Annotated in this window: 62 protein-coding genes and 2 riboswitches (2 of these 64 running past the window's edge); of the genes, 24 read left to right on the forward strand and 38 right to left on the reverse strand. The window is 44.6% G+C overall.

Annotation, left to right across the window (positions count from 1 at the left end; all coding sequences use genetic code 11):
* A protein-coding gene (locus MKY10_RS17640) for a 3-hydroxyacyl-CoA dehydrogenase/enoyl-CoA hydratase family protein (protein WP_044052668.1) crosses the window boundary here: on the reverse strand, nucleotides 1–558 show its beginning. It extends 1,812 nt beyond the left edge of the window; 558 of the gene's 2,370 nt are visible here — the first part of the coding sequence; its start codon is at nucleotides 556–558; its stop codon lies off the left edge, out of view.
* A gap of 174 nt (nucleotides 559–732) precedes the next feature.
* Here MKY10_RS17640 and MKY10_RS17645 point away from each other — a divergent pair, with 174 nt between their 5' ends.
* A complete protein-coding gene (locus MKY10_RS17645; RefSeq protein ID WP_003240817.1) occupies nucleotides 733–879 on the forward strand; it encodes a YuzL family protein in 147 nt (48 codons plus the stop codon).
* Nucleotides 880–903: 24 nt separating this feature from the next.
* Here the strand turns inward: MKY10_RS17645 and MKY10_RS17650 are convergent, their stop codons facing one another.
* Nucleotides 904–1,812, reverse strand: a complete 909-nt coding sequence (locus tag MKY10_RS17650; RefSeq protein WP_015251264.1) for a proline dehydrogenase — start codon at nucleotides 1,810–1,812, stop codon at nucleotides 904–906.
* A gap of 94 nt (nucleotides 1,813–1,906) precedes the next feature.
* Here MKY10_RS17650 and MKY10_RS17655 point away from each other — a divergent pair, with 94 nt between their 5' ends.
* From MKY10_RS17655 to mdtP, 4 genes are all read left to right on the forward strand, one after another.
* Nucleotides 1,907–2,152 carry a hypothetical protein gene (locus MKY10_RS17655; RefSeq protein WP_003228567.1) on the forward strand — a complete coding sequence of 82 codons (246 nt, stop codon included), beginning with the start codon at nucleotides 1,907–1,909 and terminating at the stop codon, nucleotides 2,150–2,152.
* Nucleotides 2,153–2,164: 12 nt separating this feature from the next.
* Nucleotides 2,165–2,497 carry a spore coat protein gene (locus tag MKY10_RS17660; protein ID WP_003222766.1) on the forward strand — a complete coding sequence of 111 codons (333 nt, stop codon included), beginning with the start codon at nucleotides 2,165–2,167 and terminating at the stop codon, nucleotides 2,495–2,497.
* Nucleotides 2,498–2,655: 158 nt separating this feature from the next.
* Nucleotides 2,656–3,123, forward strand: coding sequence for a MarR family transcriptional regulator MdtR (mdtR, locus tag MKY10_RS17665; protein ID WP_015251263.1), 468 nt, complete (start codon nucleotides 2,656–2,658; stop codon nucleotides 3,121–3,123).
* Entirely contained in the window at nucleotides 3,120–4,745 is a 1,626-nt protein-coding gene (mdtP, locus tag MKY10_RS17670; RefSeq protein ID WP_015251262.1) for a multidrug efflux MFS transporter MdtP, read from the forward strand. The genes mdtR and mdtP overlap by 4 nt, the downstream gene beginning before the upstream one ends.
* A 35-nt stretch (nucleotides 4,746–4,780) precedes the next feature.
* Here the strand turns inward: mdtP and MKY10_RS17675 are convergent, their stop codons facing one another.
* The gene (locus MKY10_RS17675; protein WP_015251261.1) at nucleotides 4,781–5,164 is read right to left on the reverse strand and encodes a tautomerase family protein; all 384 of its coding nucleotides are present in this window, start codon (nucleotides 5,162–5,164) and stop codon (nucleotides 4,781–4,783) included.
* 18 nt (nucleotides 5,165–5,182) lie between these two features.
* A complete protein-coding gene (locus tag MKY10_RS17680) occupies nucleotides 5,183–5,923 on the reverse strand; it encodes an SDR family NAD(P)-dependent oxidoreductase (RefSeq protein WP_015251260.1) in 741 nt (246 codons plus the stop codon).
* A 133-nt stretch (nucleotides 5,924–6,056) separates the two neighbouring features.
* Here MKY10_RS17680 and MKY10_RS17685 point away from each other — a divergent pair, with 133 nt between their 5' ends.
* Nucleotides 6,057–6,944 (forward strand): LysR family transcriptional regulator, encoded by an 888-nt coding sequence (locus MKY10_RS17685; RefSeq protein ID WP_015251259.1) that lies wholly within the window; start codon nucleotides 6,057–6,059, stop codon nucleotides 6,942–6,944.
* A 19-nt stretch (nucleotides 6,945–6,963) separates the two neighbouring features.
* On the opposite strand, the gene MKY10_RS17690 is transcribed toward MKY10_RS17685, so the two are convergent.
* The 4 genes from MKY10_RS17690 to MKY10_RS17705 form a co-directional block, all read right to left on the reverse strand.
* Nucleotides 6,964–7,251 carry a YusU family protein gene (locus tag MKY10_RS17690; RefSeq protein WP_003228549.1) on the reverse strand — a complete coding sequence of 96 codons (288 nt, stop codon included), beginning with the start codon at nucleotides 7,249–7,251 and terminating at the stop codon, nucleotides 6,964–6,966.
* A 24-nt stretch (nucleotides 7,252–7,275) separates the two neighbouring features.
* A complete protein-coding gene (locus tag MKY10_RS17695) occupies nucleotides 7,276–8,103 on the reverse strand; it encodes an ABC transporter ATP-binding protein (protein ID WP_010886609.1) in 828 nt (275 codons plus the stop codon).
* A 217-nt stretch (nucleotides 8,104–8,320) separates the two neighbouring features.
* The gene (locus tag MKY10_RS17700; protein WP_014477935.1) at nucleotides 8,321–8,758 is read right to left on the reverse strand and encodes a YusW family protein; all 438 of its coding nucleotides are present in this window, start codon (nucleotides 8,756–8,758) and stop codon (nucleotides 8,321–8,323) included.
* Nucleotides 8,759–8,867: 109 nt separating this feature from the next.
* Nucleotides 8,868–10,664, reverse strand: a complete 1,797-nt coding sequence (locus MKY10_RS17705) for a M3 family oligoendopeptidase (protein WP_048655212.1) — start codon at nucleotides 10,662–10,664, stop codon at nucleotides 8,868–8,870.
* Between the two features lie 133 nt (nucleotides 10,665–10,797).
* On the opposite strand from MKY10_RS17705, the gene MKY10_RS17710 reads away from it, so the two are divergent.
* Both MKY10_RS17710 and mrgA read left to right on the forward strand, forming a co-directional pair.
* Nucleotides 10,798–11,640, forward strand: a complete 843-nt coding sequence (locus MKY10_RS17710) for an oxidoreductase (RefSeq protein ID WP_003228540.1) — start codon at nucleotides 10,798–10,800, stop codon at nucleotides 11,638–11,640.
* A gap of 89 nt (nucleotides 11,641–11,729) precedes the next feature.
* Nucleotides 11,730–12,191 (forward strand): metalloregulation DNA-binding stress protein MgrA, encoded by a 462-nt coding sequence (gene mrgA / locus MKY10_RS17715; protein WP_003228537.1) that lies wholly within the window; start codon nucleotides 11,730–11,732, stop codon nucleotides 12,189–12,191.
* Nucleotides 12,192–12,234: 43 nt separating this feature from the next.
* Here mrgA and htrB read toward each other — a convergent pair whose 3' ends face one another.
* Nucleotides 12,235–13,611, reverse strand: coding sequence for a serine protease Do-like protein HtrB (htrB, locus tag MKY10_RS17720; RefSeq protein ID WP_003228534.1), 1,377 nt, complete (start codon nucleotides 13,609–13,611; stop codon nucleotides 12,235–12,237).
* A 277-nt stretch (nucleotides 13,612–13,888) separates the two neighbouring features.
* On the opposite strand from htrB, the gene cssR reads away from it, so the two are divergent.
* Both cssR and cssS read left to right on the forward strand, forming a co-directional pair.
* On the forward strand, nucleotides 13,889–14,566 hold the full coding sequence (gene cssR / locus MKY10_RS17725) for a secretion stress-responsive two-component system response regulator CssR (protein WP_003228529.1): 678 nt from the start codon (nucleotides 13,889–13,891) through the stop codon (nucleotides 14,564–14,566).
* Nucleotides 14,563–15,918, forward strand: coding sequence for a secretion stress-responsive two-component system sensor histidine kinase CssS (gene cssS / locus MKY10_RS17730; protein WP_003228527.1), 1,356 nt, complete (start codon nucleotides 14,563–14,565; stop codon nucleotides 15,916–15,918). Before cssR ends, cssS begins: the two co-directional genes overlap by 4 nt.
* A 27-nt stretch (nucleotides 15,919–15,945) precedes the next feature.
* On the opposite strand, the gene spxO is transcribed toward cssS, so the two are convergent.
* A complete protein-coding gene (spxO, locus tag MKY10_RS17735) occupies nucleotides 15,946–16,110 on the reverse strand; it encodes an anti-adapter protein SpxO (RefSeq protein WP_003221681.1) in 165 nt (54 codons plus the stop codon).
* Between the two features lie 167 nt (nucleotides 16,111–16,277).
* Between spxO and MKY10_RS17740 the strand changes: the two genes are divergently transcribed.
* Nucleotides 16,278–17,153: a TetR/AcrR family transcriptional regulator gene (locus tag MKY10_RS17740; RefSeq protein WP_003243192.1), complete on the forward strand. Its 876-nt coding sequence runs from the start codon at nucleotides 16,278–16,280 to the stop codon at nucleotides 17,151–17,153.
* Between the two features lie 39 nt (nucleotides 17,154–17,192).
* On the opposite strand, the gene fumC is transcribed toward MKY10_RS17740, so the two are convergent.
* Nucleotides 17,193–18,581, reverse strand: a complete 1,389-nt coding sequence (gene fumC, locus MKY10_RS17745; RefSeq protein ID WP_003228523.1) for a class II fumarate hydratase — start codon at nucleotides 18,579–18,581, stop codon at nucleotides 17,193–17,195.
* A 66-nt stretch (nucleotides 18,582–18,647) separates the two neighbouring features.
* On the reverse strand, nucleotides 18,648–18,833 hold the full coding sequence (locus tag MKY10_RS17750) for a YvzF family protein (protein ID WP_003244599.1): 186 nt from the start codon (nucleotides 18,831–18,833) through the stop codon (nucleotides 18,648–18,650).
* Between the two features lie 117 nt (nucleotides 18,834–18,950).
* Between MKY10_RS17750 and gerAA the strand changes: the two genes are divergently transcribed.
* From gerAA to gerAC, 3 genes are read left to right on the forward strand one after another with little or no spacing between them, the layout of a single operon-like run.
* The gene (gene gerAA, locus MKY10_RS17755; protein ID WP_003243555.1) at nucleotides 18,951–20,399 is read left to right on the forward strand and encodes a spore germination receptor protein GerAA; all 1,449 of its coding nucleotides are present in this window, start codon (nucleotides 18,951–18,953) and stop codon (nucleotides 20,397–20,399) included.
* Nucleotides 20,368–21,465: a spore germination receptor protein GerAB gene (gene gerAB / locus MKY10_RS17760; protein WP_009968145.1), complete on the forward strand. Its 1,098-nt coding sequence runs from the start codon at nucleotides 20,368–20,370 to the stop codon at nucleotides 21,463–21,465. The genes gerAA and gerAB overlap by 32 nt, the downstream gene beginning before the upstream one ends.
* Complete coding sequence (gene gerAC, locus MKY10_RS17765; RefSeq protein ID WP_003243203.1) at nucleotides 21,462–22,583, forward strand: spore germination receptor protein GerAC; 1,122 nt, start codon at nucleotides 21,462–21,464, stop codon at nucleotides 22,581–22,583. The genes gerAB and gerAC overlap by 4 nt, the downstream gene beginning before the upstream one ends.
* Before the next feature lie 7 nt (nucleotides 22,584–22,590).
* Here gerAC and liaR read toward each other — a convergent pair whose 3' ends face one another.
* The 11 genes from liaR to MKY10_RS17820 form a co-directional block, all read right to left on the reverse strand.
* Nucleotides 22,591–23,226, reverse strand: coding sequence for a two-component system response regulator LiaR (liaR, locus tag MKY10_RS17770; RefSeq protein WP_003243201.1), 636 nt, complete (start codon nucleotides 23,224–23,226; stop codon nucleotides 22,591–22,593).
* Nucleotides 23,204–24,286 (reverse strand): two-component system sensor histidine kinase LiaS, encoded by a 1,083-nt coding sequence (gene liaS, locus MKY10_RS17775; RefSeq protein ID WP_003244464.1) that lies wholly within the window; start codon nucleotides 24,284–24,286, stop codon nucleotides 23,204–23,206. Before liaS ends, liaR begins: the two co-directional genes overlap by 23 nt.
* Nucleotides 24,283–25,008, reverse strand: coding sequence for a LiaRS two-component regulatory system accessory protein LiaF (gene liaF / locus MKY10_RS17780; RefSeq protein ID WP_003242605.1), 726 nt, complete (start codon nucleotides 25,006–25,008; stop codon nucleotides 24,283–24,285). Before liaF ends, liaS begins: the two co-directional genes overlap by 4 nt.
* A 33-nt stretch (nucleotides 25,009–25,041) precedes the next feature.
* A complete protein-coding gene (locus tag MKY10_RS17785) occupies nucleotides 25,042–25,914 on the reverse strand; it encodes a DUF4097 domain-containing protein (RefSeq protein ID WP_003244420.1) in 873 nt (290 codons plus the stop codon).
* A 100-nt stretch (nucleotides 25,915–26,014) separates the two neighbouring features.
* Nucleotides 26,015–26,692: a PspA/IM30 family protein gene (locus tag MKY10_RS17790; RefSeq protein WP_003243047.1), complete on the reverse strand. Its 678-nt coding sequence runs from the start codon at nucleotides 26,690–26,692 to the stop codon at nucleotides 26,015–26,017.
* Nucleotides 26,693–26,718: 26 nt separating this feature from the next.
* On the reverse strand, nucleotides 26,719–27,099 hold the full coding sequence (gene liaI / locus MKY10_RS17795; protein ID WP_003243447.1) for a cell envelope stress-induced membrane anchor protein LiaI: 381 nt from the start codon (nucleotides 27,097–27,099) through the stop codon (nucleotides 26,719–26,721).
* A gap of 161 nt (nucleotides 27,100–27,260) precedes the next feature.
* On the reverse strand, nucleotides 27,261–28,529 hold the full coding sequence (locus MKY10_RS17800) for an MFS transporter (protein ID WP_003244338.1): 1,269 nt from the start codon (nucleotides 28,527–28,529) through the stop codon (nucleotides 27,261–27,263).
* 176 nt (nucleotides 28,530–28,705) lie between these two features.
* On the reverse strand, nucleotides 28,706–29,287 hold the full coding sequence (locus MKY10_RS17805) for a cob(I)yrinic acid a,c-diamide adenosyltransferase (protein WP_003228501.1): 582 nt from the start codon (nucleotides 29,285–29,287) through the stop codon (nucleotides 28,706–28,708).
* Between the two features lie 22 nt (nucleotides 29,288–29,309).
* Nucleotides 29,310–30,638: an ATP-binding cassette domain-containing protein gene (locus tag MKY10_RS17810; protein ID WP_010886611.1), complete on the reverse strand. Its 1,329-nt coding sequence runs from the start codon at nucleotides 30,636–30,638 to the stop codon at nucleotides 29,310–29,312.
* Complete coding sequence (locus tag MKY10_RS17815; RefSeq protein WP_009968147.1) at nucleotides 30,638–31,699, reverse strand: iron ABC transporter permease; 1,062 nt, start codon at nucleotides 31,697–31,699, stop codon at nucleotides 30,638–30,640. Before MKY10_RS17815 ends, MKY10_RS17810 begins: the two co-directional genes overlap by 1 nt.
* Complete coding sequence (locus MKY10_RS17820; protein WP_003243040.1) at nucleotides 31,662–32,606, reverse strand: ABC transporter substrate-binding protein; 945 nt, start codon at nucleotides 32,604–32,606, stop codon at nucleotides 31,662–31,664. Before MKY10_RS17820 ends, MKY10_RS17815 begins: the two co-directional genes overlap by 38 nt.
* Before the next feature lie 104 nt (nucleotides 32,607–32,710).
* Nucleotides 32,711–32,850: riboswitch (cobalamin riboswitch) on the reverse strand.
* A 153-nt stretch (nucleotides 32,851–33,003) separates the two neighbouring features.
* On the opposite strand from MKY10_RS17820, the gene MKY10_RS17825 reads away from it, so the two are divergent.
* Complete coding sequence (locus MKY10_RS17825; RefSeq protein ID WP_003242985.1) at nucleotides 33,004–33,795, forward strand: SDR family oxidoreductase; 792 nt, start codon at nucleotides 33,004–33,006, stop codon at nucleotides 33,793–33,795.
* 37 nt (nucleotides 33,796–33,832) lie between these two features.
* On the opposite strand, the gene MKY10_RS17830 is transcribed toward MKY10_RS17825, so the two are convergent.
* From MKY10_RS17830 to sigO, 5 genes are all read right to left on the reverse strand, one after another.
* On the reverse strand, nucleotides 33,833–34,711 hold the full coding sequence (locus tag MKY10_RS17830; RefSeq protein WP_003228493.1) for an SMP-30/gluconolactonase/LRE family protein: 879 nt from the start codon (nucleotides 34,709–34,711) through the stop codon (nucleotides 33,833–33,835).
* Nucleotides 34,712–34,782: 71 nt separating this feature from the next.
* Nucleotides 34,783–36,525: a two-component system sensor histidine kinase YvrG gene (gene yvrG, locus MKY10_RS17835; RefSeq protein WP_061891016.1), complete on the reverse strand. Its 1,743-nt coding sequence runs from the start codon at nucleotides 36,523–36,525 to the stop codon at nucleotides 34,783–34,785.
* Nucleotides 36,522–37,235, reverse strand: coding sequence for a two-component system response regulator YvrH (yvrH, locus tag MKY10_RS17840; RefSeq protein WP_003243545.1), 714 nt, complete (start codon nucleotides 37,233–37,235; stop codon nucleotides 36,522–36,524). Before yvrH ends, yvrG begins: the two co-directional genes overlap by 4 nt.
* Before the next feature lie 151 nt (nucleotides 37,236–37,386).
* Nucleotides 37,387–37,626: a sigma-O factor regulator RsoA gene (gene rsoA / locus MKY10_RS17845; protein WP_003228484.1), complete on the reverse strand. Its 240-nt coding sequence runs from the start codon at nucleotides 37,624–37,626 to the stop codon at nucleotides 37,387–37,389.
* A gap of 3 nt (nucleotides 37,627–37,629) precedes the next feature.
* Nucleotides 37,630–38,160, reverse strand: a complete 531-nt coding sequence (sigO, locus tag MKY10_RS17850) for an RNA polymerase sigma factor SigO (protein WP_014477957.1) — start codon at nucleotides 38,158–38,160, stop codon at nucleotides 37,630–37,632.
* 201 nt (nucleotides 38,161–38,361) lie between these two features.
* Here sigO and MKY10_RS17855 point away from each other — a divergent pair, with 201 nt between their 5' ends.
* The 3 genes from MKY10_RS17855 (at nucleotide 38,362) to rsiO (ending at nucleotide 40,264) form a co-directional block, all read left to right on the forward strand.
* Complete coding sequence (locus MKY10_RS17855; protein WP_003244090.1) at nucleotides 38,362–38,514, forward strand: YvrJ family protein; 153 nt, start codon at nucleotides 38,362–38,364, stop codon at nucleotides 38,512–38,514.
* A gap of 120 nt (nucleotides 38,515–38,634) precedes the next feature.
* The gene (gene oxdC / locus MKY10_RS17860; protein WP_048655211.1) at nucleotides 38,635–39,789 is read left to right on the forward strand and encodes an oxalate decarboxylase; all 1,155 of its coding nucleotides are present in this window, start codon (nucleotides 38,635–38,637) and stop codon (nucleotides 39,787–39,789) included.
* A gap of 64 nt (nucleotides 39,790–39,853) precedes the next feature.
* A complete protein-coding gene (gene rsiO, locus MKY10_RS17865; protein WP_046381322.1) occupies nucleotides 39,854–40,264 on the forward strand; it encodes an acid stress-sensitive anti sigma factor RsiO in 411 nt (136 codons plus the stop codon).
* A gap of 34 nt (nucleotides 40,265–40,298) precedes the next feature.
* On the opposite strand, the gene MKY10_RS17870 is transcribed toward rsiO, so the two are convergent.
* From MKY10_RS17870 to MKY10_RS17895, 6 genes are all read right to left on the reverse strand, one after another.
* Nucleotides 40,299–41,528 (reverse strand): ABC transporter permease, encoded by a 1,230-nt coding sequence (locus MKY10_RS17870; RefSeq protein WP_339225977.1) that lies wholly within the window; start codon nucleotides 41,526–41,528, stop codon nucleotides 40,299–40,301.
* Entirely contained in the window at nucleotides 41,521–42,210 is a 690-nt protein-coding gene (locus tag MKY10_RS17875; protein WP_033884882.1) for an ABC transporter ATP-binding protein, read from the reverse strand. Before MKY10_RS17875 ends, MKY10_RS17870 begins: the two co-directional genes overlap by 8 nt.
* A complete protein-coding gene (locus MKY10_RS17880; protein ID WP_048655210.1) occupies nucleotides 42,194–43,387 on the reverse strand; it encodes an efflux RND transporter periplasmic adaptor subunit in 1,194 nt (397 codons plus the stop codon). The genes MKY10_RS17875 and MKY10_RS17880 overlap by 17 nt, the downstream gene beginning before the upstream one ends.
* A gap of 170 nt (nucleotides 43,388–43,557) precedes the next feature.
* On the reverse strand, nucleotides 43,558–44,367 hold the full coding sequence (locus MKY10_RS17885; protein WP_003243882.1) for an ABC transporter ATP-binding protein: 810 nt from the start codon (nucleotides 44,365–44,367) through the stop codon (nucleotides 43,558–43,560).
* A gap of 15 nt (nucleotides 44,368–44,382) precedes the next feature.
* Entirely contained in the window at nucleotides 44,383–45,393 is a 1,011-nt protein-coding gene (locus tag MKY10_RS17890; protein ID WP_048655209.1) for an iron ABC transporter permease, read from the reverse strand.
* Nucleotides 45,393–46,439 (reverse strand): iron ABC transporter permease, encoded by a 1,047-nt coding sequence (locus MKY10_RS17895; protein WP_048655208.1) that lies wholly within the window; start codon nucleotides 46,437–46,439, stop codon nucleotides 45,393–45,395. Before MKY10_RS17895 ends, MKY10_RS17890 begins: the two co-directional genes overlap by 1 nt.
* A 205-nt stretch (nucleotides 46,440–46,644) precedes the next feature.
* Here MKY10_RS17895 and MKY10_RS17900 point away from each other — a divergent pair, with 205 nt between their 5' ends.
* Nucleotides 46,645–47,592, forward strand: a complete 948-nt coding sequence (locus MKY10_RS17900; protein WP_048655207.1) for an iron-hydroxamate ABC transporter substrate-binding protein — start codon at nucleotides 46,645–46,647, stop codon at nucleotides 47,590–47,592.
* 234 nt (nucleotides 47,593–47,826) lie between these two features.
* Here MKY10_RS17900 and MKY10_RS17905 read toward each other — a convergent pair whose 3' ends face one another.
* Together MKY10_RS17905 and sspJ are read right to left on the reverse strand one after the other, a co-directional pair.
* Nucleotides 47,827–49,236, reverse strand: a complete 1,410-nt coding sequence (locus MKY10_RS17905; RefSeq protein WP_003228445.1) for an amino acid permease — start codon at nucleotides 49,234–49,236, stop codon at nucleotides 47,827–47,829.
* 103 nt (nucleotides 49,237–49,339) lie between these two features.
* A riboswitch (Lysine riboswitch) is annotated at nucleotides 49,340–49,519 on the reverse strand.
* 116 nt (nucleotides 49,520–49,635) lie between these two features.
* Nucleotides 49,636–49,776: a small acid-soluble spore protein SspJ gene (sspJ, locus tag MKY10_RS17910; protein ID WP_003221612.1), complete on the reverse strand. Its 141-nt coding sequence runs from the start codon at nucleotides 49,774–49,776 to the stop codon at nucleotides 49,636–49,638.
* A 166-nt stretch (nucleotides 49,777–49,942) separates the two neighbouring features.
* Between sspJ and MKY10_RS17915 the strand changes: the two genes are divergently transcribed.
* Nucleotides 49,943–50,425, forward strand: a complete 483-nt coding sequence (locus MKY10_RS17915) for a metal-dependent hydrolase (protein WP_003228444.1) — start codon at nucleotides 49,943–49,945, stop codon at nucleotides 50,423–50,425.
* Between the two features lie 99 nt (nucleotides 50,426–50,524).
* Nucleotides 50,525–52,378 (forward strand): LTA synthase family protein, encoded by a 1,854-nt coding sequence (locus MKY10_RS17920; protein WP_015251239.1) that lies wholly within the window; start codon nucleotides 50,525–50,527, stop codon nucleotides 52,376–52,378.
* A 28-nt stretch (nucleotides 52,379–52,406) separates the two neighbouring features.
* Here MKY10_RS17920 and MKY10_RS17925 read toward each other — a convergent pair whose 3' ends face one another.
* The gene (locus MKY10_RS17925; RefSeq protein ID WP_015251238.1) at nucleotides 52,407–53,333 is read right to left on the reverse strand and encodes a substrate-binding domain-containing protein; all 927 of its coding nucleotides are present in this window, start codon (nucleotides 53,331–53,333) and stop codon (nucleotides 52,407–52,409) included.
* Nucleotides 53,334–53,443: 110 nt separating this feature from the next.
* Between MKY10_RS17925 and modA the strand changes: the two genes are divergently transcribed.
* Complete coding sequence (gene modA / locus MKY10_RS17930; RefSeq protein ID WP_015251237.1) at nucleotides 53,444–54,226, forward strand: molybdate ABC transporter substrate-binding protein; 783 nt, start codon at nucleotides 53,444–53,446, stop codon at nucleotides 54,224–54,226.
* Nucleotides 54,198–54,890 (forward strand): molybdate ABC transporter permease subunit, encoded by a 693-nt coding sequence (gene modB / locus MKY10_RS17935; RefSeq protein ID WP_121509434.1) that lies wholly within the window; start codon nucleotides 54,198–54,200, stop codon nucleotides 54,888–54,890. The genes modA and modB overlap by 29 nt, the downstream gene beginning before the upstream one ends.
* 29 nt (nucleotides 54,891–54,919) lie before the next feature.
* On the opposite strand, the gene pgoN is transcribed toward modB, so the two are convergent.
* Entirely contained in the window at nucleotides 54,920–55,750 is an 831-nt protein-coding gene (gene pgoN / locus MKY10_RS17940) for a glyoxal/methylglyoxal reductase (protein ID WP_048655206.1), read from the reverse strand.
* Nucleotides 55,751–55,972: 222 nt separating this feature from the next.
* Here pgoN and yvgO point away from each other — a divergent pair, with 222 nt between their 5' ends.
* A protein-coding gene (yvgO, locus tag MKY10_RS17945; protein ID WP_014480858.1) for a stress response protein YvgO crosses the window boundary here: on the forward strand, nucleotides 55,973–56,339 show its 5' portion. Its footprint extends 119 nt past the window's final position; 367 of the gene's 486 nt are visible here — the first part of the coding sequence; the start codon lies at nucleotides 55,973–55,975; the stop codon falls past the right edge of the window.

Consider the following 56,339-nt stretch of genomic DNA (forward strand, 5'->3'; position numbering starts at 1 on the left):
AAACTTTAAAATATCAGGATCCGTTTCCTTAATCGGAATGATCTCCAGCAGCTTTAAATAGCGTGCGGGATTAAAAAAATGCGTTCCGAGAAAATGGGCTTTAAAATCATCCGACCGGCCTTCAGCCATTTCCTGCACTGATATGCCGGATGTGTTGCTTGAGACGATGCTTCCAGTCTTTCGATGTTCATCCACAAGAGCGAAAATTTTCTTTTTGACTTCAAGGTTTTCGACAACGACCTCAATAATCCAATCTGCTTCTTTCAGTTTTTCTGCATCATCCTCCAGATTGCCCGGTGTAATATAGGAGGTATTTTTCGCTGATGTGAGGGGAGCGGGCTTTTGTTTCAGCAGTTTTTTCACCGCCTGCCGGCTCAGCCTGCTGCGCACCTCCGGACTGTCCTTCGTCAGCCCCCTTTTTTCCTCTTCCTTTGTCAAATCGTTCGGCACAATATCTAGCAGCAGGACAGGTATTCCGATGTTAGCCAAATGCGCCGCAATCCCGGAGCCCATTACCCCCGATCCTAAAACGGCTGCCTTCCGAATGTGTTTGTGCATGAGATATCCCCCTTGAACATTGAATGAATAGTCATTCATTTTTTGACCAAAAAAAATGAAACCCGTTTCTTCTTTCATCTTAAAAGATTTCCGGTTCGACTTCAATAGCTAATTTGTTATTTTTTTGTATGAAGCCTATAAAAGTCGGGCAACTTAAGCCCGGAGGTGAAGGGAATGGTACGAGAGAAAAAAAATCCGTCTTCAGCGGCAGTCAGCGCGGCGAGCGTAAAGGGAGATGCCGGTCCGACTCAGCATTACGGCGGCGGAAAACGGACAAGTCAAAATCAGCAGTATAAAAAACATAACATGGAACAATCATAATGCAGCTGCTTCCCGCGGCTGCTTTCACTTTTTCAAAATTCCTTTTAACACAAACGCTGCATTGGCAGGCCGTTCGGCAATTCTTCTCATAAAGTAGCTGAACCAGTCCGTTCCATATGGGACATACACACGCATTCTGTAGCCTTCCTTGGCGAGTTCCTTCTGACGCTCCGGCCTGATGCCGTATAGCATTTGAAACTCAAATTGCGACGCAGGGATTCGATGTTCGGCGACGAGCTGTTTCGTAAATGCAATGATGTCATCGTCATGTGTGGCGACAGCCGTGTAGTTCCCGCTTAACAACTGCAGCTTTATTAAGCTCTGAAAATGAAGGTCCGTTCCTCTTTTGTCGGGAAACGCTACGGCCGCAGATTCTTTATAAGCGCCTTTTACAAGTCTGAGATTCGGCTTTAAGTCCCGCATCTTTCTGATATCTTCTGCCGCCCGGTACAGATACGCCTGAATGACCGTGCCGAGCTTCTCAAATTCCTGTTTGCATTGCCTGTAAATAGAAAGTGTCTGTTCATAATGGGAATAGTCTTCCATATCAATGGTCACAGCAACATCATATTGCTTCGCAACGGAAAGAATGGCGCGCAAATGAGTAAGAGCAAGTTCTTCTGAAAGATCGAGCCCGATTGAGGTCAGCTTAAGTGAAAGCTCTGAGTCCAATTGATGTTCGGCAATGGCTTGAATGGCTTTCTTGCATTCCTCTGCGACTTGGTTTGCTTCTTTTTCCGAAGCTGCATACTCGCCTAAATAATCAATTGTTGCACACAAACCGGATCTGTTTAGCCTTTTGACGGTCTTAACCGCCGATTCAATCGTATCCCCTGCGACAAACCTTCGTGCTCCAAGCCGCGTTCCGTATGCTTTTGCGAACTTGGTAAGTGTTTTATTTTGAGATAAGAATAAAAACACATGTCTCAACATCCGACTCCCTCCCGCCGTCATCTTCAAAACACCTGTATATAACTCCCAGTCTGAAGGAAACTATAAAATGAACAGAAACCAAAGGAGGATCACAATGGATAATCAGCAGCAATCTCAAATGCCGCCTTCCGTTATTTCGACAAAGGATCATTTGTATCTCAATGACATGCTGAACTGGAATTTGCTCGCGATGAAGAAAGCGCATTTCATGGCGCAGCAGTGCCAGGATCAAACGTTAAAGCAAGAACTCGACCGCGTCGGACACATGCATCATGATCACTATCAAAGAATATTAAAGCACCTGCAGCCAGGCCAGCAGCAGTCCGGCTACATCCAATAAGGAGGCGCCAGAATGAATCAGCAAAATCAAAAAATCAGCAACCCGCAGACACCTGTACCGACAACATCGGAAATGAATGACAGAGATTTCGTCAACGAATTGCTGACAACCGAAAAATACATGACAACAGCTTATTGCACTGCCTTGCACGAATTCAGCCACGAGTCTCTTTATCAGGATATTCAATCCATTTTTGATGAGTCACAAAAAGCGCAAAGAAAACTATATGATCTCATGTTCCAATATGGATGGTATTCTGTTGAAGCGGAGGATGCACAAAAGCTGCAGCAGTCCTATCAAAAATTCCAGCAGACCATTCAGCAGCAGTCTCCTTATCAGCAATAACAACATTAGTAAAAAGGATACGATGTTCTTTCGGGCATCTATCCTTTTTTTGTGTAAAATCAGTTGACTTTTCATTTACGCTTATTTATATTTAATAAGCATTAACTATTTTGTCATTAAAATATATATACAGTGTATGTAACAGAGGGGAAATGAATATGAAGAGTGCGGATCAGTTAATGTCCGATATTCAATTATCGCTTCAGGCGCTCTTTCAAAAGATACAGCCTGAAATGCTGGAAAGCATGGAGAAACAAGGTGTCACCCCAGCGCAGCTGTTTGTGCTGGCCAGCCTAAAGAAACACGGCAGCCTCAAAGTTTCTGAAATTGCCGAGCGTATGGAGGTGAAGCCAAGCGCGGTGACGCTGATGGCAGATCGCCTTGAACAAAAAAATCTTATCGCCAGAACACACAACACAAAAGACAGGCGAGTGATTGATCTCAGTCTTACTGACGAAGGAGACAGAAAGTTCGAGGAGGTTTTGGCAGGCAGAAAGGCCATTATGGCGCGCTATCTTTCCTTTTTGACGGAGGAGGAGATGCTGCAGGCGGCGCATATTACAGCAAAGCTCGCACAAGCAGCAGAAACGGATGAAAAGCAAAACATGAAAAGAGGAAACGGATGAAAATGAGTAAAGAAGGCAAACAATCAAAACGAACGTTATTAATAACAGGCTTAATTATTGCCATGTTTTTTTCAGCCCTTGACGGTACCATTGTCGGAACGGCCATGCCGAAAATTGTCGGTGATCTGGGCGGTTTGAGCATGATGACCTGGCTGACAACTGCATATTTGTTAACATCAACAACCATTGTTCCAATTGCCGGTAAACTGGCTGATTTATTGGGACGCCGCATTGTCTATGTATCAGGTTTGATTATTTTTATGGCCGCTTCTGCTTTGTGCGGAATGGCCAACAACATGACGGAATTGATTATCTTCCGTGGACTGCAGGGCATCGGCGGAGGCATCATGATGCCGATGGCGATGATTGTCATCGGTGACTTGTTCACAGGAAAACAGCGTGCTAAATTCCAAGGTGTCTTTGGCGCAATTTACGGGCTGGCTTCAGTGATTGGGCCGCAAATCGGCGGCTGGATTGTAGACTCGTTAAACTGGAAATGGGTTTTCTATATTAACCTGCCAGTCGGAATTATTGCGGTTATTTTTATTGCCAGAGGATTACAGGGACGCCAGCAGACTGGTCCGATCAACTTCGATATCGCTGGTATTTTCACAATGATTGTCGGTGTGGTCAGCCTCCTGCTCGCCTTAAGCTTTGGCGGAAAAGATTATGCATGGGATTCATGGCAGATTCTTGGGTTGTTCGCTCTCGCACTGATCGGCATTGTCAGCTTTATCATCGTAGAATCAAAAGCAAAAGAGCCAATCCTGCCAATGTATTTATTTAAAAACAGAACATTTACATTTCTAAACTTGATCGGCTTCTTTATGAGTATCGGTATGTTTGGCGCCATTACGTTTGTTCCTTTCTTTATGCAGGGAATTGTCGGTGTAAGTGCGTCTGAATCGGGTACAATTATGACACCGATGATGATTTCTATGATTATTACAAGTATCATCGGCGGACAGCTTGTTTATAAAATCGGGATTAAACCGCAAATCATTGCAGGCATGCTGGTTATGGCCAGCGGATTCCTGCTGTTAACGACCTTGGATCTCGACACGAGTAAGCTTGTCGCTACATCTTTTATGGCGATTATTGGTCTGGGAATGGGTCTTGTTATGCCGATTCTGACATTGGCTTTACAGGAAAGCTTTTCGAAGGAGGAGCTGGGAGTTGTCACTTCATCCAGCCAATTCTTCCGTTCTATCGGCGGAACATTCGGCATTACCATGCTGGGAGCCGTAATGAATGCGAGATCAGGAAATCTATTAACAGATAAATTGGTTCCATATTTAGACTCTCTTCCGGCACAGGCAAGCTCGTTTGCCGCCCAGCTAAAGGGTATGATTGATACAAATCCGCAAGGGCTGCTGCAATCACTGTTCAGTCCGGACGCGGTCAAACAAATCCCTGCGGCTTTCTCATCCCATATTGTGCCGATTTTAAAAACATCGTTGATGGATTCGCTCCACAGCGTGTTTTATACGGGCCTGATCTTTATCGCAGTCGGAGCCGTATTCACCTTGTTCTTAAAACCTATCAAGCTATCAAATAAGAAAGCGGAAGACCAACAAGAAAAAGAGAAGGCGGCAAAAGCCGTTGAATCACCTTCCCATTAATAGAGCACCCCGCGGGTATCAATCCGCGGGGTTTTTTATTCAATCATCTGGGCTCTTCCATTTCCGAAAGACCAATCCTCAGCCTGATTTCCGGCCAGCATGATAAACACATCTTCTTTTCTGACACCAAGCTCGGAATGAATCCGGCTCGCGATTGAGCGGTAAAGTGCTTTTTTCTGTTCAGTTGTTCTTGACTGTTTCAGTGTAAAATGAATGTATATCAGTTCATCAGTACGCTCGACTTGGAGATAAAATGGATCATAAAAAAATTCGCTTTTTTCATATTGTCTGATGACTTGAAAATAGTCATCTTCCGGCACATTGATTTCTTCAATCATCGATTGGTGGACAGTCCTGCTCAGTTTTTGAAGCCACGCTTCGCTTCTTCCCGACCGTAAATGAATCTGTACAAATGGCATCTCCCTGCATCCCTTTCTTTACAGCGTCTGTCCGCTGTCAATTGTGATAATTTGGCCTGTGAGTGATTCCTGTTCAATTAGTGAACAAATCAATTTGGCAACATCATCTGGTTCAGCAATACACTGCAGCGGCAAAGAGCCAATCATGCTTTTCATTTTTTCTTCCCGTCCGGCCCACCATCTCGTTGCCACAGCTCCTGGTGCTACACCGCTCACTCTGATTTCAGGCGCTAAGGCGTGGGCCAATGATTTCGTTAAACCGTGCACCGCTGATTTTGATACTGCGTAAGGCATAGATGAGCCGGCACCAGTTACCCCTGCGATGCTGCCGACGTTTACGATCGCCCCGGCCTTGCTTTTCTTCATGAACGGAACCACTGCCCGCGCGCAGAAAAACATCCCTTTCACATTGACGGCATACAGCTCATCCCATATGTCTTCTGTCGCAGCCTCAAGATCATCCATTGGAATATGCCGTGTAATGCTGGCATTGTTGACTAAAATATCAACCGTGCCGTGTGTGTTCACGATTGCTTGAATCATATCCTGCACGTCGCTGTTTTTGGATACATCTGCTTGGATGGCGAAGGCTTGCCCGCCAGCTTTTTGGATCATTTCCACTGTTTCCTCCGCTTCTGATTGCGAGCGTGAATAATTTACCGCCACAATCGCCCCGCGCTTTGCCAATTCCATACTGGCTGCTTTTCCGATTCCTGTGCCGCCCCCGGTTACGAGAGCTATTTTGTTCAAGACATTCATTGCCGCCACTCCTTGCTGTTGACTAAAGTATATTTCTGATTCCATTGTAATCCAGCTTTGATGTTGCGTATAATGATTGTTAAAGATACTAGATATCACTCATATTGATAGCAAACGAACGGAGGAGTTCAAAATGGAAAGCGGAGATTTACGTGTGTTTCAAATGGTAGCCCGTGAAGGGACCATTACGAAAGCAGCCTTGCAGCTTGGCTATGTACAATCGAATGTCACGGCCAGAATTCAGCAATTGGAAGCTGATCTGGGTACCACACTGTTTTTGCGCCATAATCGGGGCATGACACTTTCTGCAAGCGGAAAATTGCTGCTGGATTACGCAAATAAAATTATAGGCCTGCTTGATGAAGCGTCTAAAGCGCTCTCATCCTCCGCAGAACCAAGCGGGCCGCTTATGATCGGCTCCACTCAGACAACCGCCGCGGTAAGGCTTCCAAAGCTCCTGGCATCTTATTATGAAGAACATCCAAACGTCCAGCTGTCTTTAACAACAGGACATACGCAATTTCTCCTTGATAAAGTTCTTCGTTATGAATTGGATGGCGCGTTTATCGGATGCGAATGCCATCATCCTGAGCTCGAATCCTATCCTGCGTTTGAAGAAGAACCAGTAGTTGTTTCGGCTGCCTCCGTGCCCGATGTTGAGGAAGCCATCACAAAGCCGATTCTCGTTTACAGCACAGGCTGTTCGTATCGAGAAACACTTGAAAAATGGCTGCGTTCCGTCGGTGTCACACAGCCAGTCATTATGGAATTTGGGACGCTTGAAGCAATTATCGGCGGGGTTACAGCAGGTCTTGGCATCTCGCTGCTGCCAAGAACGGTTGTGCAGAAACATGAAGCAGAAGGATCAATTCGATTGTACCCGCTGCCTGAAGCTCTCAGCCAGATGAAAACAGAATTTATTGTTCGAAAAGATTCGTTTATCAGCAGCGCGCTGAGAACCTTTATGGAATCCTTTACGCCAGATAAAACGGCTGAATCACAAAAAAGCAGTCTGCTATAATGAACAGACTGCTTTTTGGCTATTGTTTGTTTCGATGCGCTTCATTTAATTCCTTAATATGCTGAATGATCTCTTTAATGCCCTGCTTTGCATCAGGGTATGTCGCATTCCAATGCTTAGCGAGCGGAGGCATGCTTTTGGCTATATGGGTGTACAAAATCCATTGCTTCACTTCTTCTTTTAGCTCATCGTTTGTTTCACCAAGCAGAAGCTCAGTATACTTCTCCAGCAATCCATCCAGCTGCTCCTGAAGTTTTTGTTCCATTTTCCATCTTCCTTTCGAAAAAACAGCAAGGAGCTTTCTCAATTGAAAGCTCCTTCGCTGCGTTATTTATCCATGTGATGTGAAAGCCGCTTCCTGGACAATGCATCTGCCCCTGCCATGAGGAATGCAAAGAGGCGTTCCGAAGAGCGGATCCTGTGTAACCTGACAGTTCATAGAAAACACATTTTGCACAAGATCACAAGTGATGACCTCTTCCGGACGGCCTTCTGCATAAATCCGTTTATCTTTTATGGCCACAAGATGATGCGCATAGCGGCACGCCAAGTTTAAGTCATGGAGAACCATAACAATCGTCCGGTCTTCCTTTTCATTCAGCTCAAACAGCAAATCAAGAATTTCAATTTGATGCGTCATGTCTAAATACGTCGTCGGCTCGTCAAGAAGGATGATATCCGTTTCCTGGGCAAGCGTCATCGCGATCCAAGCCCGCTGGCGCTGTCCGCCTGACAAAGAATCAACGGCACGGTCAGCCATGTCCTCAAGCTTTGTTGCTTTAAGCGCTCTTTCAACTGCTTCCTCATCCTCTTTTGACCACTGCTTCAGCCAGTTTTGGTAAGGATATCTTCCTTGCTTCACCAGCTGATGCACCGTCAGCCCCTCAGGAGCCGAAGGACCTTGAGGCAGGATTGCGAGCTCTTTTGCGACTTCCTTCGTCGGAAGCTTGGCAATCGCTCTTCCTTCCAGCAGCACTGAACCGCCTCTTGGCTTCATCAGGCGCGCTAATGAACGTAAAAGTGTCGATTTTCCGCAGCCATTGCTGCCAATAAATACGGTAATTTCACCTTTGGGAATTGTTAAATTCAACTCATCAATAATAACGGCATCCCCGTATCCTAAGCTCAGCGTTTCTGTAGAAATTGCACTCATACCCATAACCGCTCCTTTTTGCTGGCTTTTTAGCAGCACTATGTATTGCACGTTTTCTATATACATGCTTTTAAGTCAATTATCATCAATGCAAGTGATTCCGATATTCAGCCATTTGATATGGTCATATATCCCTCATTGTAGCAGAAAACACTGACTTTGAAAATCATTTTCAATTAGTTTTATGGACATAATTGACGTTTATGGGTTTTTTATCACAAGATTACTTCTTGATTTCTCTGATGGAGCCGTCCTTCAGCTTCAATTTTAAATCGATATGATCATAATGACTGTCCAGATTAAATGCTGCCAGCACACTGTGTATCACTTCTGTTTCAGCCATTTGGTCTGTTACGGAAAGCTCGCTCAAAATCATTTTCATCTCATCCAATGCTTCTTCTCCCTCCTGATTGACACCGGAGAGCTTATCCTGTATTTCCGCTTTTTCCTGAGTTCCGTTCTTTGTATAGATTCCTTCATAACGATTATGCTCACCATCCCCGTAGCTCACACGAAGCGAAAAATTACTGTAGGGAACGGACTTCAGCTGGGTGACGGCTGTATTTTCTCCTTCTGCCTGCTGCTGGTCTTCATTGAAACGGCAGCCCGCAATCAGAACCACTGCGAGACATACAGCCCCGGCTGCTCTGATCAAATGCATATGTTTCCCCCCTGTAGGATTCCATTTATTTTAGGTATATCCAGAGAATGAAATCCTCATTCAGAGAAGAATTGAAAAAGCCGGGGCATTTAACGCCACGGCTTTTTCTTTAAGATTCGGTCATTTGTAAAAAGGTTTCGGCGTCACGCACAGCCAGCTTGATGGCATTCTCCCAGAAATCGCGCTTTGTGATGTCAGCGCCCAAATGCTTCATCGCCAAATCCTCCACTGTCATAGAAGCCGTATCGCGCAATAGCGCCATATACTTCTCTTCGAATGTGTCTTTTTCTTCAAGCGCCAACGCGTAAATACCAAGAGAAAACAGGTAGCCGAATGTATAAGGGAAATTGTAAAACGGCACCCTCGTGATGTGAAAATGAAGCTTTGATGCCCAAAAAAGCGGATGATATTCTTCTAACGCATTGCAGTATGCCTCTCTTTGCGCCTCTTCCATCAGCTCATTCAAGCGGCTGGCCGGTACCACTCCCCGCTTTCGTTCCTCGTAGAATCTCGTTTCAAATAGAAATCTTGCGTGAATGTTCATGAAGAACGCAACGCTTCTTTGCACTTTATCCTCCAGAAGAACAAGCTTTTCTTCCCTCGTCTCGGCCTGCTGGACAGTCGCGTCCGCCACTATCATCTCTGCAAACGTTGAAGCTGTTTCTGCAACGTTCATGGCGTAGGAACGGTTTAACGGCCTGACGTTGAGCATTGCTTCCTGATGGAACGCGTGCCCGAGTTCATGCGCAAGGGTAGAGACATTTGAGGCGCTTCCCGAAAATGTCATGAAAATCCGGGATTCCCCGCTGTCCGGAAAACTGGTGCAAAAGCCGCCGACTCTTTTTCCGCTCCTGTCTTCCGCCTCAATCCAGCCGTCCCGAAACGCTTTTTCAGTGAATGAGGACAGCTTTTTGCCAAACGTTGAAAACTGGCTGGTAATGATATTTGCGGCTTCATCATACGAATAGACCTTTCCGTCAGAACCGATCGGTGCCTCGACATCGTACCAGCTGAGTTTTTCAAGGCCGAGCATGGATGCTTTCCGGTTCAAAAACTGAACGAACGGCTTCTTGTTTTCAGTGATGACCTGCCACATCGTATCAAGTGTTTCTTTTTTCATCCTGTTAATTTGCAGCGGTTCCTTCAGGACATTCTCCCAGCCGCGCGCTTTATAGGTTTCAAGCCGGAATCCCGCCAAATGATTCAGCGTGCTGCTGAAAATATCTTGCTTGCTCTCCCAAGCTTGGCGGAAACGTTCATATACTGTTTTTCTGACAGTACGGTCTTGATGATCCATCATATTCTCCGCCTGACCGACAGACAATTGCTTGTTTTCACCGTTTTCCTCATACGGGATCGTCATTTTCCCGACAACCATATTGTATAAGTCACTCCAAGCGTGATATCCGTCCACCGCAAGGTTTCCGATCAGTTTTTCCTTACCGGGGCTAAGCTTTTCGGCAACCCTCTGTCTTCTTTCATTTAATATGTAAGAAACATCGCGCAATCCCGGTTTTGTTAACAATTCATTCCACACGTCTTGATCAATGTCCACAAGTTTATGATCTAATGTAACGAGCGACGATTGAAAATCTGCGGAAAGCCGGTTCATGAGTGCCTGATGCTCTATAGCCTTTTGATCATTGATATTCTGGGCCTGGAGGCAAGCAACAAAAGCGCCGGCCTGCTGAAGCTTGACGGATGTCTGTTCGAATAAATCAAGCAACGCGGTCAGCCCTTCAGCCTCTTCAGGCGATTCAGGCACCTGAAACGCATCAGTCCTGTCTTGAAATGCACGCAGACTTTGTGACAGCTTCTCAATATAACCTTTGAATTCTTCTGATTGGCTCCCGCCCTTAAAAAATGAATCAAGATCCCATCTTTGGCCTACCCCTTGCAGCGCCATATCACAAAACCCCTTTCCTTCTTTCGTTCTATTATAGAACAATTCTGAATTATTGTATAAAAATTTCTATTACAGGCGTCATTTCGTGTTCAGGATAGTACAATAGCTGTAGCAGTTTAATAGGAGGGTTAGGATGAATAAAAAAATAGCCATCGTGACAGGAGCGTCCAGCGGCTTCGGTCTGCTGGCAGCTGTAAAGCTTGCCCGATCATTTTTCGTGATAGCCACATCAAGACAGCCTGAAAAAGCGGAACAGCTTCGAGAATTGGCTGCAGCACACAATGTGTCTGATTCTATTCACATTACAGCTCTCGATGTCACCGATGAACAATCTATAGTCTCATTCGGAAAAGCTGTTAGTGCTTACGCCCCGATCGATTTACTCGTTAACAACGCCGGAACGGCTTATGGAGGATTTATCGAGGATGTGCCGATGGAACATTTCAGACAACAATTTGAAACGAATGTCTTCGGTGTGATCCATGTGACAAAAACCGTGCTGCCTTACATAAGAAAGCATGGCGGCGCAAAGATTATAAACGTGAGCAGCATCAGCGGACTGACAGGATTCCCAGCGCTGTCGCCATATGTTTCTTCCAAGCATGCATTGGAAGGTTTTTCTGAAAGCCTGCGTATCGAGCTGCTTCCGTTCGGTATCGAAACCGCTTTGATCGAGCCGGGCTCATACAAGACATCGATCTGGTCAACGTCATTATCAAATTTTATGTCGGTGCCTGCTGACGATTCAGCCTATCATCAATACTATAAAAAGATCCTTTCCTATGTTCAAAAAAACGGAGAAGAAAGCGGAGATCCCCAAGAGGTTGCCGACCTCATTTATCAATTGGCAACAAAACAGCACATAAAGAATTTGCGATACCCGATCGGAAAGGGCATCAAGCTCACCCTGCTGTTCCGATCGCTTTTTCCTTGGTCTGCGTGGGAGTCTATCCTGAAGAAAAAGCTATTCAGCTGATCTAAATTATAATTATTATAATTTAGTATTGATTTTTATTTAGTATATGATATAATTAAGTCAACAGATCACAAGGAGGACGTTATCTTATGAAAACTGAAAACGCAAAAACAAATCAAACATTAGTTGAGAATTCACTGAACACACAATTATCAAACTGGTTTCTTTTATACTCTAAGCTCCACCGTTTCCATTGGTATGTGAAAGGGCCTCATTTCTTTACATTGCACGAGAAATTTGAAGAACTTTATGACCATGCGGCTGAAACAGTGGATACCATCGCTGAGCGCCTGCTGGCGATTGGCGGACAGCCTGTTGCCACAGTGAAAGAATACACTGAGCATGCATCTATCACAGACGGCGGAAACGAAACATCAGCATCAGAAATGGTACAAGCATTGGTAAACGACTACAAACAAATCAGCAGCGAATCTAAATTCGTGATCGGCCTGGCTGAAGAAAATCAAGACAATGCGACAGCGGACTTGTTTGTCGGATTAATTGAAGAAGTTGAAAAACAAGTGTGGATGCTTTCCTCTTATTTAGGGTAACAAAAAAGCTGAACCTTAATCGGGTTCAGCTTTTTGTTTTTTCTTAGCTTGAACTGCTTTCTGTCTGCTTGGTCAGTGTTGCGTTCAACGTTTTCGTTTTTCCCTTTCGCAGCACTTGGATTGTTGTTTTATCTCCGACTTTTAAGTCTTTGTAAAGGATCTGACGGATATCCGCACTGCTTTCCACGTCTTTACCGTTTAGTTTGACAATGACATCCTCAGATTTAATACCTGCTTTTTCTGCCGGCGAATTTGCTTGAACTTCTTTTACATAAACACCTTTGCCCAATTGATCTCCAAACAGGCCGAGCGTATTTTCCTGATAGGTTTCAGGAACTTGTGACATGTCAATCATCTGCACGCCTAAAAACGGACGGTCCACCTTCCCGTTTTGCAGCAGCTGGTCAACAATCGGCTCGACATCATTGCTTGGGATCGCAAATCCAAGTGATTCCACGCCGCTTTCGCTCACCTTCAAGCTGTTGATGCCGATGACCTGGCCGCTTGCATTGATTAATGGGCCTCCGCTGTTCCCCGGATTGATCGCTGCATCGGTTTGCAGCACGTTCATTTCCACCGTCCCCTGTGTTGTATCCACATCAATTGTCCGGTTCAGTCCGCTAATGATACCTTGTGTCACTGTACCGGAAAACTGCTGTCCGAGCGGGTTACCGATAGCGATTACCTTTTCGCCAGTGCGCAGCTGTGAAGAGTCACCAAAGCTCGCCACTTTTTTTACATTCTTGCCGCTTATTTCCAAAACTGCCAAATCAGTAATGGTATCGCTGCCGACAAGCTTGGCAGTTTCCGTTTCTCCGTTGTATAGCGTAACAGTCAGCTTGTTCGCGCCTTCAACGACATGGTTGTTTGTAATGATATACGCTTTATCGCTGTCTTTTTTGAAAATAACACCTGACCCGGTTCCGCTTTCACTTTCTGAGCTGGAGCCTCCTCCCGTGCCGAATGTGTTATTTTGAGAGGTTTGGATATTTGAGATTCCGACAATCGTAGGCTCTAAATCCTCTACCATATCAGCGATGTTTGATGCGTTCGTTATCGGCGCCGTTGTAAAATTATCAGACTGCACCTGTTTATTTGCGGAAGCGGTTTCGGTCGCCTGATTTTGGTCTGACGGCAGATAAGGCGCGATGCCAAGCATGAGGCCCCCGCCGATAATACCGCCTAAAATCGGGCTCAGCCATGCGGCTCTCCGTTTCTTTTCTTTTTTCACAGCCGTTTCTTGCTTTTCCATTTCTAAAGCAGAAGCCGTTTCCTGCCGTCCCGCTTCATACGACACAGGCGCGTCAAGCAATTCTTGTTCAGAATGTCCAATCAGCTTCTGGTTTTCTGTATTCTGCTGTTCTGTATGTGAAGGTTCAGTTTGATGTTGATCGTTTTGGCCATCACGTCGATAATCCATGTTCTTACACTCCTTTAACGGTTATTCATTTATCGTTACATATTCATCGCATGTACAAGTTCAATTGTCCCAATAATGAGGAGAAAAGCAAAGCACCAAAATAGAATATGTTTGATCATCCTACATCTTCCTCGCTCTTTTTCTCTTCCTTTCTTCCCTTAACCATATCATAAACAAACATTGTGGGATAAAAATGAAAAGAATATGTGAAATTATGAAAATTGCCTGCCGTATGTTAAAACTAGTTTATAATGACGTTGAAAGGATGTGAAGAGCCTTGTCATACACCATTTATCTAGTTGAAGATGAGGATAACCTGAATGAACTGCTGACGAAGTATTTAGAGAATGAGGGCTGGAACATTACATCTTTTACGAAAGGTGAAGACGCCAGAAAGAAAATGACACCGTCTCCCCACCTATGGATTCTCGATATCATGCTGCCGGATACCGACGGCTATACATTAATAAAAGAAATCAAGGCGAAAGATCCTGACGTGCCGGTCATTTTTATTTCCGCCCGAGATGCGGATATTGACAGAGTGCTTGGCTTAGAGCTTGGCAGCAATGACTACATTTCAAAGCCGTTTTTGCCGCGGGAGCTGATTATCCGTGTGCAAAAGCTGCTGCAGCTCGTATATAAGGAAGCTCCTCCTGTCCAAAAAAATGAAATTGCCGTCTCCTCGTATCGGGTCGCTGAAGACGCCCGCGAGGTCTATGACGAAAACGGGAATATCATCAATTTGACGTCAAAGGAATTTGATCTGCTGCTATTATTTATCCATCATAAAGGGCATCCATACTCTCGTGAGGATATCCTCCTAAAAGTGTGGGGACATGACTACTTCGGAACAGACCGGGTCGTTGATGATCTCGTCCGGAGACTGCGCAGAAAGATGCCTGAATTGAAGGTGGAGACGATTTACGGTTTCGGCTACAGGATGATGTCATCATGAAAAACAAGCCGCTCGCGTTTCAGATATGGGTTGTCATATCCGGCATCCTGTTAGCGATATCGATTTTACTGCTTGTGTTATTTTCAAACACGCTGCGAGATTTTTTCACTAATGAAACGTATACGACGATTGAAAATGAGCAGCATGTTCTGACAGAGTACCGCCTGCCAGGTTCGATTGAAAGGCGCTATTACAGCGAGGAAGCGACGGCGCCGACAACTGTCCGCTCCGTACAGCACGTGCTCCTTCCTGAAAATGAAGAGGCTTCTTCAGACAAGGATTTAAGCATTCTGTCATCTTCATTTATCCACAAGGTGTACAAGCTGGCTGATAAGCAGGAAGCTAAAAAGAAACGTTACAGCGCCGACGTCAATGGAGAGAAAGTGTTTTTTGTCATTAAAAAGGGACTTTCCGTCAATGGACAATCAGCGATGATGCTCTCTTACGCGCTTGATTCTTATCGGGACGATTTGGCCTATACCTTGTTCAAACAGCTTCTGTTTATTATAGCTGTCGTCATTTTATTAAGCTGGATTCCGGCTATTTGGCTTGCAAAGTATTTATCAAGGCCTCTTGTATCATTTGAAAAACACGTCAAACGGATTTCTGAACAGGATTGGGATGACCCAGTAAAAGTGGATCGGAAAGATGAAATCGGCAAATTGGGCCATACCATCGAAGAGATGCGCCAAAAGCTTGTGCAAAAGGATGAAACAGAAAGAACTCTATTGCAAAATATCTCTCATGATTTAAAAACGCCGGTCATGGTCATCAGAGGCTATACACAATCAATTAAAGACGGGATTTTTCCTAAAGGAGACCTTGAAAACACTGTAGATGTTATTGAATGCGAAGCTCTTAAGCTGGAGAAAAAAATAAAGGATTTATTATATTTAACGAAGCTAGATTATTTAGCGAAGCAAAAAGTGCAGCACGACATGTTCAGTATTGTGGAAGTGACAGAAGAAGTCATCGAACGATTGAAGTGGGCGCGGAAAGAACTATCGTGGGAAATTGATGTAGAAGAGGATATTTTGATGCCGGGCGATCCGGAGCAATGGAACAAACTCCTCGAAAACATTCTGGAAAATCAAATCCGCTATGCTGAGACAAAAATAGAAATCAGCATGAAACAAGATGATCGAAATATCGTGATCACCATTAAAAATGACGGTCCGCATATAGAAGATGAGATGCTCTCCAGCCTCTATGAGCCTTTTAATAAAGGGAAGAAAGGCGAATTCGGCATTGGTCTAAGCATCGTAAAACGAATTTTAACTCTTCATAAGGCATCTATCTCAATTGAAAATGACAAAACGGGTGTAACATACCGCATAGCAGTGCCAAAATAGACTGTAGATGTTTTGCAGTCTATTTTTTTATGTGAAAGAATAGCCGTTAAAATCTCTGTAATTTGTTTTGAGCGGCTGTTTGCATTGATGAACCCATTTTTTCTCTGACAAGGTCTGCTTCGGATATTTGACTTTCTCCACTTTGATTCCTCTGTTTCGCAAGCGGCTGATCATTTCGTCCAATTCTCTCATTCTAGATTCACCCTTTCGCTTGAGCTTTGACCATTCGGTCATCTCAATTTATAATATAAATAATACATGATAAAAAAACAAGTTACAATAAGGTTAATTTTATAACAGACGGTGTGACTATATGGTCATATCCTAGCAGGCCTCCGGGCTCCGAAAGGGTGGAACCATTGAAGGAAAAAGAAAAACTGATTATTGAAACAGCCTTAAAACTATTTGCCCAAAAAGGATACAACTCAACATCAGTCCAGGAAATCGCAAAAGAATGCAAAATATCTAAAGGCGCTTTTTATATTTATTTTCCTTCGAAAGAAGCGCTTCTTCTCTCTATGCTGAACTACTATTATGATAAAACGTTTACCCGAATTTTAAATATTAAAACGAAGGGCGACAGCCCCAGAACGGCTTACCGTAAACAGCTGACCGTCCTCTATGAAAACATTCTTGAACACAAAGATTTTATCAGCATGCAGTTGAAGGAGGGTTCTCTGCCTTACACAGAAGAAGTGGAGCAATGCGCAAAAAAAATCCGCCAGTCCTCACTTCAATTTCATATCGACAGCCTGCTGAACATCTATGGAAAAAAAGCGGAACCCTACACTGCTGAGCTTTGTTTTTTAATAGAGGGCATCAGCCAGATTTACCTGGAATGCATGATTTTGCTCGGGTACACTGTGAAGCCGTCTCAATTAGCTGATATCATTATGAATCGAATTGATGATATGGTAAAAGGCATGTCTGAACGAAACGATAAGCCTTTCATTACATTGGAAGAGGCGAGCTCTTTATTCGGGCCTCTTACGCACGGACGGCCTGACCCGCTGACTGAATCGATTGTGAAAAGCCTACGTGACAAAATAAACAGCTTAAACACAAACTCCTCTCTTGAATTATCGGAGAGCTTGGACATACTTGAAGCAGAAATGAAGAAAAAAACACCGAAGCTGGCGATCATAAAAGGAATGATTCATAATCTGACGGAGTCTGAAGCTCTCGCCAAAGATGCGGAGCAGCTTAAATATTTATTAAAACAGCAACATATTTAGAAGAACGGCTGCTTAAAAAGCAGCCGTTCTTTCTTTCTATTACGCCTTTGGTTTTACCATGTCTTCCGGCTTAACCATTTCGTTAAATTGCTCCTCTGTCAGCAATTCAAGCTTCAAAGCTGCTTCTTTGAGCGTCAATCCCTCTTTATGGGCAAGCTTGGCGATTTTCGCCGCGTTTTCATAACCGATATGCGGGTTCAGCGCCGTAACAAGCATTAATGAATTTGACAGGTTTTCCTGAATGGTTTCTTTATTAGGCTCAATACCGACAGCACATTTATCATGGAATGAATTCATGCCGTCACTGAGCAGCTGCACAGATTGCAGGAAGTTGTAAATAATAACAGGCTTAAACACGTTCAGTTCAAAGTTCCCCTGACTCGCCGCAAAGCCGATTGTCGCATCGTTCCCCATGATTTGCGCTGCGATCATTGTTAACGCTTCGCTTTGTGTCGGGTTGACTTTACCAGGCATAATGGAGCTTCCCGGCTCATTTTCAGGAATGACGATCTCCCCGATGCCGCAGCGAGGTCCGCTTGCGAGCCATCTGACATCGTTCGCGATTTTCATTAAGTCAGCCGCAAGCGCTTTTAATGCGCCATGCGCATAAGTGATTTCGTCATGGCTTGTCAGCGCGTGGAATTTATTCGGCGAGCTGCTGAACGTTTGGCCGGTCAGCTTAGTGATCTCTTCTGAGACAAGCTCTCCAAACTCTGGGTGAGCGTTGATACCCGTTCCGACAGCCGTTCCACCAATTGCAAGCGCACGCATTTTATCTGTCGCTTCCAAAATCATTTCCTTCGAACGGTCCAGCATGTGAACCCATCCGCTGATTTCCTGTCCGAGGGTCAGTGGCGTAGCATCCTGAAGATGCGTGCGTCCGATTTTGACAATATCATTGTATGCTTTTGCTTTTTCATCCAGTGTATTGCGAAGCTGATCAAGCGCCGGCACAAGCTGCTCGTAAACAGCCAAAACAGCGGCAACATGCATCGCAGTCGGGAATGTGTCGTTTGAGCTTTGGCTTCGGTTCACGTCATCATTTGGATGAATCGTTTGATCAGAGTTCTTCTCTTTTAATAAAGCAGTCGCACGGTTGGCTACCACTTCGTTCATGTTCATATTGCTTTGTGTGCCGCTTCCGGTCTGCCATACGACAAGCGGGAAGTTGTCATCGTACTTGCCTTTGAGCACATCATCACAAACCGCTGCAATCGCTTCTGCTTTTTCAGCATCCAGATTGCCGAGGCGTTTATTAGCTAGAGCAGTGCTTCGTTTTAAAATTGCAAACGCCTTCACAACACGCATCGGCATTTTTTCAGAACCGATCTTAAAGTTCTCCTTGCTTCGCTGTGTTTGGGCGCCCCAAAATTTATCAGCAGGAACTTTTACTTCTCCCATGGTGTCTCGTTCAATTCTGTATTCCATTTATGTATCCCTCCATAACGGTTGCTTCAATAGATCATAATTCGCCAATGACACAAAAAATCCTTTTTATTTTTCGATCTTGGCAGATTTTAATTTTAATTCAAGATATACGCGGGAATCCTTTGAATATTTGTATTTTGGATTTGTCCTGCCGTACTCCTTTGATGTATAAGAGACATCATAATGCTGTTCAAATGATCTAATGAGCTGTTCAATTTCTTCTTGTTTTCCAGCTAGCCTTACCTGTGCCACTTCGTATCCTCCGCTTTCATAAAAAAACTTACTCCATGAAATACTCTAACACAGTATATCATTTTTTTAACAGGAAAAGATAACCTCTACTAAGGTTTTGGATAAGAGGTGACCTCATTGGAACAAACAGAGTTTAAGGAATATATACACGATAATTTAGCATTGGTGCTGCCAAAATTAAAAGAAAACGATGATCTGGTGAAAAACAAAAAAATGCTTGCGAACGGACTGGTTTTTTACTATCTCTATTTCAGTGAAATGACTGATGAGAATAAGGTGTCAGAAGCCATTAAAACTTTGATTAAAGATGAGGAGACCTTAACGCTTGACCAGGTCAAAAAACGCCTTGACCAGCTTGACGCAAGACCTGTTGAAACTGCAAAAAAAACGATTGAATCGATTCTCAACGGCAATTGTGCTGTGTTTATCAACGGATTGGATAAAGCCTATATTCTGACCACAGGAAAGAAAAAAACAAGAAGCCTGACAGAGCCGACAACTGAAAAAGTGGTTCGCGGCCCAAAAGTAGCGTTTGTAGAGGATATTGATACAAATCTCGCTCTGATCAGACAAAGAACCTCTCATCCGAAATTGATCACCAAAAAAATCATGATCGGCGAAAACAAGCTGAAGCCTGCAGCCATTATGTACATTGAAGGCAAAGCAAAAAAGTCCGTCATAAAAGAAGTGAAGGCGCGGCTTAAAAATATCCAGCTGGAAGATATCCAGGACAGCGGAACGCTCGAGGAGCTCATTGAAGATAATAAATATTCACCATTTCCGCAGATACAAAATACGGAAAGACCTGACAAAGTATCTTCAGCCCTGTTTAACGGCCGTGTGGCAATTTTGGTCGACAGTTCACCATTTGTGCTGCTGGTGCCGGTTTCTCTCGGCATCCTGATGCAATCCCCGGATGACTACTATGAACGCTGGATTTCAGCATCTCTTATCCGGTCGCTGCGCTTTGCTTCTATCTTTATCACCTTGTTTTTGTCATCGATTTATATAGCACTTGTTTCCTTCCATCAGGGGCTGCTGCCGACCGCACTCGCCGTCACGATTTCGGCGAACAGGGAAAACGTGCCGTTCCCTCCGATATTTGAAGCCCTGCTGATGGAAGTAACCATCGAGCTGCTAAGGGAAGCCGGACTGCGACTCCCCAATCCGCTCGGACAGACGATCGGCCTCGTTGGGGGCGTAGTCATCGGACAGGCTGCTGTAGAAGCGAATCTCGTCAGTTCGATTATGGTCATTGTCGTCAGTGTCATTGCCCTGGCATCCTTTACCGTTCCTCAATACGGAATGGGTCTGTCTTTCCGGGTGCTGCGTTTTATTTCGATGTTTTCCGCCGCTATTTTAGGGCTATACGGCATTATTTTATTTATGCTTGTCGTTTATACGCACTTAACGAGACAAACGAGCTTTGGGTCTCCGTATTTTTCGCCAAACGGATTCTTTAGCCTGAAAAATACGGATGACTCCATTATCCGTCTCCCAATTAAAAACAAACCAAAAGAGGTGAATAATCCAAATGAGCCAAAAACAGACTCCACTGAAACTTAATACCTTTCAAGGTATTTCTATTGTTGCAAATACAATGCTTGGGGCCGGACTTTTAACATTGCCGCGAGCGCTGACCACTAAGGCTAATACGCCTGACGGCTGGATCACGCTGATATTAGAAGGTTTCATTTTTATTTTCTTCATTTATTTAAACACGCTCATTCAGAAAAAACATCAATACCCTTCACTCTTTGAATATTTGAAGGAAGGGCTTGGGAAATGGATCGGCAGCATCATCGGCCTTTTGATCTGCGGCTATTTCCTCGGCGTAGCCAGCTTCGAGACACGGGCAATGGCTGAAATGGTGAAGTTTTTCCTGCTGGAGAGAACCCCAATTCAAGTCATTATTTTAACGTTTATTTGCTGCGGCATTTATTTAATGGTTGGGGGCTTAAGCGATGTGTCGCGGCTGTTTCCCTTTTATTTAACGGTAACCATTATTATTTTGCTGATTGTGTTCGGGATCAGTTTTAAAATTTTTGATATCAATAATTTGCGTCCTGTTTTAGGCGAAGGCCTTGGACCCATTGCAAACTCCCTTACCGTCGTTTCCATCTCTTTTTTAGGAATGGAAGTGATGCTGTTTCTTCCTGAACATATGAAGAAAAAGAAATACACGTTCAGATATGCGTCTCTAGGATTTCTGATTCCGATTATCTTATATATCCTTACGTATATTATCGTTGTCGGAGCTTTGACCGCTCCCGAGGTGAAAACGCTGATTTGGCCGACTATTTCTCTCTTTCAGTCCTTTGAGCTTAAAGGCATATTTATTGAACGGTTTGAATCCTTTTTACTGGTGGTCTGGATTATCCAGTTTTTCACCACATTTGTCATTTACGGATACTTTGCCGCTAACGGGCTAAAGAAGACATTTGGATTATCGACTAAAACAAGCATGGTGATTATCGGCATAACGGTCTTTTATTTTTCTCTCTGGCCGGATGACGCCAATCAAGTCATGATGTATAGCGATTATCTTGGCTATATTTTTGTCTCCCTGTTTCTGCTTCCGTTCATTCTCTTTTTCATTGTAGCTCTCAAGAGGAGGATTACAACAAAATGAAAATCCGGATTTTATGTATGTTTATATGCACCCTATTGCTGTCCGGATGCTGGGACAGTGAGAATATCGAGGAATTAAGCTTAGTGATCGGAGTAGGGCTAGACAAGCCTGACGATGAAAATTTAGAGCTGACACAGCAAATTCTCGTGCCGAAAATAATCAGCGCCAAGGAGGGCTCTTCATCTGATCCGACACAGCTTTCTATCACAAAGGGTAAAACTGTCCATCAAATGATGAGAACCTCTGCATTAAAGCATAAGCCTACGTTTTCACAGCATTTGCGTCTCATTCTGCTTTCCAAAAGCGTGATTGCGGATCAAATTGGAATGGACGCCATTATTAACCAGTTTGTCAGAGACAACGGAACAAGGAGGAGTTCCTACGTCTTTATCACCAACGGCCGAACTAAGGATATATTTAACATGAATGATGAAGGCGAACCCGCATCCAACGTGATATATGATCTGACAGAGAATAATAAGGTGACGATCAGAACGATGGAGCCAGTTACATTGGGGGAGATCTCAGAACACTTAACCTCTGACGATTCATTCCTCATCCCTCATGTCGGTAAGGAAAACGGCAAGCTCGCGATAAACGGAGCCTCTATCATAAAAAATAAATTATGGCACCGGGACCTCACCCCGATTGAGGTTCAAAATATCAGCTTATTTTCAGGCACTGTCGAGGGAGGCGTCATTGACTTGAAGCGCGATGGCCATCTCTTTTCTTATGAAGTATATTCAAGCAATCGGAAGATCAAGACGGCATACAAGGACGGAAAGTTCAAATTCACCGTTACCCGCAATATTGAAGGTCGTCTATCTGAGGACTGGAATCCCAATGAAGACTCGTTTAAGGATTCATATATTAAAAGTATTGAAAAGACAGTCGAAAAACGAGTACACGAAACAGTAACGTCATTTATTACAGAGAAGCTGCAGAAAGAGATCAAAGCGGACGTAACCGGGCTGGGAAACGAGGTCAGAATTCATTATCCTCAAAAGTGGAAAAAGATTTCAAGAAAATGGGATGATGATTATTTCAGCAATGCGGAAATAGACTACCGGGTCAATGTGATTGTCAGAGACTTCGGAACGAAAGGCGCAAACAAATAGCAGCCGCCTAATTCACGAGATGATTTCGGTGTGCGTACACCGCCGCCTGCGTCCGGTCACTGACATCCAGCTTTGATAAAATATTCGTAATATGTGTTTTGACTGTTTTAATCGTAATAAACAGTTCCTCGCCTATTTCTTTGTTTGTCTTTCCTTCTGCGATCAGGCAGAGTATTTCGAGCTCCCGTTTTGTAAGCGATTCATGCGGGAGCGCGTTTTCACCTGAGTGGCGCAGCCTGGATAATACTTTTCCCGCCACTTTTGACTCCAGCTTCGGCTCTCCCTTGCTTGCGGCGCGGATGGCATCGGCGATTTCTGCCGCTTTTGAGGTTTTCAACAGATAGCTGAGCGCGCCAGCTTCAATAACCGGGTACACTTTGTCATCATCAATGAAGCTAGTGAGCACAATAATTTTCGGGTCGGAAAGCTCCCGGCAAATTTGCTTTGTAGCTTCAATGCCATCCATGCCCTCCATGACAAGGTCCATTAAAATGACATCAGGCGACAGTTCCACAGCAAGCCGAACACCTTCGCTGCCGTCCGATGCTTCGCCGATGACTTCAATATCGGGCTGCGCCTCCAAAAAAGCCGCGAGCCCCATTCTGACCATTTCATGATCATCAATCAATAATACTCGAATCACGTTCGTTCTCTCCTTTTTCTTCCGGAAAAATCGGGACCTTCACTTCGATTTGAGTGCCTTTTCCTTCTACTGAAATCACTTCGGCGACACCGCCGATTTCACTTGCACGTTCTTTCATAGAATTCAAGCCGTATGAGGAGGCTTTCACCTGGTCCATTTTAAAGCCTTTTCCATTATCAATCACCTTCAGACGGAGCTGGCTGTTCTTTATGCCCAGAATCACGGTTACTTTTGACGCTTTTGAATGTCTAAATACGTTTGAAAGGGCCTCCTGCACGATTCTGAACAAGTGGTCTTCAACACCCTTGGATATCGCTGTGTCCTGTATATCCCACTCAATATCAATCGGCTGCTTTTTTCGGAACTCGTCCAAAAGCTCCGTAAGGCCCTCCTTCAGCCCTTTTCCTTCAAGGGTAACAGGCCGTAAATGGAGCAGCAGCGCCCTCATCTCATTTTGGGCTTCGCCTGCCATATGCTCGACCATCCTGATCCGCTTGACTGTTTTGTCATCAGCATCCTTGACATGTTCCAGCACGGCTGATGTCATCATCGATATGGCAAAGAGCTGCTGGCTGACCGCATCATGAAGATCTCTGGCCAATCGCTGGCGTTCTTCTGAGATAACCGACTTCTTCATTTGAGCCTGCCATTCCGCACGTTCATTGGAAAGTTTCTGGAGGGATGCGACTTGAAGCTCCACGCGCTTCGCCATTTCGTTCAGCTGATCAGCAGCCAGGCCGATTTCATCATCACCGAGCGGCGGTATCCGATAAGCGAAATTGCCGTTTTCAAAGGTTAAAATGGATTCAATTAATGTATCAATCCTTGTCTTCAACCGGTTGCCGTACATATACCCTGAGGCGAAACCGACGGTCACGCTGATCAGAAGCAAAATCAGGATAAACGGAATTCCGAACCAGCTTGATGACAGCAAAACAAGCGGATCGAGCCGATAGTAAAACATCATAAAGGAAATCAGGCAAACAAAAAGGAGCAGGCTGATTCCCGTTGTCATGCGGATGGCGCGCCATTGGAGGCTGGCAAGCATTTTTTTTCTCATACGTACTTCACATCCACATCACCGATAAATAAGGAAACGGACACTTTTACCCGGCGCTTTGACTCGCTAAAATCAGTTGACGCGGCATATACCTTCGTGCTTAATCCGCTTTTCTTCGAGCCGATCAGATTAATGTCTCCTATAAAAACAGCCGAGCTGACAGCCACTTCAAGGTCCGATGGTACATAAATATCAACGTTACCAATGACTCCGCTAATGACGATTGTACTTTCTCCCTCGGGAATCATCGCTTTAGATAAATCGATTTTGATATCACCGATAAAACCAGAGACATTTAAATCGTTCAGGTCAAACGGCTGCTTCATCATTTGCAGCTCACCGATAAAAAAGCTGCGCATGTCGGGATGTTTTACATCTTTTGGCGGCTCATGATGTTCTTTTTTATTGAGATTGACCTGTTTCTCATTCGGTTCAAATATCGGCTTCCCTTTGATAAGCCTGTAGCCGGCGTAAATCAGAAATGCGGCAAACGCATAGCCGAATAAATTAAAGGTGATGCTGAAGAGGTTTTTCAAAAATAGAAACGCGGCAAAGATATACATGACGGAGCCAAGCCAATCACGGGAATATTTTTTAAGGAAATAGCCGGCAATCAGAAAAAAGAGCGGCCAAAACAGCAGATCGCCTATTCCGATAATTTGCAAAAACATACTGATGCCGAATAAAGCAATGATCAATCCGAGAAGCTGTTTTTTTGTCATTCCTGGTGTCCGCCTCCTTTCTTCTGCCTAGTGCTACCGTATCGCTAGATCCCCGCTGTCCGTTTTGATGTCGATTGGATGCCGGCCGCTTCCTTGCGTGCCTGTGATGTGATGCTGTTCTTTATGTCCTTTATCAGCAAATGAATACGGCGAACTGACGTCACCGCTTGCTGATAAAGCATTGACTGCAAAGCTGCCATTTTGGGGAAGGCTTACATTAGCATCACCGCTTGTCAGCGTGACAGATACGGGACCGGTTACCTTTTTCAATACAGCATTAAAATCTCCTGAAGTCATTTTCACATCAAGAGAGCCTGATACATGAACCAGATTTGCGTCCCCTGAAGCTAAATCAATGCCGGCTGTTTTGGAGACGGTATTTGAAATGGAAACATCCCCCGATGATGCCTTCACTTTCAGATCTTGAATGCGGACGTCCGTCACGCTCGTATTTCCGCTCGCAGATACTGCGTTCAGCCCGGAAAGCGCAAGATGGTCATTCCCGGCCACAGACACGTCACCGCTTGAGGTTCGTACTGCCAGATCACCTTTATAATCATACGGAAGCCTGACGATAAGAGTTGAACGGTTAAATCCATTCAAAAATTGAAATTCTTTTTCCTTTACGGTCAGCTCCAGTTTTCTTTTGTTTTCAGTAACAAATAACTTTCCTGAGTCTCCTGAAATGCCTGCCGATATGTCACTTCGTTCTTCCGCTATAATCCGGACATCCTTGCTATCCGACTCAATGACCATGCTGTCAATGTCCCGCGGCGATGCGCTGGCTGAATCAGCTTCTGTGCCATTTATGAAACCTAGGCCTGCAGCAAACACATCTTTTACGACGACGGCGAAAAAAACCAGAATACCGGCAGTGATCAACAGTTTGCCAAGCATTTTTTTCATTCGGTTTCATCCTTCTCATTCATTCTATTATAAAGGAAAAGCTTGCGAATTGATACGTGCGGAAGGGAAGGACTTGACCGCAAATCCTTCCCCGTTCCGCTTATTCATTTGCCGCTTTTGTCTGGTCTGATTTTTGCAGTGAAAGTGTCCGCATTTTTTCAATCTCCGCTTCCACATCGTCTGCGAATTCTTTACGTGTAAGTTCTGTGCCGGCTTCCGCTGACTTTGAATAATTCGCGCGGATTTCCATTTCTTCAATACGATTTTCAATACGTAAAAATTCACGATACGCGCTTTCACTGTCAATTTTGTCAAATGTCGTATTCATATGCTCTTTAGCTTTCGCCGCATTTGCCCGCGCAATCAGCGCCTGTTTTTTATCCTTTACGTCCTGAAGCTTTGTTTCAAGTGCAGCCAGCTGCTCTTTCAGATCAGCCAGCTGACTGTTTGCCTGTTCATAGGAAGCTTTATGCTCAGCCGCCTTCCCTTCTAAATACTTCATTTCAGTCAGCGCCTTTTTCGCCAGTTCTTCTTCACCTGCGTCAAATGCGAGCTGTGCCTGATTTTTCCGTTTGCCAGCCACTTCAGCGGCTTCTTCATATTTTTTCTTAAATTGATAGGCAATCGTGTGCTGTTTCACAATTGTTTGCTTTGCTTTTGCGATGTCGCTTTCCATATCGCGTACATATTGATTCAGCATCACCTTTGGATTCTCCATTTTATCAAGTCCTTCATGAACTGACGCAACAAACATGTCTCTGATTCTTTTTAATACCATACCTGATTCCTCCTAATATATTGATATTATTTTTTCTTCAAAAATTCTTCCCATTCGTCATCAAAGTGAGATTGGTAGGCAGCAGAAGCCGGTTCAGGATCAAAAGATGATACACCGTTATCAGCTGATCCGTTTTTCATCAGCTTCCAGCCGTAATACACCATAGCGGCCGCCAATGCGATTCCGACGACAAACGGAAGTGAGCAGATGAGCATAATGGCTCCGATACCGCCCACGATGATTCCCGTGATGGTTTTTCCCGCGGCAAACCTTTTGATTCCTGCGTATGTCATCAAGCTCCCGATGGCGAGCGGGATGATAAAGCCGAAGCTTCCTCCTCCAAAAAAGACGGAGATCCCAAATACAATTAATAAGAATCCGCCTATTGTTTTCTTGTTTATTTTCATGCAGATCCTCCTTTCGTTTTCCTTGTCTTCATCTTATACAAGTTGGAAGATATGCAAAACGAATCAGAGATTGATTTTTATATAAGACCGGAGTCGTATCTCGCACCGGACCCATTGGCACAAAAAAACGCCATGCACGAGGCATGGCGTTTTAAAACCCTTTACAGATGAACACTTGCTTCCCTTTCTTTAATTAGGTCGGACCTTTCTGCTTTGGCCAATTTTGTAAACAGCAAGATTCCGATACCCGCAATAATTTCGACAATCCCACCGACAGCGATCACTTTACCTGAGCCGAAAGCATTAGCGGCATACCCGCAAATGACAGCTCCGGCAGGGATCGAAATATTTGAGATCATATGTATAACGGCGTAAACCTGCGGCTGATCCTCACTATCCACAGACGTCTGGATAATCGTGTACTCAGGAACATTAACAGCACTGACTGCGGCACCAAAGGTAAAAGCAGCGAAAAAGACGAGCGGCAAAAAGGTATTCATCCCGGTAATAAAGAAAGCAAATCCTTCAATAATGCCGGCAGTGACGAATAACAAGCCGTACCTGTTTACCTTGACTTTCGCCAGCACAAACCCTAATAAAAACGCGCCCGCGGCGGTGGTGGCCTTTAAAAGCGAGTATACGATCGGCTGGCCGTTTAAATCTTCCGCAACGTATACGGCAGAGAGCGCTTCCCATGGGGCAGCCGCGAAATTCATAAAGATACAGTAAATGGCGAGCGGATATAAAATCTGGTGTTTTCTGACGAGCCTAAAGCCGCGTTTCAGTCTTCCGATATATGTGCCTCTCTGTGTAACAACCGCAGACTCTGATTGAGATTCAACCGCAGTGTACTTAATAAAAAGAACGAGAAAACCTGACACCAAATAGAGCACAAGTGCGATAAGCATGGTATAAGAAGGACTAATAAATGTAAGAAAAGCGCCGCATAATGTGACAGCCCCAAGCCGGACAATTTGAGCGGAGGATTGCAGCACAGCGTTTGCTTTTTGAATGCCCTGTTCATTGACGATTTGAGGAATCAAAGCGATAGAGGCGGGATTGTAGGCAGCTCCAGTAGCTGAATGCACAATCATAAGCGTCATGACAAACCACAGCGGAGAGAAGCCCGCAAAATGACATAGAGGGATAATCAAAACAATCGCCGCCCTTGTCAGATCTGAAAAGTACATCCAAAATTTCAGCGTGGTCTGTTTCATAAAAGGCCCCGTCACAGGCGCCAGAACGGCTTCCGGCAAAAACGTGACAGCAATCAATAAAGCAGTGCCGATCGCACCTTTGCCGTCATAAATTAAAAACCATAATATTGAATTAAATGCGAACATATCGCCGGATATCTTGACTATTCTTGAGAAAAACAGATAATTGAAATTTCTCTTCCAGATGCTATCACTTTCAATTAAATTCACCATCCATCAGAGCCCCCCGTTGCCTATTTTTTACATCTATTTATTACAATATCTCATTTTTCCATTTTTCAGTCAATAATTCATAAGGTTCATTTTTTGTCGTAAAATGGGAAATTGACAGAGTGAAAAACAAAAAAAGCCGGCATGTATTTGAACACGCCGGCTTTCCTTTTCACTTTTTATGATTCGCTGCTGTTTCGGTCCCGAAACACAATGGCACTTCTTTCATATTCTACATCGCCAATACCGCTTCTTGCATTCACAACCCGGGCGGCGGCAAAGAAATAATCGGACAGACGATTGAGATAACGCAGCACTGTTTCATGAATCTCCTCCGATTTCATCAGCGCCACCACTCTTCGTTCTGCCCGCCTTGTAATGGTGCGTGCGATATGGAGAAGCGAAGCACACTTTGATCCGCCTGGAAGAATAAATTTCTTCAGTTCCGGCGCTTCTGCTGTATAGGCATCAATGCGCGTTTCTAAAAAGGAAACAGATTCTTCCGTTAGTTTATAGTCTTTTCTTTCTGTGACGATTGCCAGATCGCCTCCGCAGTCAAACAGCTCATGCTGGATGGTCAGCAGCTCGGCTGTCAGATCTTCAAAGCCGGGCTGCCCGGAAAGCTCTGCCAAAGCAAGCCCGATAAAGCTGTTAAGCTCGTCAATCGTGCCGTAGCTTTCGACGCGTAGGCTGTCCTTGTCCGTTCTGCCCCCGACTAAGCCAGTTTGTCCCTTATCGCCTGTTTTTGTATATAGTTTCATACCCTGAATCTCCTTTACAGACTTATTCAAACAACTCAGCAGCCTCTTTTATACATTCAGCTGTCCCTTTCTTTATCAATTGGTTCAGCCGCTGTTCTATGTTTTCTGATTGCTGAGTTTGAGTCGCGGCGATGAGAATATCACCTGTGCCTCCTCCGTCTCCCAGCACTTTCGTCCGTTCTGCTTCGGCAGCCATAAGAGCTTTGATGAAGAATTGATCTGCCGCATAGCCGTTAATCAAAATCCAAATCGAAAAGCCGGTCTGAACGCATATGAAAACGGATAACTCTCCGTCTTCATATGTTCGATACACGAAACGGTCAAGTCTTTCTGAAGAAGCCATCGCACACGTCTCCTGCAGTTGAAAACCGCTTTCTGAAAGACAGGCCGTAAGTCCTTCTATCGGATCTGGCTGATCTGGCAGCCGTTTATGGATCAGCGTCCTGCTCCACGAAAACCCTGCACCGATAGGCGTGGAGGACAATGTTCGAAGCGGGATTTCCGTTTGCAGAAGAATGTCATCACGCCCCGCTTGGAGCAATGCTTCAAATGGGATAGACTGCCGCTTCACGCTATCTTTTTCAGGCTGAATCACAATCATCGGTTTAGGTGAGCTTTGATGAACCAAGGCGGTGACATCTGTATCGTACACCGCCTTTATGCTTTGTTCTGTAACAGCATATTCCGGTTTTTGCTTAGGCCCGGCGGTACCGTTTTTCATAAACATGAGCCCATCACAGTACAGGCTTGCGGTGTTCAGATCATGAAAAACGCTGACAGCTGCCAATCCGCTTTCTCTCGTCAGGCGTTTGATCAGATCAAGCAGGTCTTTTTGATAAGCCAGATCGAGAAAATTAGTCGGCTCGTCCAAAAATAAAATACGCGGCTGCTGCGCCAAAGCTTGTGCCAAATACACCCGCTGCTGTTCCCCTCCGCTTAGTTCGCGAATCGGCTTTTGCGCAAAATCGGCCACTCCTGTTTGCTCCATTGCTTCCTGTACAATGGCTTCACCCTTTTCAGTCTGCTGTCTGAACAGCCCCGTTTGGAATGGATATCTGCCAAAGGCTACAGTTTCTTCGACAGTAAAGGTGAAGGCTTGATCCATTTTTTGCGGCAGGACAGCCATGATTTGCGCCAGTTCCTTCGGTTTATAGTCCGCCAGCAGTTTTCCGGCCAGATAAACCCTGCCTTTCTTGGCCGGCAGCGTACCTGTCAGCAAGTGCAAAAGCGTGGTTTTTCCGCTTCCATTAGGGCCGAGAATTCCAAGAAATTCTCCCTTCTCCACTGTTAAGCTGACATTGTTGATTAGGCGGCTGTCGCCGTATCCTCCCGACAGCCCTTCTGCCTTCATCATAAGCTTCTCCCCCCGCGATGCTGCCGAATTAAAATAAGAGCGAACACAGGCGCTCCCGCCAAGGACGTAATGATCCCGATCGGCAGTTCAATCGGCTCAATGATGGTTCTGGAAAGCAGATCGGCTAAAACAAGAAACCCTGCCCCAAGCAAGGCGGACAACGGCAGTAAATGCCGATGGTCCGTTCCCCACAAAAGCCTTGTGATATGCGGAATCACAAGGCCGACAAAGCCAATCGTACCCGATACTGCCACAGCGCTTCCCGTCAAAAGAGATCCGGCTATTAAAATCATCATCTTCCTCTGCTGAACGCTGACTCCAAGAAGCTTTGCTTTATCTTCTCCATATGTCATCACGTTCAGTTCCCTTCCGTTTATAATCAATAAAATGGTTCCCAAAAGAAAAAACGGGAGAAACAAAATAACATAGCTCCAGCCCCTCATTGAGACGCTGCCAAGCAGCCAATGCACAATCGGAAGCAGGTTGTCTCCTGTCAAGGCGATGATAAGAGAAATAAATGCGCCTAAAAAAGAGTTGGTGATGACACCGGTCAAAATGAGGGTGGAAACAGACATCGAAGCATGAACGAGGCGGCTGAAGAAAAGGACCGCCGCCATCGTGGCCAGTGCCGCGGCTACACTCAAAACCGGGAGTGTAAACCCTCCGATGACAGGAAGGTGCAAACCTAAGAACAGAGTCACAACAGCTCCGACTGAAGCACCGGATGACACACCTAGCGTATAGGGATCAGCAAGCGGATTTTTCAACAATCCTTGAAAAGCGGCCCCTGCAATAGAAAGAGCCGCCCCCACAAGGGCGGCCAGCACAACTCTCGGCAGTCTGATATTCATCATAATATTAGTGTACATCGGATCATCAGAACCGATAGAGCCGCCGAAACCTTGATGCCAAAAGACACGAAAAACAGCGGGAATAGGAATATGCAGGCTGCCGCAAGAAATTCCTAAGATGATGCTCACGGCTAAAAATGAGAAACCAATGATATATGCGGCATAACGATTATTCCTTAAACGTATCCGGGTAAATGCTTTCCGCAAGTTCTTCGACCCCTTCGATCAGACGGGGACCGGAACGTGTCACAAGATCAGGGTCCACATCATATACACGATGATGTTTCACAGCATTGATTTCGCTCCAGCCATCGCGTTTTTCCACAGCTTTCGCTTTCACACCGTCCGTTGTAACAATTGCATCAGGATTGAGTTTTACGATCGCCTCGTCTGTCATTTGCACCCATCCTGTCTGATCCGCAGCTGCGTTTTTAGCATGGATGACATTTAGCATTTCATTCATAAACGTATCTTTTCCGGTTGTATAAATGTCAGGATCAGGAGAAACCTCGATAAATACGCTTTTCTCCTCGTCTTTTGAAATGGTTTTCGCTTTTTCTTGAATATCCTTTAGATCTGATTTCATGCTTTTCACGAGCTGATCGGCTTTTTTCTCCGCCCCGCCAGCTTCTCCGATCATTTCGATTGATTTGTACACCTCGGAGAATGATTGTGCATCATTGACAGTCAGCACTGTAATGCCCGCGTCCTTCAGCTGTTTGATGGCATCCGCTGATGCTGACATGGAAGACTCATGGGCCAGAACGAGATCTGGTTTTAGAGAAATGACTTTTTCAACGTTTACATTCATATCTCCGACTTTCTCAACCTTTTTGACTTCCTTTGGATAGGTATCGTTTGTGGTGACACCGACCACTTTGTCACCAAGGCCGAGTGCGTATGTAATTTCTGTGTTGCTCGGCATTAATGAAACAATCTTTTTTGGCTCTTTTTTGATGGTTACATCTTGGTTTGACGCATCATCAATGGTGACAGGGAACACTTCTGTTTTTTGTTTTGCCTTTGAATCCTTCTGATCCGCAGGATTGCCGCAGCCTGCCAGCATAACAGCAGCCAACAGAAGCGCAGCCCATATCCCGGCTCGTTTTTTCATAATCTTTTCCTCCTAAACGAACTAAAAAAGCATCTCTACGACGGTAAAGATGCTGTAAACAACACAAAAAAGCCTATTGTTTACACATCATCTGTCCTCGCAGAATTCGTGCTGATCAAACAGGCAGGTATCCTGGCTCTTGGCGCTTGGCCAATTACAGTGGCGGGACCGCACCGGCTTTTACCGGTTTCCCTTTTAAGCCGGCTGTTGTTCACGGACCGGCACCTATTTGACATTCGTATCCGTTTTTCGGAGTAATTATACTATATGACTGACAGGCTTGTATATGTGTCCTGAATGACTTTTCCCCATATTGTGTATGGAAGCAAAATCCTCGTAAACACTAAATTTGATCTTGTATACTTAATACCATCATCTATCAAAAGGAATGATTCTTATGGATTTACAGCTAAAAGAAAAACTCGTCTTAATCACCGGCTCGACGTCCGGTATCGGGAAAGCCGCCGCAAAAAGCTTTCTGCAAGAGGGTGCGGCAGTCATTGTCAACGGACGCAAACAGGAGACTGTCGATCGCACGATTGAAGAGCTTTCTGGCTATGGAACAGTGCACGGTGCTGCTGCCGATTTGTCAAAAACAGATGAAGCAGCGGCTTTTATTGAAAAAGTAAATGAAATCGGTGATATCGATATCCTTGTCAACAACCTTGGTTTCTTCGAGGTAAAAGACTTTGCCGATGTGACAGATGAAGAGTGGAATCAATATTTCGAAGTGAACGTGATGAGCGCCGTTCGGACAAGCCGTCACTTCCTTCCAAAAATGCTTGCCAAAAACAGCGGCCGTATTTTAAATATTGCAAGTGAAGCAGGCGTCAAACCGCTGCCAACGATGATTCCATACTCAATGACAAAAACGGCACTGATCAGCCTTTCAAGAGGAATGGCTGAAATGACAAAAGGCACAAATGTGACGGTCAACTCAGTGCTCCCGGGACCTACTTGGACAGAGGGCGTGGCATCCTATATGGAAGGCGCCGCACAAGCAGCCGGCCAGGATACAGATACATTTATTAAAGACTATTTCAAGGTCAATGAGCCAACCTCGCTTATTCAGCGATACGCGACAGCAGAAGAAGTCGCCAACACAATCGTATTCCTCGCGTCTGACGCCGCATCCGCCATTAACGGCACGGCACAGCGTGTGGAAGGCGGCATTATCCGTTCTCTGTAATATAAAAAAACGCATCCGTGTTTCGGATGCGTTTTTTTTATACGTCTCCAGCAAATGGTACCGGCTGATATCCGCCTGTTTCCAGTTGTGCTGAAAACAACCCTCCAGCGTGAGGCTGCTCGTATCTCTCTTTTTCTGTCATTTGTTCTGTTGCCGTTGTAATGTAAAGAGTTTTTAAGTCTCTGCCGCCGAACGCGCAGCACGTGACATATTTAGCCGGCACGCTGATTGAATTGATTTCTTTTTTCTGAAACGGGTCAATGTGAACAACGCGGCTGCCGCCAAACAGCGCCACCCACAGCATGCCATTTTGGTCAATTGTCATGCCGTCCGGCAATCCGTCCGACTGATCAAAACGATAGACAGGTTCTGGATTCGAAACATCTCCGCTTTGAGGATCATAGCTGTAACGCACAATCTCCTGCGTTGGCGTGTCGATGTAATACATCAAATTCCGCTCGCGATCCCAATCCAAACCGTTTGAGGTGGAGACTTGATCCTTGATTTTGACAAGACTGCCGTCTAGATTCAAACGGTACAGCGACGCCTGTTTTTGCTCGCCTTCCATGCTCGTCGTCCCCGCCCAAAGCCTTCCGTACGGGTCACATTTAGCATCATTAAATCTCAGGCTCTCATGCATGTCCTTCGGCTGTTTAATTTTTTCCAAGCTGTCATCCCGAAGATGATACAGGTAAAACCCGTCCTTCATCGTCATAATCAGTTCATCCTTTGAATATTTCGCAAGCGCCGTCACAAAGGATTTGAATTTGATCGATCGGTTGATTTTTTCTTCAGGGTCAAAGATGTGGAGCTCGCTTCCCAGGATATCAACCCAATATAAGCGGCCGTTTTCTTCATCCCATAACGGGCCTTCTCCAATCACTGCCCGAGTGTCTGCTTCCAATACTGCATCCATGTGTTACACCTCTTTAGCTTCAGTCTATATATTGTTATTCCCGGCAAAGAGGTGTCCAAACCACATGATGTTTATTGTTTTTTAAAAAGGATGGTAATGACCGTCCCAATGTCCATTCTGCTGTTCACATGGATCGTTCCGTTATGCAGATGGACAAGCTCCTTGGCAATCGCGAGCCCGAGACCCGTTCCGGCAGTTGAATCTTTTGTGTTCGTCCCTCTGTAGTAACGGTTAAACAAATGGGTGATCGTTTCTTCATCCATTCCTTTCCCATTGTCCTTCACCTTTAAAGAAATATGATTTTTTGTTTGCTCCAGAATGACTTGAATCTCTGTTCCTTTGCCGTTGTGCTTCACGGCATTCCCAAGGAGGTTTTCTAATATGCGCCTGAACCACGCTTCATCAAGGGCAAATTCAATATGCTCTTCTTTGGATACAAACGAGATATCATACCCTTCAGAAAACGGATTTTTCTTAAAATCCTCAATGACATTTTTAAAAAACGGGATTAGGCTAGTGAGCTTTCTCTCAATAGGAAGAGCATCATTTTTCAGGCGATATGTTAAATTTAAGTCTTCAATCAGCTTGGACATGTATTCAGATTTTTCTCTGACAACCTGCCCCATTTCTTTCACTTCTTCCGGCGACCAGTCATACTGCTTCGACTCGAGCATCATGCTGTAGCCGTAAATGCTGCTGAGCGGTGTTTTTAAGTCATGTGACAAACCGGCAATCCATTCTTCCCTTGTCGCCTGGATTTTTTCTCTGTTTCTTTTATCCCTTCTCAGCGTTTCAGTCAGCTGATCCATTGATTCAAATATCTCACCGAAGAAGCGGTACGGCTGTTTGATTTTTCCCTTTTTATTTTTGCTGACAGGACGGCCTTCCCGGTTTCTAGGTTCCTCAAGCTTCCCTTTTGACAGATTGACCAGCCATCTAATCGTGTGAAAAATCGGCAGCCCGAATCGGAACATATACCAAACGGTCATCCAAATGATATACATGAACAAAACGGCCATCACGAGAAACATCGCTTTTAATACAACCTTCAGGAATGATTTGTTAAACTCCTGATCGGTTACATAGACTGGGTTTGGCACCGTAGCGACCATCCATCTGTCTTTATTGAGGATCTTAACGGAAATTTCCCGCTTATAGTTCCAAGGCTTAGAGCTGTATTTAAGCAGCTCCAGCTGGTTCATCGTTTTTCTTTCGCTTTTTGTGCTGTTGATGCTGTCGAGAATCTTTCCATTGCTGTCTAACAGGTAAATGGCGCCTTTTTTCCGTTTAATATAGTCGATGGTACTAGACTTATAGTGCGCTAGTGAGTCTATCTTTTGTTCGCGCTTTTCAACGGAAGTCAGGAGCTGTTCACTTTTTGATTTCCAGCCGGACAATAGAAGATACGACTTATCTTCAATATTGATGGCCCAATAATTCAGTTTATAGTTATGAAGCTTTTTGGTTTTATAAATAGACAAAAGCTCTTTCTTGGTATAGGTGCCAGGCACGTCTTTTGGCACGCTGTAGGAATAATCAGTGTTTCCTTCCGAATCAATGATTTGCATCCAGCCGTGCTGTTTATCAACAGATTTCTTCAGGAAATTATCCACTTCCCATGTCCCGTCTTCGTTTACATCGAGATATGCCTCAAGTGTGTCGGTCGTTGCTTTCGTCAGCCCTGAATTGGATTCCGCATCGCTAAAACGAGCGTCTAAATAGAAAAACGACGCAACAAGCATAACCGTAAGCAGCAGGATCACAATCAGCATCTGACCGAAAAAGTGAAACAAAAACTTCCATCTTAACCTCATGACCGCTTGCCTTCAGGATTTGGGATAAAACGATAGCCGAGACCTCGAACGGTTACAATATACTCCGGATTGCTCGGATCGCGCTCAATCTTCTCCCTAAGCTTGCGAATATGAACCATGACGGTATTGTTGTCACCGTAGGAAGGATAGCCCCATACTTTTTCATATATTTGATCTTTGGAAAGCACCACGTTAGGGTGTTCACAAAAATACTGCAAAAGCTGCAGAAGCTGGGCTGAACAGGCAACGGCTTCCCCGCCTACGATCAGCTCGGCATTTTGCGGAGAAAAAGTAAAATAATCATATGTGTAGGTTTGATTTGAACTCGTTTCTTTCGATTGATATGTACGCTTGAGATGCGCTCTGATCCGCGCCGCTAATTCCAGCGGATTAAATGGTTTTGTGATATAGTCATCAGCTCCAACCGCAAAGCCCGATAATTTGTCCGCGTCGGATGATCTTGCCGTCAGGAAAAAAATCGGAGCGTCTGAATACTCTCTGATCAATGTGCAGGCTTCAAAACCGGACATTCCGCCCATCATGACATCCAGCACAATCAAGTCAACCTTATTGGCCTTCACAACGGGAATCGCTTCTTCTGCGCTTGCCGCATCCAGTATATTTCGATAACCTTCTTTTTCGAGAACGCGTTTGATCATGTCCACAATCGCTTTCTCATCGTCTACGATTAAAATTGACGCATTTTCCACTTTTATGTTCCTTTCTGTCACTGTTTTTTTCATCTTATCATTATATCGTTTATTTATGGTACATTTTTGAATACATTGGAGCTTGGCAAATCAAAACAGCAAAAAAGGAGCAAACAAGCGCTCCCTTTTGATGTTTTTTCATATGAAAATATTATGAGTTCTCATCCACCATGTACAAAATAAACTCCCAAAACCCCGGGACATCCTGACACAAAAGCATATCAGCCTTTTCAAACATTTTGATCTTCAGCTCTTGCTCTAAATCTTCTCTTTCTTGATAGGACGTATTGCTGAGTTTTTTTCTGATCATCGGTGAAAAGCATGCAATCAGGTGCTCAATGTCATAAGTCTCGTCTTTTTGTTTCTTTTTTTGTTCAAACTGGCCGTCCACAGCTTACTTTTCCCCCTTTTTTTGCGCCGCTAGCTGCTTTCTGATATTCTCCAGCCCCTTTTTATGAATGTTGGAAATGTTTTGTCGGGACTCCCCTAATGAATCTGCAATCTCCTGCATCGTGGCACCGTGAAGATACACTTTCGTCAGCACACTTTTTTGTTTGTCAGTCAGCTTCTGGATCGCTTGGTAGAGCTGGTAATCCTGGACATGCTGGCTCAAATCATCCTGCCTGTCTAAAAATTCTTCAAATGCATCGCTTCCTGTTTCGGAAGGAAGCCGATCTCCCGCCTCCGGATGATCAACCGTCAGCGGATACCGTTTTTGGTTTTTGCGAACCCGCTTATCAAAATCAATAGAAAAGATGCGAATCATTGAATTCATATACTTGACGATGCGGATTTCTTTATAAAACTGCTTAAATAGCTCGTCCAATGATTTTGCATCTTTTTCGTTAGGGCTTTCCATTACGTTTTTGAACAAACGGTAATGCTGAGGATTGCTCAAAAAATGCTTCACGATGGGATGCTTCATTATCTCCTTACATTTTGACCGTAAAAGACTTTGATAGTCCATCAAACCGCCTCCCTACTAAATTAAATGAAGGAAAGCAAAAAAAAGTAAACTACTACTTTCCGACTAGTGTCTTCCAAAATACTTTGCAGCAGTTTACGTTTTATCGGATTTCCTTCACTTACATACATGACTGCAGAAAAAGAAGGGAGGTATTTTCCTATGGATCAGGTTTTTATAGAGGAAGTCGTAAAACAGATCGGCAATTTGGGGTTTCCCGCGCTGATTGCAATGTATCTGCTGACCCGATTCGAAAAGAAGTTTGATCAACTAATAGAACTAATGACAGAACTGAAAGATCACGCAAAAAAATAATTTTTCAATCGAAGTTGACTTTTCACTGGTTTTTTTCACTTAACAAAACAGAAGGGAAAACGAAAGGCCTTTCACCTTCTCTTTCTGCTATCACATTTAAATTTAAGGAGGAAACATTTCATGAAAAAACAAAATGACATTCCGCAGCCAATTAGAGGAGACAAAGGAGCAACGGTAAAAATCCCGCGCAATATTGAAAGAGACCGGCAAAACCCTGATATGCTCGTTCCGCCTGAAACCGATCATGGCACCGTCAGCAATATGAAGTTTTCGTTCTCTGATACTCATAACCGATTAGAAAAAGGCGGATATGCCCGTGAAGTGACAGTACGTGAATTGCCGATTTCAGAAAACCTTGCATCCGTAAATATGCGGTTGAAGCCAGGCGCGATTCGCGAGCTTCACTGGCATAAAGAAGCTGAATGGGCTTATATGATTTACGGAAGTGCAAGAGTCACAATTGTAGATGAAAAAGGGCGCAGCTTTATTGACGATGTAGGTGAAGGAGACCTTTGGTACTTCCCGTCAGGCCTTCCGCACTCCATCCAAGCGCTGGATGAGGGAGCTGAGTTCCTGCTCGTGTTTGACGATGGATCATTCTCTGAAAACAGCACGTTCCAGCTGACAGATTGGCTGGCCCACACTCCAAAAGAAGTCATTGCTGCGAACTTTGGCGTGACAAAAGAAGAGATTGCCAATTTACCTGGCAAAGAAAAATATATATTTGAAAACCAACTTCCTGGCAGTTTAAAAGATGATATTGTGGAAGGGCCGAATGGCGAAGTGCCTTATCCATTTACTTACCGCCTTCTTGAACAAGAGCCGATCGAATCTGAGGGAGGAAAAGTATACATTGCAGATTCGACAAACTTCAAAGTGTCTAAAACCATCGCATCAGCGCTCGTAACAGTAGAACCCGGCGCCATGAGAGAACTGCACTGGCATCCGAATACCCACGAATGGCAATACTACATCTCTGGTAAAGCTAGAATGACCGTTTTTGCATCTGACGGCCATGCCAGAACGTTTAATTACCAAGCCGGTGATGTCGGATATGTACCATTTGCAATGGGTCATTACGTTGAAAACATCGGGGATGAACCGCTTGTCTTTTTAGAAATCTTCAAAGACGACCATTATGCTGATGTATCTTTAAACCAATGGCTTGCCATGCTTCCTGAAAAATTTGTTCAAGCGCACCTTGACTTGGGCAAAGACTTTACTGATGTGCTTTCAAAAGAAAAGCACCCAGTAGTGAAAAAGAAATGCAAGTAAATAAAAGACTTGCGGCTTGCAGAGAGCACTCGTTCTCTGCAAGCCTTCATAAGGAGCTGAACCAGTGAAACATCAAAACCCTTCAAAACGCTTATTGCGGCTCTCCATAAAGTACTTGCTGGCCGCAGCAGCAGTGGTGTTGACCTATTTTGCTGTCATCTATATATTGTTTTCTTTAGCGGGAACGAGCTACCGCTCAGCAGCTCATGTCCTGCTTTTTGCCATGGTATTCCTTGTTCTCGGATTATGCTTTGAACCATTTGAACGGCTGATGATACATAGCTTTACATTTTTCAAGACAGGAAAACGTCTATTCATTCTCCTTGCCGGCATCGTCCAGCTGCTGTTTTTGTGGATGACTGCTCACACAACAGACCAATTGATCAGCGACATCTGGCTGTCCACCACAGAAGAAATGATTGTCGCAGCCGTTTTTTTGATTTTAGACAAATGCAACTCGGCTCTTCCCAGCTAAAAAAAAGAACGCATTCCAATTGGATGCGTTCTTTTTATTCATAGCGAAGCGCGTCTACAGGCTGAAGCTTCGAAGCCTTGATGGACGGAAGCAAGCCGAAGATAATGCCGACTGCCATTGAAAAGATGAGTGCTCCGACAACAGCTGGAATGGAGACGATAAAAGGCATCGGAAAAATGACCGTCAGCAGCTTGGCGATGCCGAAGCCCGCCAGCACACCGAGTATTCCGCCAATGCTTGTCAGCACGACAGCCTCGGTTAAAAATTGAAATAAAATCACACGCCGCATAGCACCGAGCGCTTTCTTAATTCCGATTTCCCTCGTGCGCTCCGTTACGGAAACGAGCATAATGTTCATGACGCCGATACCGCCCACCAAAAGTGAAATACTGGCGATTCCGCCAAGCAGCAATGCAAATGACTGATTAAAGGACTCCACTTCCTGCGCGATCTCCTGAAGATCCATTACACTGTACTCTGCTTTTTCCAGCTCAGCTTCTGACAGTCCCTGATTTAAAAGATCTGCAGCCATTACACCCGCTTCTTGGATATGCTCAGAAGAATCAGCCTGCACGGCAATCTGCGTTGGCGCGTCAAACCCTTCAATAAGCGGCCACACTTTTTTCGGCACGTACAAAACCGGGTTCGCATAGTCGCCTTCAAACATGCTTTCCTGTTGATTTTTTTCTTTAAAAACACCGACGACCTTAAACGGCACACCATTCATCTCAATGTTTTTATGCAGAGCTTCTCCGTCTGGAAACAGTTCATCTCTGACAGCTTCATTGATCATCACTACTTGGTGTGTGCTGTTTAAATCGTTTTCCGTCAGCTTTCTCCCTTCGGTTATTCGGATTGGAAACATGTCAAAGTAATCATCGTCCACTCCATACACTTGGGGATACGAAACGTTTGTTAAATGAAAAACGCTCGCGCCTTCTGACAAGTAATATAAGGATAATCCTTTGACCATCGGATCTGATTTGATCGCCTTTACTGTTTCTTCGGCTACAGGCGGCGCGGACGCATACGACACCTGAGGGCCGCCGCTCTCCTCTTCTCCGCCAGACGGCTGGTAGACAACGTTGATCGCGTTGTTTCCCATGCCGATCATACTTTGCTTTAATTGCTCACTTTGGCCCTTCAGCATTGAAACAATCGCGATGATTGCCGCTATGCCGATAATCACGCCGAGCATTGTCAGAATGGATCTTAATTTATGAGAGAAAATGGATTGAATGGAGATTCGAATATGTTCAAGCATGGCTGATATCCCCTCTCTCATCTAATACCAACTCTCCGTCTCTGATAAAAACGGTTCTGTCAGCTTTTTTGGCTACGTCCGGGTCGTGGGTTATCATAATAATGGTCTTGCCTTCGCGATGCAGTTCAGAAAACAGTGACAAAATTTGTTCACTTGATTTGGTATCAAGCGCCCCGGTCGGTTCATCAGCTAAAATAAACCTCGGCTGATTGACGAGGGCCCTCGCTATCGCCACCCGCTGCTTTTGGCCGCCGGACAGCTTAGGCGGTTTGTAGGAGACCCTGTCTTTTAATCCGACCTTTTCCAGCGCTTCATATGCCCGTTGCCTTCTCTCTTTTTTCTTCACTTTATTGTAGATCATCGGCAGCTCGACATTTTGCAGCGCGGTGAGACGCGGCAGCAAATGGAAAGTTTGAAACACAAACCCGATTGATTCATTGCGAATTTCAGCTAAAGCCCCGTCTTTCCCTTTCAATATATCCATCTGGTCAAGCGTATAGGTTCCTGAGGTTGGCCTGTCCAAACAGCCGATAATATTCATTAACGTTGACTTTCCAGAACCGGAAGGCCCCATAATAGCTAAAAACTCCCCCGCCTGAACAGTCAGATTGATATGTTTCAAGATTGGAACTTCTTCTTTTCCCAGCTTGTACGACTTCGAAATATTATTCAGTGTCAGCATTGACTGTAACCTGCTTTCCTACCTTGACCGCGGGATCAGGATAGATCACATAATCTTCCAGCGTCAGGCCGCTCTTAATTTCCACCATGTCATTTTCATCAGTCTCTCCGATTTCAACAGGCTGCTTAACCGCTTTCTGATTCTCATCAGCTTTCCACACATACGGTTCGCCGTCATCCTGAATGACCATGTCGGGCGGCAGCTTGATCGTATCCGCATCAGCATTATCACTCATCACTTCGATATTGACATGATAGCCGACTTCAAGACCTTTATGGCTGTCTAATAAAATGGTGAAAGGATAGTTAGAGGACTGGGGGTTCATTTCTTCATCAGCAAAGCTTTCTGATTCTTCACCCTCGCCTGCTCCCGCTGGAAGCTTGCCGATCGAGGTGACCTTTCCTTTCCACTCGCCCTCACCGCCTGTTTTCAGCGTGACCCTGACTTTGCTGCCTTTTTTGATCGTGTCCATTAACAGCTCATTGATTTGGCTTTTGACCAGATATTTGCCTGTCGAAACAATCTGGATATACGGGCCTGTTGCCTGGTCGCCTGTTGCACCGTCAGCGATATCCTGATTGACGCTTTGAACGATTCCGTCATGCTTGCTTGTAATGACATTGGAACCTTTGTTTTTCGTCAGGCCAGCCAGTTCTTTTTGATGCTGCTTCAGTTCGAGCTGGCTTGTTTTCAAATCGAAATTGGCCTGATCAAGTTCATCTTGAAGCTGGGTTTTCTCTTCTTTCCCTGCAACTTTCAGCTTCTTTTCCGTTTCCGTTATTGATTTTTGCAAACGGTTGATTTGCAGATTTGTCATTTCAATTTGCAAATTGGCTTGCTCCACTTCATCAGAATGATCCTCGCCCTCATACTCAAAAAGCTTATCGCCCTTTTTAACCTGATCGCCTTCTTTGACGTATGTTTTTTTAATGCTGCCTTTTTCTGAATCTATGTATACTTTCTGCTGTTTCTCAGGTTCAACCTTTCCAGAAAACGTTTGGCCTGATTCTGAATCTCCTCCCATGTATACCGCGACCGATTCAGCATAGGGCTCCGATGATACGGCAACTTGGTTCATGTGGGTAAAAAAGTAAAAACCGCCAGCGCCGATCCCAGCCAATACAAGCACACCGGCACATATCGCACCGCCAATAAGCCATTTTTTCTTCTTGGACACAACGATCTCCTCTTTCTGTAAACTATGTAATATTTTCGAAACATTCTAACCAATATTATCTATTAATTCAAAAAGACTTGCAATCCTTTTATTGAAATGACGGAATCAAATAGAAAAATTGTATTTTCAAAGCCGAATAAAAAAAATCCCGGCTTCAAACCGGGATTTTTTCATACAGTAACTAGCTCTTTTTCATTTTTAATCAAGTCATATGTCAAGCATACAGGTTTATTTGTACGGGGATCAGTCACGATTTCGGCATCAATCTGAAATACCTGCTTTAAAATGTCCGGTGTCATGACCTCCAGAGCAGTTCCTTCCTTGATGACCGTGCCTTTTTTGAGCGCGATCATATAATGAGAAAAACGAGCTGCATGGTTAAGATCATGAATGACCATTAAAATCGTCCGCCCTTGCTCTTTGTTGAGTCTGTCAAGCAGCTGCAGAATTTCAAGCTGATGTGCAAGATCAAGATACGTTGTAGGTTCATCCAGCAGAAGCAGTTCCGTCCCTTGCGCAAGCGCCATGGCAATCCACACACGTTGACGCTGTCCGCCTGACAATGCCTCAATCGGCCGTTCAGCATATTCAGCCATGCCTGTTTCTTCAAGCGCCCATTTGATAATCCGGCGGTCTTCGTCATTTAATCTGCCGAATCCTGATTGATGCGGAAACCTGCCGTACGACACCAATTCGTGCACTGTTAGGCCGCTCGGCGCTTCAGGTGTCTGTGGAAGAATCGCCATATCTTTTGCAATGTCCTTTGTAGACATTTTATGAATCGCTTTGCCGTTTAAATAGACGGCACCTGCATGTGAACGCATAATTCTGGACATTGTTTTTAAAATCGTTGATTTCCCGCAGCCGTTCGGGCCAATTAAGGTGGTAATTTTCCCTTTAGGAATCGATATATTTAAATCCTCTACAATCACCCTGTCGCCATAACCGATTCCAAGCTGTTCCGTTGATAATGAATTCATATTCGGCCCCCTCCTCTAATTCGCTTTCATCAATAAATAAATAAAGTAAGGCGCACCTAGCACGGAAATGACAAGTCCGACCGGAATTTCTGATGGTGCCAATACATTTCTCGCCAGCGTATCAGCAAGCAAAAACAGGAATGAGCCGATGAAGGCGGAGACCGGTATCAGCGTCTGGTGACGTGGACCGGTCAGCCTTCTAGCCACATGCGGCGCGATCAATCCGAGAAACGCAATGCCCCCCGCAGCTGCCACGCATGAAGCGGCAAGAGTGACCGCTGCCAGAAGAAGAATCCGTCTTTCCCTTTCAACAGCGGTGCCCAGCCCGGTCGCCAATTGGTCTCCGAGCTGCATAATGTTCAAATAGCGTGCCTTATATAAAGTAAACAGAAGCAAGATCACAATCCAAGGGAGAATCGCCCAGATCATATTCCAGTTCGCCCCCCATATTGAGCCGGATATCCAAACCGCGGCTTGCATAAAATCGTGAGGGTCCATCTTAAGCTGAAAAATCAGCAACAGGGCATTGAATCCGGCATTCACCCCTATGCCGACTAAAATCAGCCGAATCGGTGTCACGCCTTTTTTCCATGCCAGAATATAAATGAGAAACGCAGCGAGGATTGCTCCTGCCAAAGCACTGAACGGCAGCATAAATGTTCCAAAAAAGCTGAGATCTGAAGCTGACCCTTGAAAAAAGTATATAAAAAGCACTACAGCAAGTGAACCGCCGGCGTTAATTCCGAGAATACCAGGCTCGGCAAGTTCATTTTGAGACACGCTTTGCAAAATGGCTCCAGCTACGGAGATCCCTGCTCCAACAAGCAAAGAAAGGATGATCCGGGGCAGCCTGAACTCAAATAAGACAAGTTCATCACGCGCCGTTCCTTGGCCGAAAAAGACCTGAAGCGTTTTAAGCGGTGCAATTTTGATAACGCCCAAATTGAGACTGATAAAAAAGACCACCACGATAAGCAAAAAGGTCACAGCCATTACAATGAGCGGTTTGTTTGTTTTTGTTTTCATTACAGCCCTCTCCTTTCACGACGTGCCAAATAAAAGAAAAAGGGAACGCCGATAAGAGAAGTCAGCGCGCCGACAGGCGTTTCAAAGGGCGCATTTACGAGTCTGGCCGCTATGTCAGCAAAAACAAGCAAAACAGCACCGAGCACCGCCGAGCAAGGAATGATCCACCGATAATCCACACCGACCAAAAAACGGGTAATATGCGGAATGATCAGCCCGATAAATGCAATGGTGCCGGCAATGGAAACCGCAGCTCCGGTCAGAATTACTACAATAAGCATGCCAACCAGTTTCACCGCTGATGTATATTGTCCAAGCCCTTTTGCCAGATCGTCACCGAGACTTAACACTGTAACAGACCGGGCGATGAAAAACGCGAGCGTTAAACCGACAGCCCCTGCAATAAGCAAAAGCTGGACCCCCGACCATTTCACACCCGCTACCCCGCCTGCGTACCAAAAGCTGATATCCTGAGCGACATCAAAGCGGATTGCAATGGCAGTTGAAATGCCGGTAAAGAAATAAGTAACTGCCGTACCCGCCAGAGCAAGCTTTACAGGCGTAAGTCTGCCCCTTGAAAACATGCCTATGCCCATTACCGTCGATGCCCCCAGCCCCGCTCCCGCAAAGGACCATAGCACAAGCCCCATTGCAGAAAGTCCGGGAAAAAAGGCAAACGCAATCGAAACCGCAAACGCAGAGCCTGATGTCACACCCATAATCGAAGGCTCTGCCAAAGGGTTTCTCGTCATCCCCTGCATGATTGCTCCCGACACTGCCAACAATGCGCCTACAAGCGCGGCAGCCGCCGTTCTCGGAAGCCGAAGATCATGTATAATTTGGTGAGATGTCTTTGTCGGCTGATAATGAAAAATGGCCTCCCATACAGTGCGCAAATGAATATCCGCTGCACCTAGGGATATGGATAAAAATGCGCCAAGGCAAAGCAGGCATAGACCTGCGATAAGGACGATGACCGCGCCATATGTCCTTGACGTCCATTGGATTTCTTCTGATGCAGTCCGTATATTTTTATGTTGACTCAACTGCCGTACTTCCTTTCTGTTACTGATAATGATTATCAATTGCTGTTTCAGTATATCACTTTTTTCAGCTGATTTAATAGAGTGTTTTGAACAAAAATGATAATGCATTTGCAAAAATATCGTGTCAACCGGCACTTGCAGTGGTATAATCACAGATGATAATGATTCTCTTTTTCATCTATCTTTTAGAAAGAAGGTATGAGATATGACCCATATATACAAGAAACTCGGAGCCGCGTTTTTTGCCCTGTTATTGATTGCAGCGCTGGCAGCCTGCGGGAATAACTCAGAAAGCAAAGGTTCTGCCTCTGATTCAAAAGGCGCAGAAACCTTTACATACAAGGCTGAAAACGGAAATGTAAAAATCCCGAAGCATCCTAAACGGGTGGTTGTCATGGCAGACGGCTATTACGGCTACTTCAAAACACTCGGCATCAACGTTGTCGGTGCGCCTGAGAATGTATTTAAAAACCCTTACTACAAAGGAAAAACCGACGGCGTCGAAAACATCGGAGACGGCACTTCGGTTGAAAAGGTCATTGATTTGAACCCTGACCTGATTATCGTCTGGACAACACAGGGCGCTGATATTAAAAAGCTTGAAAAAATTGCGCCGACTGTCGCAGTAAAATACGATAAGCTCGACAACATCGAACAACTGAAAGAATTTGCAAAAATGACGGGAACTGAAGATAAAGCTGAAAAATGGCTGGCCAAGTGGGATAAAAAAGTTGCGGCCGCTAAAACAAAAATCAAAAAAGCGGTCGGTGACAAAACCATTTCCATTATGCAAACGAACGGAAAAGACATTTACGTATTTGGTAAAGACTTTGGAAGAGGCGGAAGCATCATTTACAAAGACCTCGGCCTGCAGGCTACAAAGCTGACAAAAGAAAAAGCCATTGACCAGGGGCCAGGTTATACAAGTATTTCATTAGAGAAGCTCCCTGACTTCGCCGGAGATTACATTTTCGCGGGCCCATGGCAATCAGGCGGTGATGATGGCGGCGTTTTTGAAAGCTCCATTTGGAAGAACCTGAATGCCGTTAAAAATGGCCATGTATACAAGATGGATCCGATCGGATTCTATTTCACAGACCCGATTTCATTAGAAGGACAACTGGAGTATATTACGGAAAGCTTGACTAAATAAACAAAAGAGCCGCCTGCCCGCGGCTCTTTTGCTTATTTATAAGGAACGGCTCAATTTGAATCATATCGGATATTTTCTTTGAGCCATTCATATTAAGCTGCATCCTCATCACGATCAGTTTTTTTATGCTGGAGAGACTGAAAAACGTTTTTTGCATATTTAACGAACGGATTCCTAACAGGAGAAATTGTGATTTTATAAAAAAGACACCTGAGCAAATCAGGTGTCTTTTCATTATGCTTGTTTTTCTTTCTGGAACTTTTTACTCACAAATGGATAAACGATTAAGCCGACAAAGAATAAACCGATGCCAAGGATAAATGTCGTTAAATCTGCTGTGCCTGTTACGATAACAAACACGGAGTATGCACACGCCAGTATCGCGATCAATCCGTCTCTTACACGGGAGCCTTTCAGCTGGTCATACGTTTCACCTTTGATGACTACCTTCAAGCTGTAGATTGCAGATACCAGATACGGAATTAAATATGCAAGTGTAGCCGCTGTCGTTAAAAATGTAAATGCGTCACTTATTGTCCGGGAAATAACCGAGAAAATGAAGACCTGTGACATGACGTTTGTAATAATGAGTGCAATGACCGGACTTCCCTTTTTATTCGTTTTTGCAAAAAATGCCGGGAAATCTCCTGCTTTAGCGGCTTGGTATGGCACCTCAGAGCCAAGCAAAATCCAGCCGAGCATCGTTCCGAATAAACAAAGGATAGCCAAAAGCGCCATAATCACGCTTCCCGCGTTTCCAACAATCGCATAGAGTACATCAACAAATGGTTTTTCAGAGCCGACAAGCTTATCATGCGGCAGAACACCCATCGTAATTAAAGTCACAATAATATATATGCTCAAGGCAATCAGCAAGCCGGTAATTGTCGCACGTTTCACATCACGCTGAGAGCGCGCACGGCCGGACAGGATCACCGCGGATTCAATTCCGACAAACGCCCACAGTGTAGAAATCGCGGCGTTATGAACCTGGCCGCCAATTCCAATGCTTGTGCCGTTTTCTCCTTGAACCGGGAAATAAAAATGACCGAATAATGCCGTTTGAAACACAAACAAACCGGCAACGATAAAGAAGACAAAACCTAATACTTTAGAAAGCGTTGTGACAAAGTTTAGTTTACTTGCGCCGTTAATGCTGGCAACAAGAATCGCGTGCGTTCCCCATAACAAGATCGTACATACGGCAAACGTCAGTAATTGGCCGAGTGTCACCTCTTGCCCGCCGATCGAAAACATCTCACGTTTATCAACCAAGATCGGGAAGAACGAAGTCAAGTAACCGGCGAGACTTGTGATGATCGCCACGTTGCTGATCCAGCTCGCCACCCAGTAGCCCCACACCATTGTGAAACCGGCAGCGTTGCCTTTTTTCGGGTCAGAAAACAGCGCTCTTGCATAACTTTGCGGTCCCGCTGTCAGTTCAGGCTTGCGAATGGACAAGTGTCCGAACACAAGTGCAATCATCAGCACGCCGGCACCTGTCAAAAGCCAGGCGGACGTAGCTCCAAACGGACTCGCAATTGAAGCAAGCGAGCTCGGCAAGGAGAAAATTCCTGATCCAACCATATTTCCAACGACAAACGCCGTTAATAACCAAAAACCCCATTTTTTTGTCTGTTCCATTCCAGTACCTCCATGATTCTTTGTACGGACCAGACCCCGAGATCATATAAACGCAAAAAAAGCCTGAACAAAAGTCCATGCTTAAAGAAACACACACCCTTGATCTCCGGATAGCCCTCCGCGAAAAAGCACGCGGCAGTCCTGCACTTATTCAGATACAGTCCCAGCATAGAGAAGGATCGGCTTTCTCCACACTTCGGCGCTGATGCCTTTTACACATGTTTAACAGCCCCTGTCAGCCTAGCATGTGTGACTCATCATCCGCGCAACCTCTACCTCACTGAGAAAGAGTGAGGATTTAATTATTCAGTTACTCCCAGAAGGTTATCAAAGAAAGGATGATCTGTCAAAGGGAACAGATGGAAAATACGGATAGAGCCAAGCCCTATCCGCATGTGGTTATCGATTATTTTTCTTTTTTTGCACAGCTTCTTGAAGCGGATCATCTTTTAGAGCTGAACCAGCATCTTCAAGAGCTCCTTGGATTACGTTTTTTTCTTTTTCGGAACGTTTTCCTTTATCTTTATTAAAGAAACCCATTCGTATCACCTCTTTTAAAAAATAGGTACATGTTTAAGATGCCTCTTTCCTGAAAAATTATGCGGGATATTTTTTATCGTCCAAAGTCCTGTTGATCAAACATACATTCTCTTGATATATTTGTAATTCAGAGATTTTTTGCAAAAGATAAAAGGAGAAGCGGCAAATGACAGGAAAAACACACATCATGGGAGGCATCGCTTCTTGTACGGCAGCGGCTTATTATTATGGATTTGATCCAGTGCTTATGGCTGCGTCAGGCGCGGTTGGAGCATTAATACCCGATATCTGCCACACACAAAGCAAAATCGGGAGAAAATTTCCTATTTTATCGAAAGTGGTCAGCTCCGTTTTTGGCCATCGCACCTTTACACACAGCCTGCTGTTTATGCTCATCATGTTTTTTATCACTTCTACATACATTCCAGATAAAAACATATCAGCCGGCCTGATGATCGGAATGGCGAGCCACTTGATTCTTGACGCTTGGACGGTGAACGGAATCAAATTATTATTCCCTTCCACGATCCGCGTTCGGCTTCCATTATATATGAAGACAGGCAGTTTTTCTGAGCAGCTCGTGCTAGCCGGCCTGACCCTTGCTTCATGTTACTACTTTTATATGCTGTTTCATGGCCGCATGTTTTAAACATGAGTGCTGAGACTTGTCTGAACCGGCTGTTTTTAGTAGGTTTTACTTAAGAAGCATTTCATGCAGATGATCAAGAACACGTGAGGAGTCATATCGATGAAAGGAACCTTTTTTCACAATCAGCGGTTTTTATGTTTTTCGATCTTATTTATGTGGATCAAAACGTATGTGATATATAAACTCGGCTTTGATTTGCAAATCGATACTCTGTTGGAGGAGCTAATGCTGCTGGTCAACCCGCTCAGCTTTATTCTTCCTTTATTCGGGATCGGCCTGCTTCTAAAAGAAAACAAGCAGCGGGCCTTTTTGCTGATTGCCAATTTGGTTCTGACTGTTATCTTGATCTCTAACACGATTTTTTACGGCTTTTATATCGATTTTATTACCATTCCGGTTTTATTTCAGGCCAGCAACATGAGCGATATGGGCAGCAGTGTAAAAGAACTGTTCCATCCTCTGTTTATCGCCCTGTTTGTGGATTTGGTTTTTCTGCTGCTGTTCGCCAGAAAAACCAAACACCCACAGACAAAAGCCGCTCCCCGCACGATCAAACGGTACTATGCAGCTTCCTGCGGCATGCTTTTATGCACACTGGCACTTGCAGAAGTACAGCAGCCGAAGCTTTTGGCACATTCTTTTGACCGGGAAATGCTCGTCAAAAGCATCGGTCTGTTTCAGTTCCATATTTACGATACAATTTCTCAGACTGTTAATATCAGCGCGAAAGCTTTTGCCGATGAAGACAGTATAACTGCCATTAAAAACTACACAGAGGCTGATTACAGCAAGCCTGATCAAAGCAAATTCGGCCTTGCAAAGGGGCGCAATGTTATCTTTGTAACACTTGAATCGACCCAAAGCTTTGTTCTGAATGAAAAAGTAAATGGAAAAGAAATTACCCCTTTTATGAATGATCTCATTAAAAAAAGCTATTCCTTTGATCATTTCTATCAGCAAACAGAACAAGGAAAAACATCAGATTCAGAATTTATCGTCGCTAACTCACTGTATCCTTCCCTTAGCGGCGCCGTCTTTTTCACGAAAAGCGACCATCAATTTCATACGATGTATAAATCGCTGAAACAGCACGATTATTATTCAGCCGTCTTTCATGCTAACCATAAAACATTTTGGAACAGAGATGTCATGTACGATACGTTTGGCATTGACCGCTTTTTTGATGTTGATGATTTTCATGTCACTCCCGGGACATCGACAAGCTGGGGCTTAAAAGACAAAGAATTTTTAGAGCAGTCCGCCGAAAAGCTGAAAAGCCTGCCACAGCCGTTCTACAGCAGTTTTATCACGTTAACGAATCATTTTCCGTTTGAGATTGATGAAAAGGATCAGCTGATAGATGAATTCGATTCAAGCAGTGATCTGTTAAACCGCTATGTGACCACGGTTCGCTATGAGGATGAAGCATTGAAGCATTTTATCAAAAAACTGAAAGACGAAGGCTTATACGAAAATTCGATGATCGTATTTATGGGAGATCATTACGGCATTTCTGAAGCCCATAACGAGGCAATGGCTGAGTTTTTAGGGAAAGACGAAATCACACCGTATGACAACGTTCAGCTCCAGCGGGTGCCGTTTATCATACATATCCCGGGAATCACCGATCAAAAGCCGGAAACCATCCCTGATGCCGGGGGACAGGTCGACGTCAGGCCGACGCTGATGCATTTGCTCGGCGTTGAGACAAAAGGCGATATCCAATTCGGCAATGATTTGCTGTCGGGCGACCGCACCCCATTCGCCGTTCTGCGAAACGGCAGCTTTATTACGAACGATTATATATACACAAAGAACACGTGCTATAGCCAAAAAACAGGTGAAGTGCTGGAAGATCAGGATGCGTGCCTCCCTTATAAGGAGAAAGCAAACGAAGAACTGTCTTTCTCTGATAAAATTTTAAATGGTGACCTGCTCAGGTTTTCCGAATGAAAAAAATCCCTCTATCAAGAGGGATTTTTTACGTTTCCAATATCACCTTGCCAGTCAGCTTCGTTTCATAGCCGTTTAATTGAGACAAATTCGCCTTGTATTCCTCAGAATTCAAAATCTCCTTCACGGCCTTAAGCAGCTGCTCATGTTTTTTCAAAACGACAATATCATATTGTTCGTCGATGAGCGGGATAAAATCAACACTGCCCATATGTGCCGCGTGCTGCGCCCCGATTCCCGCGTCAGCCTGTCCGCTTGAAACTTGTGAAGCGACAGCGTAATGATCAGTCACGATATCGCCATATCCCACTACATCAGCCGGATTCACACCAAGCAAGCCAAGCTGTTCATCAAGGAGCACCCTTGCGCCAGACCCCTTTTCCCTGTTGATGATCCGGATATCGGCTCTTTTCAAGTCTTTCCAGCCTTGAATGTTTTTCGGATTCCCTTTTTGCACATACAGTCCTGCTTTGCGGAGAACGACATTGATGAGACAAAACGGTTCACCTGTCAAAATCCGTTTTACATAAGGCGCGTTATACTGGCCCGTTTCTGCATCGTACAAATGGAGGCTGACAATGTCACACTTGCCTTGATACATATCAATCAGGCTGTTTAAGCTTCCTTTGTATTTACGGAGCGGCGTCTCCTGAATGGCATTCTCCAAATGCTTGCTGAGGATATCCATCGAAATGTCCTGTCCGCTGATCATGACATTTGGTCTGCCGTCCGGCTCAGCCTCCTGCACCTGTTTCGGCGCTTCTGTTGCAGCGATGGGCTGAGACATTCTCATATTCGTTTTATATTGCTTTAAATCTTCTTCATCCACACGCATCTGCCTTCCGACACGGTAAGCAGGCAGCACGCCTTTTTTAATCAAGTCATAAACGGTCAGCTTTGATACCTTCAGCAGACCTGCAACTTCTTCTATCGTATAGGAAGAGGTTTCATTCATCATCATCACTCTCCTATTTTATTATACCTTTTCGCCGAATGTAAAAAAACCCACATAAACCAAACATAATCAGTTATAATTAGTTATATCTAATGATAAGGGGTGCAATCATGTTTAAGAAGTATTCTATTTTCATCGCAGCCTTAACTGCTTTTCTGCTTGTAGCAGGCTGTTCTTCAAACCAGTCTTCAACGGACAGCGAGAAAAAAGTAACGTTAACCATCTCAGCTGCCGCCAGCGCGCAGGATGCACTTGAGGAAATCCAAAAAAATTATGAAAAAGATCATCAAAATATAACCATCCAAGATAACTATGGCTCATCCGGCGCCTTGCAAAAACAGATTTCTCAAGGAGCAGGAGCAGATCTGTTCTTCTCAGCTGCTGAGGATAAATTTAAAAAGCTGGTGGATGATGGAGATATCGCAAAAAAAGACAGCACTGAATTAGTCGGTAATGAAATTGTGCTGGTCGTACCGAAAAACGGAGATTCACCTGTGACAAGCTTCAGCAATCTGGCTGAATCAGAAAAAATCGCTCTTGGCACTCCGGAATCCGTACCGGCAGGAGCTTATGGGAAAGAATCACTGACAAAGCTGTCTTTATGGGACAAAGTGAAGGATAAAATTGTGTATGGAAAAGACGTTCGCCAAGTTCTTTCTTATGTTGAAACCGGCAATGTAGACGCAGGTGTTGTTTATAAAACAGATGCCCTAGTCTCGAAAAAGGTCAACATTGTTGACGAGGCAAAAGCAGATACACACAGCCCAATTGTCTATCCGTTAGGAATCGTAAAAGATACAAAACACCGTAAGGAAGCGAAGGAATTTTACGAATACCTGCAATCTGATGAAGCAATGAAAGTATTTGAGAAATATGGCTTTACTGCCGAGTAGCATAAGCGCTTCAGAATTTTTCACACCCGTTGTGCTTTCCTTTCAGGTGGCGGCAGTTGCCGGAATTGTTGTCATTATTCTCGGAACACTTGCTGGAGCATGGATGTCACGGGCATCATTTTTCGGAAAAACGGCACTCGAAACATGTTTTATGCTTCCGCTCGTTCTTCCGCCTACTGTTGTCGGTTTTATTTTGATCGTCATTTTCGGAAAGCACAGCTTCATCGGACAAGCCATCGAGTGGATCTTCAAGCAGCCTGTCATTTTCACCTGGTGGGCCGCTGTGATCGCCTCGACTGTTGTAGCCTTTCCGCTTATGTATCAATCAGCCAAAACCGGATTTGCTGACATTGACCCCGATATACAAGGTGCGGCAATGGTAGACGGCGCTAGCAGATGGAAAGTGTTTATCCATATCTCCGTCCCGCTTGCCTATCCTTCATTGCTGACCGGAAGCATCCTCAGCCTAGCGCGGGCGCTCGGAGAATTTGGCGCAACACTCATGTTTGCAGGGAACATCCCCGGTGTTACGCAAACATTGCCGACGGCAATATATGTCGCATTGGATTCCGGCAACAATACCCTTGCCTGGGCGTGGGTCGTCTGTATTGTTGTCATTTCCTTTTTGATGCTGTTTTTCATTCAACAGAAAAAAACGCACTAAAAAACTCCCCGTAACGGGGAGTTTTTTGATTAAAACAGAAGCTCATCAGGATTTGGGCCGACACGCTCATCTTTATTTAATGCGTCAATTTTGTCCATGTCTTCTTGAGACAATTCGAAATCAAAAATATCAGCGTTTTCGATGATACGGTGTTCTTTAATGGATTTTGGAATGGTTACAACTCCATGCTGCAGATCCCAGCGCAAAATCACTTGAGCCACAGATTTATTGTGTTTTTCAGCAATCTGTGTCAGTACTTCGTTATCCAAAAGCTGTCCCTGCATGAGCGGAGACCACGCTTCCAGCTGAATGCCTTGCGCTTTGCAGTAATCTCTTAATTCTTTTTGCGTCAAGCGAGGGTGAAACTCAACTTGGTTCACCATCGGTTTGATTTCAGCATCTTTCAACAGCTCTTCTAAATGATGAACTTGGAAGTTGCTGACGCCGATCGCGCGAATTTTGCCGTCTTTGTACAGCGTTTCAAGCGCGCGCCATGTATCTTTATATTTATCTTTGCCAGGCCAATGGATTAAATATAAATCTAAGTAATCAAGCTGCAGTCTTTCCAGACTCTTTTCAAAGGCAGCAAGAGTTGTTTCATAGCCTTGATCTTCATTCCACACTTTTGATGTGATGAAGAGCTCTTCTCTTGCCACACCTGATTCTTTAATCCCGATGCCAACGCCTTCTTCATTTTTGTAGATCGCTGCTGTATCAATACTGCGATAGCCATTTTTAATTGCCGCTTTCACTGATTCAGTCGCTTCATTACCATTTTCTACTTTAAAAACGCCCAGACCGAACCAAGGCATTTCAACTCCGTTATGTAACTTTACAGTATCTTTTAAACTTGTTGGCACTTGAACATCCACCCTTTCACTGAAATGTAAGCGTCTATATTATCTCACATTCCTCTCAGCCGATACCAATAATACGCTTAAGACCCTCTTTTTGCTTCTTTTTTCACAGCACAGGCAAATTCAAACACTATTTTTTTCCTATTTTAACAATATTGAGATTACAAATACATTGAGCAGGGTATGCGTGTAGTGTAACCAAATGAAAACAAAGGAGGAAACAACTTGAAACGTATTCGTATCCCAATGACACTTGCTCTTGGTGCCGCTTTGACAATTGCCCCTTTGTCCTTTGCTTCCGCTGAAGAAAATCCTGCTCCGAAGATGTCGCAGACAACTGCTGCTGGAACAACTGCCGCTGATGTAGGTTTAAACGTCAACCTGGATGTACTTGGAATTGCCAACCAGATCGCTGATGCCATCAAATCCGCACAGAATAGGGATGGCTTTGTGAAAAACCTCATGGAGTCTTCCTTCTACGCGTCCGGCCAAAAATATAACGTCATGGTCTTTAATTTAAGCCAGGAATATGAAGATCATTTGAACGGTGTGCAATTTTACGGCTCAGCCGTTTACGACGGCATTACGTATG

It is taken from the genome of Bacillus sp. FSL P4-0290 (assembly GCF_037975435.1).
Lineage (GTDB): Bacteria > Bacillota > Bacilli > Bacillales > Bacillaceae > Bacillus > Bacillus subtilis.

Coding starts and splice junctions, on each gene's coding strand:
- sigO (WP_014477957.1), bottom strand. CDS start 38,160: ATGAAGCATCCCATCGTGAAGCATTTTTTGAGCAATCCTCAGCATTAC.
- liaI (WP_003243447.1), bottom strand. CDS start 27,099: ATGAAAATAAACAAGAAAACAATAGGCGGATTCTTATTAATTGTATTT.
- MKY10_RS17785 (WP_003244420.1), bottom strand. CDS start 25,914: ATGAAAAAAATGCTTGGCAAACTGTTGATCACTGCCGGTATTCTGGTT.
- MKY10_RS17905 (WP_003228445.1), bottom strand. CDS start 49,236: ATGGAACAGACAAAAAAATGGGGTTTTTGGTTATTAACGGCGTTTGTC.
- MKY10_RS17700 (WP_014477935.1), bottom strand. CDS start 8,758: ATGCATTTGATCAGAGCAGCCGGGGCTGTATGTCTCGCAGTGGTTCTG.
- cssS (WP_003228527.1), top strand. CDS start 14,563: ATGAAAAACAAGCCGCTCGCGTTTCAGATATGGGTTGTCATATCCGGC.
- MKY10_RS17710 (WP_003228540.1), top strand. CDS start 10,798: ATGAATAAAAAAATAGCCATCGTGACAGGAGCGTCCAGCGGCTTCGGT.
- MKY10_RS17885 (WP_003243882.1), bottom strand. CDS start 44,367: ATGAATTCATTATCAACGGAACAGCTTGGAATCGGTTATGGCGACAGG.
- MKY10_RS17675 (WP_015251261.1), bottom strand. CDS start 5,164: ATGCCATTTGTACAGATTCATTTACGGTCGGGAAGAAGCGAAGCGTGG.
- oxdC (WP_048655211.1), top strand. CDS start 38,635: ATGAAAAAACAAAATGACATTCCGCAGCCAATTAGAGGAGACAAAGGA.
- yvrG (WP_061891016.1), bottom strand. CDS start 36,525: ATGAGGTTAAGATGGAAGTTTTTGTTTCACTTTTTCGGTCAGATGCTG.
- MKY10_RS17705 (WP_048655212.1), bottom strand. CDS start 10,664: ATGGCGCTGCAAGGGGTAGGCCAAAGATGGGATCTTGATTCATTTTTT.
- MKY10_RS17695 (WP_010886609.1), bottom strand. CDS start 8,103: ATGGGTATGAGTGCAATTTCTACAGAAACGCTGAGCTTAGGATACGGG.
- MKY10_RS17890 (WP_048655209.1), bottom strand. CDS start 45,393: ATGAAAACAAAAACAAACAAACCGCTCATTGTAATGGCTGTGACCTTT.
- MKY10_RS17645 (WP_003240817.1), top strand. CDS start 733: ATGGTACGAGAGAAAAAAAATCCGTCTTCAGCGGCAGTCAGCGCGGCG.
- sspJ (WP_003221612.1), bottom strand. CDS start 49,776: ATGGGTTTCTTTAATAAAGATAAAGGAAAACGTTCCGAAAAAGAAAAA.
- MKY10_RS17660 (WP_003222766.1), top strand. CDS start 2,165: ATGAATCAGCAAAATCAAAAAATCAGCAACCCGCAGACACCTGTACCG.
- mdtP (WP_015251262.1), top strand. CDS start 3,120: ATGAAAATGAGTAAAGAAGGCAAACAATCAAAACGAACGTTATTAATA.
- gerAB (WP_009968145.1), top strand. CDS start 20,368: ATGAGCCAAAAACAGACTCCACTGAAACTTAATACCTTTCAAGGTATT.
- MKY10_RS17790 (WP_003243047.1), bottom strand. CDS start 26,692: ATGGTATTAAAAAGAATCAGAGACATGTTTGTTGCGTCAGTTCATGAA.
- MKY10_RS17655 (WP_003228567.1), top strand. CDS start 1,907: ATGGATAATCAGCAGCAATCTCAAATGCCGCCTTCCGTTATTTCGACA.
- MKY10_RS17810 (WP_010886611.1), bottom strand. CDS start 30,638: ATGAAGGCAGAAGGGCTGTCGGGAGGATACGGCGACAGCCGCCTAATC.
- MKY10_RS17900 (WP_048655207.1), top strand. CDS start 46,645: ATGACCCATATATACAAGAAACTCGGAGCCGCGTTTTTTGCCCTGTTA.
- fumC (WP_003228523.1), bottom strand. CDS start 18,581: ATGGAATACAGAATTGAACGAGACACCATGGGAGAAGTAAAAGTTCCT.
- MKY10_RS17685 (WP_015251259.1), top strand. CDS start 6,057: ATGGAAAGCGGAGATTTACGTGTGTTTCAAATGGTAGCCCGTGAAGGG.
- MKY10_RS17870 (WP_339225977.1), bottom strand. CDS start 41,528: ATGCTTGAACATATTCGAATCTCCATTCAATCCATTTTCTCTCATAAA.
- MKY10_RS17830 (WP_003228493.1), bottom strand. CDS start 34,711: ATGGATGCAGTATTGGAAGCAGACACTCGGGCAGTGATTGGAGAAGGC.
- mdtR (WP_015251263.1), top strand. CDS start 2,656: ATGAAGAGTGCGGATCAGTTAATGTCCGATATTCAATTATCGCTTCAG.
- modA (WP_015251237.1), top strand. CDS start 53,444: ATGTTTAAGAAGTATTCTATTTTCATCGCAGCCTTAACTGCTTTTCTG.
- MKY10_RS17800 (WP_003244338.1), bottom strand. CDS start 28,529: ATGGTGAATTTAATTGAAAGTGATAGCATCTGGAAGAGAAATTTCAAT.
- MKY10_RS17920 (WP_015251239.1), top strand. CDS start 50,525: ATGAAAGGAACCTTTTTTCACAATCAGCGGTTTTTATGTTTTTCGATC.
- spxO (WP_003221681.1), bottom strand. CDS start 16,110: ATGAGAGAATTGGACGAAATGATCAGCCGCTTGCGAAACAGAGGAATC.
- liaF (WP_003242605.1), bottom strand. CDS start 25,008: ATGACAAAAAAACAGCTTCTCGGATTGATCATTGCTTTATTCGGCATC.
- liaS (WP_003244464.1), bottom strand. CDS start 24,286: ATGAGAAAAAAAATGCTTGCCAGCCTCCAATGGCGCGCCATCCGCATG.
- MKY10_RS17650 (WP_015251264.1), bottom strand. CDS start 1,812: ATGTTGAGACATGTGTTTTTATTCTTATCTCAAAATAAAACACTTACC.
- htrB (WP_003228534.1), bottom strand. CDS start 13,611: ATGGATTATCGACGTGATGGCCAAAACGATCAACATCAAACTGAACCT.
- MKY10_RS17805 (WP_003228501.1), bottom strand. CDS start 29,287: ATGAAACTATATACAAAAACAGGCGATAAGGGACAAACTGGCTTAGTC.
- MKY10_RS17925 (WP_015251238.1), bottom strand. CDS start 53,333: ATGAATGAAACCTCTTCCTATACGATAGAAGAAGTTGCAGGTCTGCTG.
- MKY10_RS17915 (WP_003228444.1), top strand. CDS start 49,943: ATGACAGGAAAAACACACATCATGGGAGGCATCGCTTCTTGTACGGCA.
- MKY10_RS17680 (WP_015251260.1), bottom strand. CDS start 5,923: ATGAATGTCTTGAACAAAATAGCTCTCGTAACCGGGGGCGGCACAGGA.
- MKY10_RS17820 (WP_003243040.1), bottom strand. CDS start 32,606: ATGAAAAAACGAGCCGGGATATGGGCTGCGCTTCTGTTGGCTGCTGTT.
- mrgA (WP_003228537.1), top strand. CDS start 11,730: ATGAAAACTGAAAACGCAAAAACAAATCAAACATTAGTTGAGAATTCA.
- MKY10_RS17825 (WP_003242985.1), top strand. CDS start 33,004: ATGGATTTACAGCTAAAAGAAAAACTCGTCTTAATCACCGGCTCGACG.
- gerAC (WP_003243203.1), top strand. CDS start 21,462: ATGAAAATCCGGATTTTATGTATGTTTATATGCACCCTATTGCTGTCC.
- MKY10_RS17855 (WP_003244090.1), top strand. CDS start 38,362: ATGGATCAGGTTTTTATAGAGGAAGTCGTAAAACAGATCGGCAATTTG.
- MKY10_RS17875 (WP_033884882.1), bottom strand. CDS start 42,210: ATGCTGACACTGAATAATATTTCGAAGTCGTACAAGCTGGGAAAAGAA.